This is a genomic window from Kribbella sp. NPDC056345, assembly GCF_042262745.1.
In the GTDB taxonomy this organism is placed as follows: Bacteria; Actinomycetota; Actinomycetes; order Propionibacteriales; family Kribbellaceae; genus Kribbella.
Window position 1 is genome coordinate 1 of sequence record NZ_JBHJQQ010000024.1, and the last position, 56504, is coordinate 56504.

Consider the following 56504-nt stretch of genomic DNA (forward strand, 5'->3'; position numbering starts at 1 on the left):
GCCGGACATTCACACTGTTAAGGGCCACCCCGCAAGGGGTGGCCCTTAACATATGTCTGGCCCATTTCCCGGCAAATAGAAGCAGGACTGCGCTGATCTGATCAGCCTTCGGGGGCGATCCCGACCAGAGCTGCCGCGGCACAGATGTGGACCGGAGTGAGGTCCGCCGGGGAGACCGGGGCCTGGAGCAGCGTTCCACGCTCGAACGGCGTGAGCTGGATGTCGATGCCGTGAGCGCCGGCCACCATGCCGCGGACGTACGTCAGCCAGCCCATCATCGGGATTCCCCGACGGAAGACTCCGGCAGCGGCTGCGAGCTCGGTGTCGGCGATGCTGGCCCACTCCGGCTCCCAGATCGACACGACCGCACGGAGGACCTGCGCGAAGCGGTCGGACTGCGTGAGCGCCTCATCGTCGCTCCAGTGCAGCGTGACCTGGTCCGAGACCGTCGTGAGCGTGCCGCCCATCGACAGGTCGAACAGCCACGGCAGCTCGCCAGTGCTCTGGAGATGCAGCCGGGTCGTGCTCGAGCCGTTGGCGAGCACCTTCGTGGTGGCCTCAACCATCTCCTCGAGCGGAACCGAACCGTCCGCCTCGAGGACGTGGTACCCCCACCGCTCGTCCTGGGTCCAGGCGTGCACGTCGGGGAAGGCCACGGCGACAGCTGTCAGCGTGCGATCCACCCGCAGCGCGCGTTGCTCTACGGTCTCGTCACGGTGGGCCCACTGGGCGCGTAGCAGCCACGATGCCATCACGCCCTCCGATCGTGAGCCGGCCGATCCTGCGCAGCAGACGGTACGCCGGTGGCCGGATGGTTGGCCAGAGTTCCGCCTACCCGGCGTGAAGAGCCGGTGCGGTTCTCTGGAAGTTCCACCCGACCAGTCTGCGGCACCGGTGGTTCGGAGGTAACCACCGGGGTCCGGTTTTAGTAAACAAGCATCCGAAGTACCTCAGTTTTTCGGCGTCGCGGCGAGCAAACCACCGAGCGCACTGGCCTGCGTCCGCCAATCCCGGACGCCGCCCGCGGCCCACCGCTGCCCGAGCCGGTTGAGGCTGTCACGGTCGTTCTGCCAGATCGAGTCGGCCTGCCGCTGGGCATACGTCCGGTACGACGCGTCGCCGGTGCTGTCGGCCAGATCCATCAGATACCGCATGAAGATTCCCTTGAACTGCTTCTGGTTGTCGTCACAGTTGCCTGCGGCATCACAGGACTCCGTCAGGATCCCGCCCGGGCTCAGCAACGTCGACGACATCGCCGCGTCACCCAGCTGCCGAGCCTTGGCCAGTACGGCGGCGTCCCCGGTCGCGCGCCACAGTTCGAGTGCACCGCCGATGGCCAGCCCTTGGTTGTACGTCCAGACGGTCTGCCCGTTGTTGGCGCACGAGCCGGTCAGCCCGTCATTGACCAGGCCGGCGGAGTTGATCATGCCGCTGTTCTTGAACCAGTTCCAGCTGGTCGTCGCTCGTTGCAGCCAGACGGAGTCGCCAGGCAGCCGGTTGTGCAGCGCGGCCGTCATCCGGATGTAGAGCCCGATGGTGACCGCGTTCTTATACGTGCGTTCCCGGTCCCACCAAACGCCGCCGCCACAGGACCCGGTGTCCCAGTAGCCGTGGACGTAGTTGGCAATCGTCACCGCCATGTCCAGGTACTTCCGCTCGCCGGTCAGGTCGTAGGCCTGGATCCACGCGATCGCCCACCACTCGGTGTCGTCGATCGCCCGGCTGATGAAGTTGCCCTCCAGCGCATCGCCGCTCTTCACCCCGGCCGGGAAGACACCCTTGTTCTTGTCGAACATCTCGTTGACCATCCAGCGCAGATCAGTACGCCGGGTCCGCTGCTGGTAGTCCATCACCGTGGTCAGCGCGACCGCCGAGTTCCACCAGCTCGACAGCCACCAGGCGGTGTGCGGCTGGTAGGAGTACATCAGCGCATCGGCCGCCGCGGATGTCCGGTCCGAGGCCGGCCGGGCCCACGCCGTACAGGCTCCGTTTTGGCCTTCGACTGCGCGGCCGCACGCGCGGACGGCACCGCCGTACAGCTTGGAGCGTGGGTCGGCGGTGGCGTAGAGCTTGGTCTTCGCCGTGGCGGAGCCCGAGCCAGCGCCAACGCGGCCGAGGGATGAGCCGCCGGGCCAGGAGGCACCTTCGTTCCACGAGCGGTCGAGCCAGACCTCGTCGCCGGCGCGGCCGGTGTCGATCGTGCCCCAGGCCATCCCGCGGTTGTCGATGTGCAGGGCGATCCGGCGGCCGGCCAGTGTTGCCGACGGGACCGGCTGGTTGTCACCGGATGCGCCGTCGCTGCCGTCGCAGGCTGCAGCGCAAACGGTCGGGTACACCCACGCAGTGCAGTCGACCCCAGCCGCGTCGCCGCAGGCCCGGATCATTCCGCGTCGGTGACCGCCCGGGTCGGCGAGGTTGTACATGAGCGTTCGGGTGCCGGTCCAGCCGCTGGGGATCGAGGCCTTGCCGAGCAGCCCCTCCCAGGTCGCGCCGCCGTCCCAGCTGCGGTCCAGCCAGACCGCGTCGTTGGTGACGCCGTTGTCGATGCTGCCCCAGGCCATCGAGTCCTTGTCTGACACATGCAGTACGACGCGGCGCCCGTTGATCACCTTCTCCGGTACCGGGAAGGTCTCCTCCTGCGCCCGCGACGGATCGAGCGTGTCGCACGACACCGAACAGACCTGCGCCAGCGGGACCGCCTGGGCCTGAGCAGCAGTCGGTACGGCGAGCGTCGTACCCAGCAAGGCCAATGCGACGAGCAGCGAGCGCATGTCAGCCTCCCAGCCCGGACTGGTCGGTCCAGGTGGCGTCGGCGTTGTAGCTGCCGCCACCGTCCCAGGCGTTCCCTCCACTGACCGTGGCGATGTAGACCAGCTCGCTGGCATGTCGCACGTAGTAGGAGGGGTAGTTGAGCGACTGCAGCGACACGTTGCCCGCGCCACCAGCCAGTGGCGGTTGTGCGCAGAACGTCGCGTCCCGCCGGAAGGTGTCAGTGCCGTCGCTGGTCGCCTTCTGCAGCCGGTAGTTGCTGTGCCGCAGGTACTGACCGGGGAAGTTCACCGACTCCAGCGAATAACAGGTGCCCTCCGCTAGACCAGCCCGTACGACGAAGGTGGAGTCCTGCCGGTCGGCGAGCGCAGATCCGGCGTCGACGACATCAGTCCGCGCAAGGCTCTCCCGGTGTCGCAGTACCCGGTTCGTGTAGCCCGGCGTGGTCACTCGGAAGGTGCGAGCCTGGCCGACGCTCAGATCGGCACCGCTCTTCCACCACGCCGGTATGAGGTTCCAGGTCGAGTCATCGCGGAAGGAGCCGCCGGTGTCGCCGTCGATCCACACTTCGGAGTTGCGATGCCGCAGGTACTGGCCAGGTCGAGCTGCGGACTCCAGCGACGTACCGCCGCCGCTGAGACCCGGGCGGGCGCAGAAGGTGGCGTCGGCCGCGAAGGTGCCGCCGGTGTTGGCCTCCTTGTAGACCCGCTGGTCGCGCTGGCGCAGGTACTGACCGGGGAAGTTGCGCGACTCGAACGAGAAGCAGCTCCCGTTCGACAGTCCCGAGCGGACCCAGAACGTGGCGTCCTGCTTCAGGCCTTGGCTGCTGCCGGAGTCGACCACTTCGGTGTTCGCGACTCCACCGGTATGGCGGAGGTAGCGGTTGGTGTAGTTCGGCGTCGTGACCCGGAACGACACCAGCTTCCCCGTCGGCAGCGCCGTACCGTTCGCGGCCGCGAGGACCTGTTGATGGGCGGCACGTACCCGGGCGAAGTCCATCTTCTGCACCTGGCGGTCGTAGGTGAAGAAGCCGTTGATCTCGTCCTCGACGTCGGTCGGCTCGGTGTAGACCGAACCCGACAGCCCGGAACCGTTGATCAGATCCGGCAGCTGACTGGTGATCTGGACGTAGCGGCTGGTCAGGGCCTCGCTGGTCGGCAGCATCTCATAGGCGAAGCTGTTGCCGCTGGGCCACTCGTGACCGGGCACGTGCAGGCCCAGTCCGCCGTACTCACCGAGCTGCAGCACCCGGGTACTCGATGGAGCGCGGGCGATCCCGGGACCGACGTACATGTGGTCGTCGATGACGTCGCCGTTGCCGGGGTCGGGATCGGAGTCGCAGCAGTTCGATCCGGAGTTGTGGTTGACCAGCCGGGTCGGGTCGAGGCTCTTGACCAGATCCGCGATTCGGCCGGCCTGGAACTCACCCCAGCCCTCGTTGAACGGGATCCATTGCACGATCGACGTGATCTGCTTGTGGTTGTCGATCATCCGGCGCAACTCAGTCTCGTACCGCGCTTCACCGGTCGCCGATGCGTTGCGGCCGGCGACCAGCGACGGCATGTCCTGCCACACCATCAGACCGAGTTTGTCGGCCCAGTAGAACCAGCGAGCCGACTCGACCTTGATGTGTTTGCGGACCATGTTGAAGCCGAGCGACTTCTGCTGTTCCAGATCGAAGCGCAGCGCCGCGTCGGTCGGCGCGGTGTAGAGACCATCGGGCCAGTAGCCCTGGTCGAGCGTGCCGAGCTGGTAGACGAACTTGCCGTTCAGCGTCGGCCGCAGGAAGCCGCCGATCATCGCCTTGCCGACCGACCGCATCCCGAAGTAACCGCCGACGGCATCGCTGCCGAGGGTGACCTTGAGGTCGTAGAGGAACGGATCGTCGGGCGACCACAACCGGGCATTCGGGACCGGCACCCGGAACGACGTACCGCTCACGCCGGTCGCTTCGCCGACGACCTGGCCGCCGGACAGGACTTGTGCGCGGACCGGTTGCCCGGCCGATGAAGCCTGTACGGCGAGGTCCAGCCCGCCGGCGGCCACGTTCGGAGTGGTGTCGAGCCGCTTGATCCAGGTCGCCTCGGTCGGTTCGAGCCAGACGGTCTGCCAGATACCGGACGACGGGGTGTACCAGATGCCACCGCGGTTGAGGCGTTGCTTGCCGGACGGAATGTCCTCGGCATCGACCGGCGCCCAAACGCCGACGATGATTTCGTTGCTCCCCGCTCGCAGGGCCGACGTGATGTCGTACGAGAACGCGTCGTACCCACCCTCGTGCGTGCCGAGCAGGACGCCGTTCACCCAGACCTTGGACTGCCACATGACCGCGCCGAAGTTCAGCTGCACGTGGCGACCGGACCAGCCGGCCGGGACGGTGAAGTTCCGCTTGTAGTACATGCGGTTCTCGTGCCGCATGATGCCGGACAGCGCCGACTCGATCGGGTAGGGGACCAGCACCTCCTCGGCCAGCGTCCCCCCGATCGGCGGGGTGTTGAGATTGCTGGTCGGCGCGAACTGCCAGACGCCGTTGAGGCTCTGCCACTCGGTCCGGGTCAGCTGCGGCCGCGGGTACTCCGGGAGTGGATTGGTGACCGAGACCTGGTTGGTCCACGGCGTGGTCAGCGGTGGCGGCTTCGGCGCGAAGGCATCGGCCGGGGCCGCCACCAGGACAGAGCTGAGGATCGCGAGAACGATCAGCAGAGTGAGCCGTACGGTGACATGACGAAGCAGGCCGGAGGTCATCTGTAGTCTCCCTGGGGCGGTAGGAGAGAGCGCTCTCACACGTCAGTATGCGGACCTGACGGACTTAATCAAGACTCTGGATGATTGTTTCTGTCGGAAAGCGTTTGTCTACGTGAGAGTGGGCGAGGCGATCTCGAGCGTCGGCGTTTTGCCGCGGTAGGACTCGAGCCATGACCGCAGCAGCTCGACGCGAGCGGCGTACTCCTCGTTGCCCTTCACGACCGGTGCCTGGTTGTAGGCCATCGTGTCGGAGCTGCGGCGCAGCTTGACGTACAGCCGCGACGACGCGAGGGCGTAGCGCTCCATGTCGTCCTGCAGTGCGCCGATGACCGTGATGTTGCGGTCGCGACCGATCTGCTCGAACAGCGCCACGGCCTCCCGCCGGTGCTGCGAACCCAGGTTGCGGCCGAGCTCGTCCAGGATCAGCAGCAGCGGCCGGTCGGATCCGCCGGCCAGCGCGGCGGCGCAGACCAGCTTCACCGCCTTCTCGTCCATCTGTGCGGTGTTGCCCTTGACGTTGAACGCCGAGAACGGGCCACCTTCCGAACGTCGCCACTTCGGGGTGACCGTCCATCGCCACGGCTTGTCCGGCTCGGCGGGCGGATCCGGCTCGGGGAACTCGAGCTTCGCGCCGTACCCGCCGTACTGCTGGTCGAGCCGGTCGAACTCCTGCGACACCAGGCGAAGCCGCGCCTTGATGCCATCGGCAAGGGATGCACGGTGGGCGCGGGCGGTGCTCTCGGCCTCGCCGAGCCCCTCGCGGGCGCGCTCCAGAGCGGCGTTGCGCTCGGCGCGCTGGTTGGCGATCTGCTGTTGCTGCAGACTGTCGAACGTCTCGTGCTGAGCGAGATGACTGCTCAGCGTCCGCTGCAGCGCCGGGACCAGGCCGACGCGCGCACCGAGAGTCCCGCTCGTCCAGCCATCTGGGCCGTTGAGGATCTCCCAGAGCTCGGCCGGGATCTCCTCGCGGGAGCGGGCATTCGGGAAACAGCGGCGGATCACATCGTCGAGCTGGGTGCAGGCCTGGTGATTCCAGTCGGACGTCGTCCGCCGCTGGGCCTCGTCAGGCAGCCCGAGCAGGAACTCCTCGGCCTCGGCCGGCGTCGTGCCCCAGGCGGTGATCCGGGCGGTCAGGTCGAGCGCGGTCTGCTCCTCGAGCAGCCGCAGCCGGCGCCCGGTCAGGTCGTCGAGGATCCGGTCGTGGTCGCGACGGGTGGACTCGAGGTTCTTGAGCCGCTCGTCACGAACCAGCTGCTGACCGGCCGCGGCCTCGGCGGATTCCTTGGCAGCTTGGAGTTGCGGGGCGAGCGAGTCGCGATCGGACTCGTGGCGGTCGATGGTTTCGCGCAGCGCGAGGATCTGTTCCTGCACCGATTCGGCGTCCGCGAGAGCGCGGGCGGCCGCCGTACGGCGCTCGGCCTGGTCGACGCGCGCCCGGGCCTGCTCCAACGCTGCCGATGCCGCGGCACGTGCCTCGGTTGCGGCCTCGACCCGGCGGCGGGCCGCCTCGATGCGCGCGGTCCGGCCGGTCAGCGGCTCGTCGAACTGCCCGACCGCGACTACGCCGGCCACGTCGTCGATGTTCTCCTTGGTGGCGCGCTCGGCGAGCGTGGTGAAGAAGGCATCGAGGGTGAAGCGTTTGTCGGCGGAGGCCGGAACGCCCTTGGCGCGCTTGGCACCAGGCCGATTCGCCAGCACCAGAAGGAATCCGGCGTACCCGGCATCGGCCAGCGCTGCCGACGCGACGGCCGCGTCACCGGCGTCGATGACAACAGCTTCCCGGTACGGCGCCAGTCGCGGCTCCCACTCGGATCGAGCCGACGCGGGCAGCTCGGTGATATCGGTGAGCGCGCCGCACTCGAGTCCGGCGTTCTCCAGGACCTGTTGCTGCGCCGCGGACACGGTCTGGCCGCTCTCGGCTTCACGCAGCTCGGCGGTCGCGACATCGACCGCGGACCGGGCCGCATGGTCGCGCCCGATGTGCTCTTCCAGCGCCTCGCGCGCCTCGGTCTGCTCCTCGCCGGCCGCCGCCAGATCGCGACCGTCCGCAGAGCGACCGGCGTCGAGCAACCGGCGATGCTCCTGCCCGAGCCGCTCCAGCTGCTCACGCACGGAGCGCTGGGCCAGGTCGAGATCGCGATCCCGCGCGTCCAGCTTGTCCCGCTCCTGGCGGGTCAGCTGAACGTCCCGGAGCAGCACCTCTTCGTTGCCGAAGGCATCGATCGCGGCATCGACCGCCTCCCGGCGGGCCTCCTGCTCGGCGACCCGCTCGTCGAGCTCACCGAGCTCGTGCAGGATCTCGCCGTTGCGGGCATCACCGTCGATCAGGTGCCGCGCACACCTTGCCTGCCAGGACTCCTTCGCCGCGGCCAACGCATCCCGGGCCGCGGCGCGCTGCAGGATGCCGGCCTCGACTGCGGCCATCTCCTGCTCCCACCGCTGCAGGTCGGCCGTTGCCTGCTTGGTCGCCTCGCGCTGCGTGTGCTCGGCCGAGCGGTGCGCCTGCTCCTGCTCAAGCTCGTGATCGAGGCCGGTGAGGGTCGCGATGGCGTTGAAGATCCGGGCCGGGCCGAGTTCGTTGAGCGGCTCGGCGAGCAGGTTCGCGGTCGGGCTGGAACGGACCGAGGTCGACAAGAACGAGACGCAGCGGACCTGACCGCCGTACAGGACGCTCGAGAGCTTGTTGGCGTGGAAATCCGTGCGGCCGTTGGAGTGCGGGAGCGCGGCCCACAACGCGTCGGCCCCGGCAGCTCGCTCGGCCTCGGTCGCGCCGTACGGGACGTGCAGTCCGTTCTTCCAGCGCAGATCGATGTACGACGCCTTGCGGTTGATGCGGATCCAGACGGTGATTGCGGCCGCCTCGATCTCGTCGAGCTCGGTCAGGGCGGGATCGGAGAAGACACCGACGATGTAGCCGCGGTCGACGTTCGACCAGTTGCCCTCCTGGCCGGCCGCCTCGGCGGTGAACAGGAGCTCGGCCGCGCCGGGTGCACCGCTGGTGAGCCGCCACTGGTCGTCGGCGTGCAGCAGGCTGAGCGCGGCGATCCACGACGACTTGCCGGCGCCGTTCGAGTCGGTCGGGCCTTGGCCGGCGACCGTCACGAGGCCCTGGCCGACCATCGGGATCGGGTGCGTGGAGAGCCGGGACAGGTCGACGACCTGGACACCGAGCAGCACCTTCGACCCGAGGATGTCGAACGGACCGTCCTCCACCGTGCTGCTCATGCCACTCCTTCTTCTTGTTCTGCACTGCTCGTCGCGTCGTCCAGCAGGGTTGCCGTCCCGTTCCGGGCCCGGATGGCTTCGGCGATCGGACTGGCCGGGGCGGCGGCCAGGATGAGTTGGTCCTGCAGCCGGCGCCGGGCCGCAGGGGTCAACCGTTGCAGCTGTGGGCCGGGGATGTAGCTGGGCCCGCCGGAGTGGTCGCCGGACAGCTGGATCAAACCGGCTGCGCGCAGTCGCTGCAGCGCGAGCCGTCGTTCTTCACCACTGATCTTGGTGGTCCGCAGCTCGTCGACGGTCGTCGGCCGGGCCGACTTCCAGCTGTCGCCGGTGAGAATGCCTTCGCTACGCGGGATCGCGACCGAGTGGATCAGGACGAGCACCAGTACGGCGCGGTCGACGACCGGCAACGGCTGCCAGCCCTGCGCGGTCAGCGCGGCGGCGATATCGTCGGCATACCCGGACGTCCAATGCGTGCCGTCGACCTGCACCAGCACCCGGCCGATCAGCTTCAGCATCTTCTGCACCTGCCGCCGCAGCGTCACATCCCGCAACCCGGCCAGCTGCACCTCAGCCACCGGATGCGCCGCATACTGCACCGCACTGAACGCCGCCAGCACCTCATCCCGCGCGCGATCGCTCAGATCCTGCAACAAGGGATCAAACAACGCATGCTGCACCTCACTCATCGCCCGCCTCCCGTACGTCGTCATCGGGGGAGGTGGAGTCGCCAAGTGGGTTGCTGGGATCTGCCGGCGCTGCCTCGCCACTCGTGCTGTCGACGGGGGAGACGTCGGCTGGCGCGTTCCCGCCATCCGCATCAGCTGTGGTGATCGGGGCAGCGGATGCGGCCTCGCCGATCACGTTCGCTTGAGGGGCCTCCGACTTGTGCATGTCGGGTGCGGGGAGCGGGTCTGGGGTCGGGGTGTCAGGTGTGGTGGTGAGGACTGCGGGTGGTGGGTCGGGGAGGTAGCGGCAGAGGTCTCGGAGGGTGGCTTGGTCGGCGGGGGTCCAGTTGATGACTCGGGGACCGAGGCGGACCTCGCCGTCCTTTTCGTTCCACCGGATCCAGTGGGTGGCGTGCAGGCGCCGCAGGCTGCCGATGATCAGGGTCAGGTCACTCGACTGCTCGGCCCGGCCACGCATTCCGGCGTACACGGCTCGCACCTGGGTGAGGGTGCCGACCGCGCCCGGCCAGGCCGAACCACTGCGGTCGGTCCAGCAGCAGGCGACCACGATTGCCAGCACCCGGGCTGTCTCGTTCGGCTGCTCGACGGCGACCGGGGGAGTGCCCAGCTCATCCAATACGGCGTGCCCGGAGCCCGTCGGCATCGTCGGAACCAGCCAGACCGTGGAACCGTCCGGCTCGGCCGCGCGGGTCAGACCGGCCACAGCCGTGGTATCCGGGTCCACCGCGAGTGGACCGGCCGACTGGACCTTCGCCCACCACAGGGCGTTGTAGAGCCGTCGCTCGACGGCCTCGGACGGCGTGCTCATCGACTGACCCTCCGGAACACACCTTCGGTCGCCCAAGGCGTCCCGGCCTCGGGATCGATCCGCATCCCGTCCGACCAGACCAGCTCATAATCCAGCTCGTCATGCAGATGGGCAGCCGTCAGCTCGGCCAGCACCCGCCGCGCGGTGACCCAGTCGCCCGCGTCATCGACCACCTCGACGATGTCCACAGACGCCCGCCCAGCCAGCACCCGCTCAGCCTCGGCGCGCAGCTCCTCACGGTCAGTTGCGGCTGCCGACTCAGGCGCATCCACATCCGCTGTCGGCCGCGGCGGAGCCATCCGCGCCGTACCGGATCGGCGGCCAGTCTCGACCGCCTCGACCATCGTCTGCGGTGAAAAGTCCGGAGCGGCCGCGTCGAACAGCAGACCGTCCAGCACCGCGGCCAACACATCCGGCTCGCTACCTCGGGTGAACGTCACCCACGTCTCGATCGGCAACAGCCCGAGGGCACGCGTCGTACCAGCTCGCTCCACCAGCCGACCCGCGGCCAGCTGGACAGCATCGGCGTACGCAGCGAGCGACATCCGCAGCGACGTGCACGCGCGGTGTAGCGCCGGCCAGCGCTCGAGGACGATCCGGTGCACCTTCTCGGCCTGCTCGATCAGCCGCTCGTTACCCCAAGCGAGCTGCGCGTTCTCCCGGAGCTGAGGGGTCGTGCTGGTGGCGACCAGGATGGCCAACTCGTTCCCCAACAGGCGGAACACCTTGGTCAGTCGCTCGATCGACGCCAGCCCCTGGTCCTCGGTCGCGCTCGGGTCGCTGACGCTGTGCGCCTCCAGGGTCAGCAGCTGATGCAGCTCACCCTGACCACCCTGCACCGACATCCGCTTGAGGAACATCAGCATCACGTACGGCGCGAAGGCGGCCCGGTGGCGCAACTCGTTCGGACGGTCGACCAGTTTGGTGATCGCGCCGTACTGCCGGAGCACCTCGAACCGGCGGACGATCACGTCGTGCGGGTAGCCGCGGCAGGCCAGCGTCGCCTGCTCGACGGTCAGCCCGTCGCTCCCGGCCTCCGCGAAGGCGTCCAGGATCGCCTGATCGGCGTCCAGCAGCTCCGGATCGACGATCATCGCCCCGGCCTCACGGGCGAGCACGGCGAACACCTGCCGGTAGACGCGCAGTACGGCCGCTTCGGCCTCAGCGTCCAGCAATGTCGCGTCCATGCTCACTCCTCCCGTGTGCCAGGGACTCTAGTCACGGACTCCGACAGACCAAAACCCGGCGTGCCGAGCCTGTGGAAAACCTGATGACGACCGCGGCCGGCACTGCCTACCATCGCGACTATGAGACAGCCTCACCGTGGCTGACGCGGTCCAGGTAGACCGCGTCAGAACCACAACGCCGCGCTAGCGACGTTCACACACCGGTGCGCGACCCACGACAGGGTCCCCGGTGCGCTGCTCAGTTCTCCAGTACGGAGTCCCGCACATGACTGTGCATCCCGCTGCGCCCGCTATCGGCGCCCAGCACCCAGCCGTCCGTGACCTGCTCACTGTCCGCAAGGACGCCGCTCCCGGCCGGATCCTCGTCGAAGGCGCGTGGGAACACGACCGCCTCCTCTCCACCGACACCGAGCTCGAGGCATTCTTCTGGTGCCCCGAAGCCGGTACGACGTACCCAGTCGACCGAATCGCGGAGCGCGCCGCCGCGGTCTACCGGATCTCGGCCAAATTGCTCGACCGCCTCTCCCGCAAGACGCGCTCCGACGGACTGCTCTCGATCGCGCGGCTCCCGGTGTGGGATCCGCGTGCATTCCACTTCACCCCGGAGTCGCTGGTCCTGGTCGCGGACGGCGTCGAGTACGCCGGCAACCTCGGCACCCTGATCCGGACGGTGGACGCAGCCGACGCCGACTGTCTCGTCCTCACCAGCCGGCGGGCCCGGCCGAGCCATCCGGCGGTCTACTCTGCTAGCCGGGGGACGATCCTCTCGACACCGGTCGTCGAGTTCGACGAGATCACGTCAGCAGCGGAGTGGCTGCGTGGGCACGGGTTCCGCGTCCATCTGGCCGATCCAACGGCTCAGGGCAGCTACCGATCGGCGACGTACGACGGGCCGACGGCGTTCGTGGTCGGGTCGGAGGGCTCGGGCCTGTCGGCGGAGTGGCACGCACAGGGCTTCGATGGCGTGTCGATCCCGATGCTCGGCCAGGCCGATTCGCTGAACGTCGCACTGTCCGCCGGGATCCTGCTGTTCGAGGCGCGGGCCCGCAAGAACGGGTGGTGAAAGAATGGCAGCCGCAACCGACTAGCAGGGAGTTCAGACGTGCCGTTCGAGCCGGGTGAAGTTGTCGCCCCGTCAGACCCGCGGATCGTGCTGGAGGGGCAGTGGGGCCACCAGCCCGGTGTCGCGATCACCGTCAACTCCGGTTCACGGCTCTCGTTCTCCTTCGCGGGGGAGCGGGTCCAGCTGCTGTTCGACACGACCGGTCTGACGGTTGCACCGCACCTGTGGGTCAAGCTCGACGACGGTGAACCGGTCCTGCACGTGATCGAGGACTCGGTCGTCGAACTGACTGCACCGACCGGCCGGCACAAGGTCGAGGTGGCGGTCAAGGACGTCCGCGAGCACGTCAACCGGTGGAACCCGCCGTTCGAATGCGCAGTGGTCTTCGCCGGTCTGGTGCTCGACGTGAACTCCCGGCTGCGGCTCAGCGGGCGGCCCGATGGACCGCGGCTGGAGTTCTACGGCGACTCGATCACCCAGGGCGTGCGGGCGCTCGGTCCGGAGATCGAGTCGGAGGGTGCGGACGGTACGGCGTCCTATGCGTACCTGACCGCCCGCGCGTTCGGAGCGACGTCGTACCAGGTCGGTTTCGGCAGCCAAGGCATCGTGAAGCCGGGGAACGGCGAGGTGCCGTCGGGGCTGGAGTCGTTCGGCTGGAACTTCGCCGGTTCGCCCGCCGAGCGGGTCGAGGCGCCGGACGTGGTGGTGGTCAACCTCGCGGTGAACGACGAGACGCTGACGGCCGAGCAGTACGCCGAGTACGTCGGCCGCGTGCGATCGGCGTACCCGTCGACGACGGTGGTCGCGCTCCCGCCGTTCAACGGCAAGCACGCAGACGTCATCGCCGCCGCGGTCAAGACGCTCGACGACCCGAACGTCGTCCTGATCGACTCGACCGGCTGGATCACCGAGGCCGACTGCACCGACAACATCCACCCGTCGGTCGCCGGTCACCGGAAGATCGCCGAGCAACTCATCCCGGCGCTCGCAGCCAGTACGTCGCTGCGCCTTCCTTCTATTTAGCACAGAGCTGAGCTCCAAGAAACAGACTGTTTCTTCTGCTCCCGGCGGCCGACACTCGAAGTCGGCCGCAACGGGAGGAGAACCCTTGATCACCGCGGACGATCTCGACACCGCAGTCACCTGTGTCGTCGACGCCCTACGCCCGACCGTCGACCAGGACTGGTCGGCACCCGCAGGTTCACTCGACTGGACCTGCCGAGCCACTGCCGAACACCTCGGCCAAGCCCACCTGCACTGGGCGAGCCAACTGGCAGTCGCCGCGCCGACGCAGTACGTCCGCTGGTCAGCCACCGCCCAAGAGCTCGCACCACCGGCCGGCGTCCTCGACTTCGTAGAAGCCGCCGGCCGCATCCTCGCCCTGGTAGTCCGCGCCACCCCACCCGAAACCCGCGCCTACCACCCCTGGGGCATCGGCGACCCCGAAGGCTGCACCGCAATGGCCTGCGTCGAAGCCCTCATCCACGGCCACGACCTCACCACCACCCTGGCCGACCCCCTAGCTCCACCCGCCGACCTCTGCGCCCGCATCCTGGCCCGAGCCTTCCCCCACGAACCACTCCCCACCGGCAACCCCTGGCTCAACCTCCGCTGGCTAACCGGCCGAACCAAAATCCCCCACGCCCCAAACCCAGACACCTGGCGCTGGCGTCCCACCCCACTCACCGAACCCTGGAACCGCACCCCCGAAGCAGCCCCCATGCCCTTCACCCCACTCGCGAAGCCGCAAGCGTGAGCCAGTTCCGGGTGGCGGATCCTCCGAAGAACAGGACGTATCTGCCTGCTGGGCTCCCGCACTGTCGACGGTGAGCGTGGCGGCGCGCTACGTCCTGTCGTTCGGAAGGTCGATGGCGTCCCGCTCGCTGTCGGCAAGGACACGTAGTAGTACCCACCGAGGCGATCCGGCCGCCGTCCACAGGCGTGAGCCGCCCTCCGCAGCTCGACCACTACATGTCGTTCCCGACACCTACCGCATGCATCGACGCGAGCGGCGCCGGGTACCTGGAGGATCCCGGCGGGTGGCCGAGCCGCGGATAAGTAGGAGCCTCACAGCCACGACGGCAACGCCGATTCGTGGAACGGGTTTTACAGCAGAGTGCGGCTGGACCCACTCCTCACCACCCGCCGGCTACCGCTGAATGCCGGTCGAGCCGCGGCCGGAGTCGCGGGTACTGCGGGCGGCGCGTTCGCCTGCCGAGGTTGATCGTTCCTGGGCTGGCGGGTGGCCTCCTGGGATCACCCGCAGCTGATCGCGCATCGTGTCGCGGAAGTCCTGCTGGTCGCGAACCATGGCGTCCAGGTCGACTCCTTGCGGCACAACGGGAGCGGCGCCGAACACGCGGGCATGGGCCACGGCCACGAGAACACGCATCGTCGCGTCGGTGCCGCGCCGGAATTCCGGGCCCTGGAACAGACAGTAGGTGGCGTCGGCGAACGCCTGGCGGTTCTGCGGATCATCGGGGTCCAGCTCACCGGCTTCAGCTCGCTTGGTCTCCAGGCCGGCTAGTTGCTCGAACGCCGCGCGGCGCAGTACCTCTCGATCGGCCAGCGACGCAGTGACCGTAATGGTCTCGTCGGGTGCCACAGCCGGGGCCGCGGCGGCCATCTGCTGTGTACTGCGGCCGAACACATCCGCTGCCTGCTCTCCGAGCGACTCGGTCCGCATCAGCAGGTTGCCGTTGACCGTCCGCCCGTCCGGCAGTGTGACCTGATGCTGGACCCGGTCCGCGGAGCCGGGGAACTGGTCCAGCGCGACTCTCTCCATCGTGGTCAGGGCCCGATGCGCCGGCGACCCGCTCTCTCGGCCCGCGACCGACGGAGTGAGCCGATAGGACATCGAACCGTCGCCGATCGGAGTACGGATCGTCTCCGCATTCGACGAGGGTCGAGTCACGCGACCCTCGACGGCCAACCGGTACCGCCAGTCGGCCAACTGCTGATAGAGACCCTCGAAGGCCGCGGTCCGATCCTCGACCGTCGAGGCCGTCGCGAGTTGCTCGCCCAGTGACTCGTGCGCTGTGTTCGCCGCCTCCGCCTGAACCGCCGCGAACCTGTCGAGCTGATCCCACTGCGCGGGGTTGTTGGTGGTCTTCACCAAGTCAGGCGCAGGAAAGCTCGCCGCCGTAATCCGTACGGTCACGTCCGCGAAACTATCAACCCAACAGGTCTTGGGGATAAGGGGAAGGTGGGCGACTGAGGGTCCAGTCGTTGAAGTGCTGGTCGAAGCGGTACCACAGGCCGTCGGAACCCAGACGTAGCTGGACCTTGCCTGCCGTGACCCGGTTGGCTTCCACGGACGCCTTGGGCAGCAGGGCAGCGGCTTCGGCGAGGGCCTCGGGGTCCGCGTCGATCGGGGCATCGAGCGTGACGGACAGGCCGCCGCGACCGCCTTGGCGCCAGGCCGCGGCCCAGCTGGTCAGTTGCCGGGCCGGTACGCCGGATCGATGGGCCAGCTCGGCCAATTCCGCCGTACCGACTCCTGCAGCTCGGCGGGCAAGGTCCTGGTCAAACGTCAGCTCGAATCCACCATCACCAGACGCCAACTCCCAAGCCCGCTGCGCAGCGTCGCTCGCCAACGCAACCAGATCCCGTACGTCGATCTCCGACGAGCGAGGTGGATCCAGCGCCTGCACCGCCGCCGGTAGTCGCGCCGACCGCAACGGCCGAGGCACAACCGGCAGAACGCCGATCCGACCGGCATAAGCAGCGCGGGCAGGGACTCCAGGGGGAGCAGCCTTGACCACCGGCAGGGTTTCGGACGTCCCGCGACGGGCTCGGAGGGCTGCCAGCAGATCGTCTCTGGACCGGCCACGAAGTAGCAACAACTCGAATGGGTCGCTGTCGAGCGCGTCGGTGATCACGTAACAGACCGCTGCCGAATGCTTGCACGGTACGGCGAAGTCCGGGCAGTTGCAGTTCGTCCGGATCTCGCCCGCGCCAGGCAACAAGTCCAGCCCAGCCGCGCGAACGTCATCAACCACCTCAGGCGGCAGCTCCCCGTCCAGCAGGGCCGCCACACGCCCGATCTGCGCCGACACGACGTCGAGCACGGCATCCCATTCCGCCGCCGAGAACGCCTGGATCCGCACTGTCACCTGGTACGGCGTCGTCCGGCTGCCCTGCACGACCGCCTCGACCTCGCCCGGCGTGACCGTCAGCTCCAGCACGCTTCCACGGCGCGCATACGAGCGACCGCGCGCCAACCGGTTCGGATCCAGTCGCGCCCTGTGCTCCAACGCCTCCAACCAGGCGCGCCCCCACCACGTGGCACCGAACGGCCGCCGGCTCCCCGGCCCTCTCGCCGCAGGCAGACCCGCATCGTCACCCTTGTCACGCCACCCCCGCCAGGGCACCCGCTCGTTCATGGCCGCGCCCTCCCCACTGCAGAAGGGTTGTAGGCACTCGCCGATCCCGAATGAGCCGGTCCGTTCGACAGTGAGACGAGCTCGGTCAGCTCCGCATCAGACAGCTCACTCAGCCACGCCTCACCCGAGCCGACCACCGCGTCGGCCAGATCGCGCTTCGCGGCGATGACCGTGGCGATCCGATCCTCCAGCGTGTTCTCCGTGACGAGGCGATGCACCTGAACCGGCCGATCCTGACCGATCCGGTACGCACGGTCGGTCGCCTGATCCTCGACCGCCGGATTCCACCAGCGGTCGTAGTGCACGACATGCGTCGCCTGCGTCAGGGTCAGCCCGACACCGCCCGCCTTGAGCGAGAGCAGGAACACCGGCGACTCACCAGCCTGGAACTGCGCAACCAGCTGCTCCCGCTTCCGCACCCCGATCCCACCGTGCAGGAACAGCGACTGCACACCACGCGTCGCCAGATGAGCCTCGATCAGCCGGCACATCTCGACGTACTGGCTGAAGATCAGCACGGATTCGCCTTCGGCCAGGATCACGTCGAGCAGCTCGTCGAGCGCGGCCAGCTTGCCGGAGCGTCGCTCCAGCGGACCCGGCTGATGCAGGAACTGCGCCGGATGATTGCAGATCTGTTTGAGCTGGGTCAGCAGGCTGAGCACGAGCCCGCGCCGCTCGATACCGTCCGCAGCCTCGATCTTGGCCAGCGTCTCCGTCGCGACCGCCTGGTAGAGCGTCGCCTGCTCCACCGTCAGCGGTACGACCAGGTCGTGCTCGGTCTTCGGCGGTAGCTCCGGTGCGATCCCGGGATCGATCTTGCGCCGCCGCAACAGGAACGGCCGCGTGATCCGCGCCAGCCGGGCCGTCGCCTCCTCGTCGTGATACCGCTCGACCGGTACGGCGATGTCCTGCCGGAACCGCTCCAGCGAACCGAGCAACCCGGGCGCGGCCCAGTCCAGGATCGACCACAACTCGGACAACCGGTTCTCCACCGGCGTCCCGGTCAACGCGATCCTGGTTGCCGAGGGCAACGTCCTGAGCGCGCGGGCCGTCCGCGACAGTGGATTCTTGGCATGCTGTGCCTCGTCGGCGACGGCCAGCCCCCACTGCACCTCGCCGAGCACCCGGTGGTCCTGCCGGACGACGCCGTACGTCGTCAGCACCACCTCGTCCGGCGCGAGGTCGCTCAACGACCGCCCCGCCCCGTGGAATCGTCGAGTCGGCACATCCGGAGCGAACCGGGCGAACTCACGCTCCCACGTGCCGAGCAGCGTCGACGGGCAGACCACCAGCGTCGGCCCGCGCCCACGCCGCAGCAGATGCAACGCGATGACCTGGATCGTCTTGCCCAGCCCCATGTCGTCGGCCAGGCACCCGCCGAGCCCGAGATCGGTCAGCTGTGCCATCCAGGCGACACCGCGTCGCTGATAATCCCGCAGCGTCGCTTGCAAGCCAGCAGGCTCCGCGGACACCGGTGTGTCCTCACTCGACCGGAGCCTGGTCAGCATCTCCGCCAGCGAACCGTCCGCGTCGAACGCAACCAGCTCGCCATCAACTTCGATCGTCCCGGTGAGCGCAGCCGCCAGTGCTTCGGCGCCGGTCAGCTTGTGCGTCCCGCCGCGGCGCAGCTTCCGCACCAGGTCGTGATCGACGCGCACCCAGCGTCCACGCATCCGGATCATCGGCCGCTTGGCCTCGGCGAGCGCGGCCACCTCCTGCTCGCTCAGCTCCTGCCCATCCAGCGTCGGTCGCCAGCGGAACGCGACCAGGTCGGTCAGGCTGAAGTCAGGACCCGTCACTGCCCCCGGCGTCGGCGTCCCGACCGTCCCGCGCACCGCAAGCTCGCCTGCGAAGAGCTCAGCCGGCCAGAGCACCTCGATGCCCGCACCCTCCAACGCAGTGCTGCCTTCGGCCAACTCCTCAAGTGCCTCGTCATCGACCTCGACCGCAGCCGGCGCCGCGTCCCGCAACGCAGCCGACAGCGGCGGCCACACCCGCGCACCACGTCGCAGCGCGAGCAGGAGGTCGGTCTCCGCTCGCTCGCCGAGTGCTGCGAGCACTGCGGCCGGTGCGGTCCACACATCGGCCACATCGACCAGCAGACTCGGATCGAGCTCGCTCCGAAGCTGCAGCACGGCCTGGAAGTCGAGCCCTTCCAGTGATGGTGGCTCGATCCGCAGCACCAGCCGAGCACCGGCGTCTTCGCTCTGCGCAGTCTCGGCCAGCCACGCCGTCGGTCCGGTCACTGCCACCGGCTCTATCGCTGCGAACGGCGCCGCACCGGCCTTCACTGCAACAGAAGCGGCAGGCGTGCGCACGAGCGTGTCCGCGATCGCATCCCAGAACGCCCGGACCAGTTGCTCCGGATCGACCAAGCGCACCGGCCGCGTCCCCTCGACCGGCAACGCATGCCCGTACGGCGGCATCGCGGCGGCGAGTTGCTTCAGCCAGCCGCGGTCCAGCGGATCCAGCGGTGCGACCCGCCAACCGCCGTACCCGCTCGGGGTCAGATCCGGCACGAGCCGCCCGCGCGCGATCAGCCCCAGACCGGCCAAGGCGGCCGCACGCCAAGCCTCCCAACTCGCGGCGCCCTGCACCGGTGACGACACCAGCGCGAGTGCCTCCGAGATGCTCAGCAGTCGTGCCGGAACAGTCCGCCGCCGGACCTGGGATCCCTGTGGGAGCACGAGAGTGACGCTCTCGTCGGGTGCATCGACCTCGCCGTACAACGCCAAGCGGCCCGCGCGTGGCGGGTCGGCTGGGAGGAAGACGGCGTCGAACATGCCCAGCACAGTACGCCGGACCGCGGACAACTTTCGCGTCGGCGGATCCGGCCTGTGGACAACTCCGGACCGGCTTGACCTCAACCAAGGTTCAGGGACGAGCCTGGGGGCACTCTCGACGACGAAGGAGCAGGGAATGCATGCAGCAGTGGTGACCGAGTTCGGTGAACCCTCGGTGATCCGGATCCAGGAGTGGGCCGACCCGGTCCCGGCCGACGGGCAGGTCCTGGTCGAGGTCGAGGTGGCCGACATGATCTTCGTCGAGACAGCGATCCGCCGTGGTCAGCATGGCGGGTTCTTCGACGTGAAACCGCCGTACGTGCCGGGCAGCCGGTTCGGCGGCCGAGTGCGAGCGACCGGACCCGGCGTACCGGAGACGTGGGTCGGTAAGACCGTCGTCGGACGCGGTGTGGACTTCGGTGCGCACGCCGAGCTCGTACTCGCGGCAGTAGACACACTGACCGAGGTACCTGCCGGTCTGAACCTGGAGACCGTCGTCGCTGTGACCGGAGACGGCTTCACTGCCCTCCTGCTCGAGGAGTTGATGCCGGATCTGCACGGCAAGGACGTGCTGATCACTGCGTCTGCAGGCGGCATGGGGCTGCTGCTGACCCAGCTAGCGCATCGTGCTGGGGCGCATGTCATCGCAGCTGCGCGCGGACAGGCCAAGCTGGACCTCAGCAAGGCGCAAGGCGCGGATGTGGTGATCGACTACTCGCAGCCTGGCTGGGAGAAGGCTGTGCTCGAAGCAACCGGCAACCGCGGCGCCGACGTGGTCCTCGAAGGCGCCGGTGGCGAGCTGGGCGCGACTGCCTTCGGTGTGGTCAAGGACGGCGGCTGGTTCTCGGCGCATGGTGCGCCGAGTGGCACGTTCGCGGCCTACGACCCGGCGGAGGCGGAGCGTCGCGGGATCACGGTGAAGGGGATCGCCGACCTGCGCGTCGACATGGTCTCGACACCGGTGACCGAGGCCCTCGTGCTGCAGCGGGCCGCGGCCGGCGACCTGGTGCCGGTGGTCGACCAGGTCTTCGACCTGGACCAGGTGGCCGACGCACACACGGCCCTGGAGCAGCGTGCGCTGCTCGGCAAGGCGCTGATCAGGGTGCGTCAGTCGACCGGCTGATCGGCGTGGTCTGTGACAGCAGGTGGGTTCGGCCGGGCTGCAACGATGCGGTTCCGGCCGTCCCGCTTGGCGCTGAGCAGTGCGTTGTCGGCGGCCAGCACCAGCTGATCCATAGTGTTCGCGACGTCCGGGTACACGGCCGTACCGATCGACGCCGGCACACCGCTGATCAGCGCGGTCTCCTCGGCCGCGGTGTCGACAGACACCGTCAACGTGCTCAGGCGGTCGCGAATCCGCTCAGCGACCTCCAGCACCTCGGTCTCCGACGCACCGGGCAGTAGCACCGCCAGCTCGTCGCCACCGACACGTGCAACCAGATCGCCTTGCCTGACCTCAGCCCGGACGCTCTGACCAACTGCCTTCAAGGCTTGGTCCCCGGCCGGGTGGCCGTAGGTGTCGTTGATCTCCTTGAACCTGTCCAGGTCCAGCATCAACAGACCCACCGTGCTGCGCAGCGTCTCCGCACGCGCCAGCTCGACCGGCACTGCGTTCGCCCAGTACGCCGGAGTGGCCAGACCGGTCTTCACATCGGTCCCGGCAGCACGCTGGAACTGCGGTAGCAGCAGATCGCGGTGCAGAGTCAGCACCGTCACCATCAGGATCGGCACAACCCAGGGGTACGACGCCTGGAGCGCTCCGACCGCCACACCGAGACCTAGACCCGCGACCACCACCAGCTGATCGGAGAGGTCACCCAGAGCGCCACGCGCAGTCGCGTCCGGGGAGGACAGCAGAATCGCGCCGATGACCAGCGCGAAGTTCACCAGCCACCACGTGGTCGCCGCACCCAGCACCACCAGCAAGGAGAACGGTCCCGTCGGCACCCGCGGCTCGGCGATCAGCCCGCCGCCGCGCAGTACGGCGGCAGCCGCAGCGCTGGCCAGGATGAACGTGCTCGCGGAGAACACCTTGCGGTGCGCGATGGTCCGACCGTAGACGCGGATCCAGGAGTACCCGTACGAGACGACGATCAGGGCGATCACCAGGCTCAGCGGGAGCAGCAGCAGGCCGGCGAACACCCACAGGCTCTTCAGGTTCGTGTATGGCGAACTGTTAGCTGCCATCTCGCGTCGCCGCTCGATTCCGCGGGCAGACTCCAGATGAAGGACCGAGGCGGTCGCGAGAACGGCGAACGCGGCCCACTCGGAGGGCCTGACACCGGTACGGGCACCGGAGATCGTCGAGGCCAGAGCCAAGGCGGTGATCGTGACTGCGACAGCGTCGACACCGAGCACATAGCTCAGCGCCGGACGTGGCAACGACCAGAGCTTCCATCGGCGGGGTGGCACCCACTTGCTCCGACCGATCAGAATCATGGTGGCCTCACACGGATAGACCTGAGCGGTTATTCCTGAATAGTAACTGCCTGTTCACGCGAGGTCATCCCGGACCGCGCGTTATTCCATCTGGCGGATGGCGAAGGAAGGATCCCCACCATGTCCGAGATCAGCACCGGCAACGAGTGGTTCCACGGCTCCAGCAAGCGTTTGACCGGCGGCGGCAACGAGTGGCTGTACGGCGGGAACCAGCGGTTCCACGGCGGGAACGAGTGGTTCACGCAGAGTGGCAACGAGTGGCTCGACCGGCCGGCCGGGGGCGGCAACGAATGGTTCACCAACGGTAACGAGTGGTGATCCACGGGACCTCCCCGGAATTTCTTTACCGATAATTTACCGAGGCTGTCCGGAGGTAATTCCCTGAATCGCCGGCCGGCTTGTCCGAACAGACTTGCTGGAAATCATGCGGGACTGGTTCCCGCGACTTCGGGCCCGGGACGGCGGGCACGTGACCAGGCGGCGCCCGCCGCCACGGCAGCACAGAGTCCCACGGTGCCCATCACCCCCAGGGCGAACGATGGGGACGAGCCGTCGGCGACCAGGCCGGCCAGCAGGATCCCCAGGCCCTGACTGCCCTTGAGAGCCGTGCTGGCGACTCCGAACGCCTGCCCGCGCTGTGCGTCCGGCACAGCTTGGACGAACGCCGCACTGGTCGGCAGGTGGTACGCAGACGCCATCCCGGAGAGCCCCCACAGCAGCAGAGCCGGCACCAGGCCTGGTGTGAAGAAGCACAGCGCGAGTGGGGCGCACGCAAGCGCAGCCAACGGGCCTAGCAGTCGCATGCGACGCTCTGGCGGCCAGAGCGTGATCAGCCACATCCCTGCGACCGCACCGGCCGGACTGGCCGCCAGCAGGAGCCCTGCCGCAGTCGGCCCGTGACCGATCTCATGTGCGTAGGGGATCGCCAGCCCCTCCACCGTGACGTAGAAACCGGCGATGGTGGCCAGGATGACCAGACTCCGGAGCTTCGGCGTACGGGCGACGAGTGAGAGGCCTGCGGACAGGTCTTTGAAGTAGCTGCGGCGTGGCGCATCAGTGCCACCCGTAGGTGCCGGTCTGCGACGGACTCCGACGGCGAGTAGCGCCGCGGAGAGCAGGAAGGTTGCCGAGTCGAGCAGGAGACCGCCGGAGGTGCCGACAGCCACCACGATCGCGCCGCCGGCGCCGAAGCCGAGCACCTGGCTGAACTGCACCACCATGTCGTTGGCGGCCTTGCCGAGTACGTAGTGATCCCCAGGGAGTACGGCAGGCAGCGTGGCAGCCCGAGCCGCGTTGAACGGCGACCCGAAAGCCTGCAGTCCGAGCAGGAGGAGGATCACCACCAGCAGCGGCAGACCCTGGATCGCCATAGCAGCAACGAGAATCGCCCTGGCCAGATCGGTGAGGATCATCACCGACCGCCGCGGGAAGCGATCCGCGAAGCCCGCCAGCAGTGGACCGAAGAGCAGATCGGGGACGTAGGTCAGTGCGTACGTCAGTGCGGTCAGCCCGGCCGACTCGGTCCGGTCGAAGACCAGCACCGCCAGCGCCACCCGCGCGAGCTGATCGCCGGCGACGGACAGCACCCCGGCCACGAACAACGCCCGGAACTCGGCATGTCCGAAGACATCCCGCCAGCGTGCCCGCTCGATCACCCCACCCTCCATGGGAGGAGTTTTCACCACTATCCGTAGCCCCACACCTTCCCCGCGTGATCGGAAGGGTTTCCCTGCACGAACGGGAGCTGAAACAAGGGTTTGCTGGCGGCGCATCAGTGCCATCTTCCGGCCAAAACGGCTACCCGGTGGCGTCGGGTTTGATCAAAGGTTCTATATTTGTCAGTGTTCCGGTACCGGGGTCTGGGCGGGGCGGCCCCGACCCTGGTACCGGACTTCTCATGTCCGCGGCGGAACCGGCCAGAAACTGTCGGTGGAGCCCGGTAGCGTTCTTTCTGCCAGGGGCGGCTCCTGGACGTGCTTCCTTCTCCTTCACCAGGCCAAGTAGCGCGTCCGCTCTCCGCCCCTGGCGTCATCTTCATGACGCCATGCGGGGAGGACGCGATGCAGGAGGCTGCGGCCGTGCTGTTGCGGCGCCGACGGCTGGTCGACGCGGTGGCGCTCACCCCACCGGTGCGCCGGTCGGCGTGGCAGTGGGTGCGGCGTCCGCTGACCATCCAGGCCGGCCTGTCCGCGCTGCAGGCCGACCTCATCCAGCGCGGCTTCCTGCTCTCGGTCAGCCTGTACCGCCACTGCGCCGGGCTGTCAGCTCCTGCGCTGACCGGTCTGGGGAGCGCGCTGCTCGAGCTGCTGGACGCCGAGTCCGGTCACGACACTGAGCACGTCCCGCTGTTCCGCGGCTTCCCGGATACCGTCCCGGCCGACACTGACACGTTCTACATCAACCGCGTCTTCGCCCGGCTGCTCCAAGAGCCGCAGCAGCCCTGCGTGCTGTGCGGTGACACCAAGTCGGTGCATCCGGTCTCGCCCTGCGCGCATCTGGTCTGCCGCACCTGCTGGGACGGCGCAGACCTCAGCGCCTGTCCGCTGTGCCTGCGGCGGATCGATCCGAGCGACCCGTTCCTGCAGCCGTCGTTCGACGAGGTGCCGCAAGGCCAGGTCCGTTCCGACCGGCTGCGCCTGCTGTCGCTGGCCGGTCCGGACGCAGTCCGCACCACAGTCGAGTCCCTACTGGTACGGCGTACTCCGCCGGCGGCCGTGGATCGTGCCGACCTGCAGCTGCTGCTCCCACTGACCGACCTGTCCTGGCTGCCGAGTGACATCCCGGTCCGCGAGACCAAAGCAGTGGTTCTCGCACACTTCCTCGCGGATGAGCCCGAGGTGATCGACCGAGCCGGTACGGCGACCGACGTACTGCGACTGCTTTACGCGCTGATGGACGCCGACCCCGGTCTGCGGACACCACCTGTTCGCCGTACGTCGCTGTCTCGCGCCACCCGGCGTCTATTGCTGGCTCGGCTGGACCGGATGCCGGCCGACACGCTGATCGAGGACATGCTGCGGCACGAACGTGCGTGGAAGCGGATGGGCGAGATGCTGCACCCGTTCGAGTTCGCGACCCGGCATCCGCGGGCGGCGCTCGCGTTCGCCGTACTGCGGCGTACCGATCTCGAAACGCAGTCTGCGGCCGGGCGGGCGATCTTGAGCGAGGCGGCGGGGCATCCGTTCGTGCGGCTCGAGGACGGACGCCTCGTCATGCGCACCTTCGCGTCGCGCGTCGAGGGCGCGTTCGTGGACGGCCGACCTGGGATGGCCCTCGACCTGCTGAGGCAGCGGCCGGGGGAGTTGCTCCGACGGCTGGTACAGCTCGCCCGCGAACTACCGGCAGACCAGCACGCCGATCTGGTCGGTGCGGTGGCCACAGCTGTCTCTGATGTGTCCCCGGCTGTAGTCACGGCAGCGCTCGGGCAGGTGCGGACGCCACCAGGCGACCTGCGGCTGTTCTTCCCACGCGGCGGCAACACCCGCGTGTGGACCACGGTCGACGCCCGGGAGCCGCTGCCATCCCAGCTCGCGGCCGCACTGTCCGGCGTACTGGTCGGAGAGATGTTGCGCCGGGCCAGTGACCTACCGCGGTGGCGGCGGGCGTTCCTGGACGAGGACCTGGCCAGACTGGCTGCACCTGGTTCGGAGCGCGGCTCGTCGGCGTCATTGCGTCGGATGACGCGGGGGAGCGCCGTGCCGATCCCGCCGCAGGACCTGCTGCGACTGTTCCTGCACTGGGTCGAGCCACGCGGACAGCGAGTCGACCTGGACCTGTCAGTCGCAGTGTTCGGCGAGGAGTGGGACTTCGTCGGGCTGTGCGACTACACCGAGCTGCGCTTCGACCAGGAGGCGCTGGTGCACTCGGGCGATCTCACGTCAGCTCCCGGACCCGGAGGCTCGACCGAGTTCGTGGATCTCGACCTGCGCCAGCTCCGCCGAGCCGGCGGGCGCTATGTGCTGCCTGTCGTGTTCAGCTACAACAACGTCCCGTTCGACCAGCTGGAGCGTGGTTTCGTCGGAGTGATGCGGCAGCCCACCGGACTGTTCGATCCGGCCGCGGTCGAGGAGCGGTTCGACCTGTCCGGCCCGGCCAAGATTCTGCTCCCGTTCGGCGTCGACCTGCACACGAAGGAGCTCCGCTGGTACGACATCAACCTCAGCGCCGCCGGATACGGTCACAACATCGCGCGGTACGGCGGCCACCTCGCGCTGATGTCCGCTGCGCTGGAGGACGTGTACGGCTCGGGCGACCGAGTCAGCCTGTGGGAGGTGTGCTGCTGGCATGCCGCGGCCCGCTCCGACGAGATCGCCGTCCGGTGTGATGACGGATCGGTCGTCGGCTACCTGCGTGACCCGGCCGAGGACGTGACAACGTTCGCGCGGCGCCTGATCGCCAGACTGGAGCCGGACCGCGTGTGGGACGAGGACGCGGCGGCCCGGGCCGATTTCGTCGGCGTGCTCCGCGGCGACCTCACCCCCCGTGCCGGCACCCAGGTTTACGCGCTGCACCCCCACCTGCTCGACGCAACCACGCTCGCCCTGGTCGACGCGCCGTACCTGCTCAGCGCCCTCGCACCGGACACCCGTGCGCACGCTCCGGTCAAGCTGTGAGGCTCCTGAGAGGACTTTGACAATTCCGTGTCGGTGCCGCGCCAGGTGCTTTGGCCTGGTCCCGGACAGGAGTACAACGGAAAGTGACTGCGAAGGGAGCCACGCATGACCTACGACGTGGTGGTGCTCATCGAGCGCGAGATGAGCGAGGGCGACGCGCGCCGCGTTGCCGCCCTGCACGCAAGGTACGAAGAAGCCATCAACTACCACCTGCTCGTCTCCAGCCATCCGGAGCGGGGTTTCGGCGGACCGATGGCACTACTGGGTACGACGTTCGACGATGTGGCTGGTTTGAGCAGCCCACCGGGGAGCGCCCCTGCCGGAGCTGCGACGGTGACACTGGCCGATCCAGACCTCGACATGGCCTCGGTCATCGAGCACAGCTCGCGTCAGCTACGCGCGGCGAGTGGTTATCCGGTCCACGTCTCCATCACCCATGGCGAGGTTCTGCTCGCACTGAAGTCGCTGGTCATGCGCACCGGCGGCCAGGAGGTCGTGGTGGTCGCCTGGCCAGAGACCGCGGCCAGCTTCCTGTGCTCCGACTGGGTCGCCAAGGCCCGCAAAGTGCTCAAGGTGCCCAGAGTCCGCATCCTCGAGCACGACAGTTAGTCGGTGAGTGCCCGGAGCGCGTCACGTTCGGCTTCGGGCACATAGCCCGCGTAGTAGTCGTACATGTTCTGCCGGGCGATCCGCGCCGCGGCATGTCCGTCGCCGGAGCGGATCGCGTCGACCACTTCCGCGTGGTGCTGTAGCGACTCCAGCATCAGCGCGCGGCTGTTCGTCGCGTGCGCGATCTTGTCCGAGATCAGCGTCAGGACGACATCACGGACGACCTCGTTGCAGGTCTCGATCAGCGAGTTGCGCGCGATCCGCGCGATCACGTCATGGAAGGTCAGATCGGCCTCACTGAACGCGGCGAAGTCGATGTCGATCGCTGCCCGCATCGCGACCAGCGTCTCCTCGAGCTCGGCGAGCTGCTCCGGCGTCCGGAGCTGGGACGCGACCTGGATCGCGGCGCCGTCCATGATCATCCGGAACCCGATCAGCTCGGCCAGGGTCAGCTCGTCGACTCGCGCCAGCCGGACAATCTGCTTGCGCAACGCGGTCGACGAGAACGGCAGGATCTCCGGACCGTTCGGATCCCCGGGCCGCGACCGTACGACGCCGTTGCTCTCCAGCACGCGGAGCGCCTCGCGAACCGTGGACCGGCTGACCGCGAACTGGGTGACGAGCTCCCGCTCACTCGGCAGCCGCTGACCGGGCGCGAGGTCGCCCCGGACCAGCGCTTCCTCGACCTGTTCGACGATCCGCTGGTACGCGCGGACGGGCTGGACCGGCTGGAACCGCGGTCCGTTCGCCATTCCAGTCACCCCTTTTGCCTTGACAGACCTCTGTGTAGCGACAAACCTAGTGGCCCAGTGACACCTAGTCCACTGGTCGGACCAGTCACAGCTGGACGGCGAACCCCGCCGTACTGCGTGCCCGCTGCCGGCCGGAGTGGGCCGGGTCGGCAGAATGCGGCGAGAGTCCGGTGATCTGGAGGAGTTCGCGTGAAGTCGTACACCACTCGAGCGGTCGCGTTCGTCGCCTCCGCCGCACTGCTCGCCCTGACCGCCTGTTCGGCCGGTTCGAGTACGTCGGGCGGTTCGTCCACCGGCGCTGATCAGTCACTGTCGCTCGGCCTGGTCGCGGAGCCGGCCAGCCTCGACTTCACCACGACAGACGGTGCGGCGATCCCGCAGGTGCTGCTCGGCAACGTCTACGAGAGCCTGGTCAAGCAGGACGAGTCGGGCAAGATCGTGCCCTCGCTGGCCAAGTCGTGGACGGTGTCGCCGGACCGCAAGACCTACACGTTCGACCTGGTCGACAACGCGAAGTTCACCAACGACAAGCCGTTCACGGCGGCCGATGCGGTCTTCAGCATCAACCGCGTGAAGACGGCCTGGACGACCTCGCTGAAGTCCGCGATGGACGTCGTCGCCGGCGCGAAGGCGTTGTCGCCGACGCAGCTGCAGGTCACGCTGACCAAACCGAGCAACGGCTGGCTGTTCCGGATGACGACCCGAATCGGCGCGATGTTCTCCGAGACCGGAGTCAGCGCCCTGGCCACCGCCCCGATCGGCACCGGGCCGTACAAGTTCTCGAAGTGGAACCGCGGCGACTCGATCGTGCTGCAGCGCAACGACGGCTACTGGGGGACCAAGCCCCACTTCCAGCAGATCACGCTGAAGTACTTCAAGGACCCGACCGCGCTGAACAACGCGCTGCTGACCGGCACCATCAACGTGATCACGACAGTGCAGGCGCCGGAAGCGCTCAGCCAGTTCACCGGCAACGAGAAGTACCAGGTGATCGAGGGGACCACGAACGGCGAGGTGCTGCTGTCGTTCAACAACTCCAAGCCGGTCTTCCGGGACCTCCGCACGCGGCAGGCGATCCGGCAGGCAATCGACCACAAGGCCTTGCTGGACACGTGTTTCGCCGGTCGCGGCAAGCTGATCGGTTCCATGGTTCCGCCGACCGACCCGTGGTACGAAGACCTCACCAGCGTCGCGCCGTACGACGTTGCCAAGGCCAAGTCGTTGCTGCAGGCCTCTGGCGCGGCTGGTGCCACACTGCGGCTGCGGCTGCCCACTCTGCCGTACGCGATCTCATGCGGTCAGGTGGTGAAGAGCCAGCTGGAGCAGGTCGGGCTGAAGGTGCAGATCGACCAGCAGGAGTTCCCGGCGGCATGGCTGACCACGGTCTTCAAGAGCGCCGACTACGACATGTCGATCATCGCGCATGTCGAGCCGCGGGACCTCGGTGCTGTGTTCAGTCCGACGTACTACACGCGCTACAACGACCCCGAGCTGCAGCAGTACCTGGCCGCGGCCGATGCGGGCGACGAGGCGGCGCAGCTCGACAACATGAAGAAGGCCGGCCGGCGGCTGTCCGAGCAGGCTGCGGGGGACTGGCTGTTCCTGCTGCCGAACCTGATCGTCGCGGACAAGAACCTGACCGGTCTGCCGCAGAACGCGATCACCGAGAACTTCGACCTGTCCCGCCTCGCCCGGTCGTGACACCGTGATTCTTCGCCTGATCGAGCGCACCGCTGTGCTCTTGGTCAGTCTTGGAGTCAGCTCGGTGCTGGTGTTCGGATTCATGGCCGTGCTGCCCGGCGACCCCGCCCGGGTCGCACTGGGCGTCAACGCGTCCGACGAGGCGGTGGCCGAGATGCGACGCCAGTTCGGCCTCGACCGGCCACTGCCGACGCAGTACGTCGATTGGCTCGGCGGACTGCTCCGGGGCGACCTCGGTACGTCGTACGTGTCGAAGGCCGCGATCGGACCGCAGGTGTTCGACCGGCTCCAGGTAACACTGCTACTGGTCGTCGCCGGGATGCTCATCGCACTGGTCCTCGCCGTACCGGCCGGCACGGTGATGGCGGCGCGGCACCGGCGACTGTCCGGGGTGGCGCTGTCTGCGCTCTCTCAGGTCGGAGTCGCGGTACCGGCGTTCTTGGCGGGCATTCTGCTGATCATGGTGTTCGCAGTGAAGCTCGGCTGGCTCCCGGCGAACGGGTGGACCCCACCGGCTGTGGACCCGGTTCAGTTCCTGCGGCAGCTGGTGCTGCCGGCATTGTCGCTCGGGCTGGTACAGGGCGCCGTACTGACTCGGTATGTGCGCAGTGCGGTGCTGGAGGTGTTACGGGAGGACTATCTGCGTACGGCGCGCGCTAAGGGACTGCGGCCGTTTCCGGCGCTCTGGCGGCACGGCCTGCGCAACGCCGCCGTACCGGTGGTGACGGTGCTCGGTCTGCAGCTCGCAACGCTGCTAATCGGTGCTGTGGTCGTGGAACGCGTTTTCGTCATCCCTGGGCTCGGCAGCCTGCTACTGGACGGCGTGTCGCAGCGGGACCTGATTTTGGTGCAAGACGTCGTCATGGTGCTGGTCGTCGCCGTACTGCTGGTCAACTTCCTAGTGGACCTCCTGTACGTCGCTCTGGACCCGCGACTCCGGACGGGGTCGCGATGAGGCGGCTGAACCCGAGTCTGATCGCAGGCGGCGTGATCGTCGGTGTCATCGTGCTGATGGCGCTGCTGTCCTTCGTCTGGACGCCGTACGACGCGACGCTCGTCAACCCGTCCGGGCGGTTGGCCATGCCGTCGTGGGAGCACTGGTTCGGTACGGACAAGTTCGGGCGGGACGTGTTCAGCCAGGTCATGGTCGGATCGCGGACCACGCTGTTCGTCGGAGTCGTCGCAGTGGGAGTGGCCGCGGTGATCGGCGTACCGCTCGGGGTACTGGCCGCGATGACTCCGCGCTGGCCCAGTGAACTGATCATGAGAACCAATGATCTGATGCTCGCGTTCCCGGCGCTGTTGCTGGCGATCATGTTCGGCGCGGTCTTCGGCGCGAGCACGCTCACCGCGATGGTTGCCATCGGCATCGCTTCGGTACCGAGCTTCGCGCGGGTGATCCGGAGCGGCGCCTTGCAGGTGATGCGGACCGAGTACGTACTCGCCGCTCGCGCCGCCGGCCGGAAACCGTTCCCGATCGCTGCTCGGCATGTCTTGCCCAATGTCACCAGTCTGATCACCGTTCAGGCGTCGGTCTCCTTCGCGATCGCCGTTCTCGCCGAGGCCGCGCTGTCTTTCCTCGGCTACGGCACGCCGCCGCCGACGCCGTCCTGGGGGCGCATGCTGCAGGAGAGTCAGGAGTTTCTCTTCAGCGCTCCGCGGCTGGCGGTCTTTCCTGGGATCGCCATCGCTGTTGCCGTTCTCGGGTTCAACCTGCTCGGCGATGGGCTTCGTGACCGCTTCGATCCCAAGTTAGAAGACCGCCGATGACGTCTGACGTTCTCAGTGTCCAAGGGCTCAACGTTTCCGTTCGCGATACGCAGCTCGTGTCCGATGTCGATCTGACGGTCGGCCCGGGGGAGCGGGTCGGTCTGATCGGCGAGTCCGGTTCGGGCAAGTCGCTGACCGCTTTGAGCATCCTCGGCCTGCTCCCGGACGACGTCGTACCGTCCGGCTCGGTCCGTTTGACCGGCATCGACCACGACCTGATCGGCGCCGACGAGAGAGCGCTTTCTCGGATCCGTGGCCGCGATCTCGCGATGGTCTTCCAGGAACCGATGACCGCACTCAACCCGACCATGCGCATCAGCGACCAGATCGCCGAGTCGATGCTGATCCACCACACCCAGCCGACCCGAAACGCCGCCCGCGCCGCTGCCGCCGACCTCCTCGACCGCGTGCAGCTCCCGGCCGACCTGCTGCGCGCGTACCCGCACCAACTCTCGGGCGGTCAGCGTCAACGCATCGTTCTCGCCATCGCCCTGGCCAACGACCCGGCACTGCTGATCTGCGACGAACCGACCACGGCCCTCGATGTCACAGTCCAAGCCCTGGTCCTGGACCTCATCGTCCAGGGCGTCCTGGCGCGATCCTCGGCGCTACTCTTCATCACCCACGACCTGGCCGTCGTCGCCACCGTCTGCGAACGAGTCCTGGTCATGTACGGCGGCCGCGTCGTCGAATCCGGCCCCGTCCACGAGATCTTCACCAACCCCCGCCACCGCTACACCCAAGGCCTCCTAGCCGCCTCCAACTTAGAAGCCGCCAGAGCTTCTGAGAGCGCACTCCCACGCGCCGGTGCTTCTTCGCGCCCACGCCTCACCACGATCCCCGGCACGGTTCCCGCAGCCGGCCACTTCCCGTCCGGCTGCGTCTTCCGCAACCGCTGCCCGCACGCCACCGACCAATGCGCCACCACCCCCACCTGGTCCGGCACCCCCACAACCGGCTACGCCTGCCACCACCCCGCCGGAGCCACCCATGCCTGAACCCACCACACCAGCCGCCGCGGTCCAAGTGATCGACGTGGTCCGCGACTACCCACGTCCCCGTACGTCGCTCCTGCGCCCCGCCCCCGTCGTCCACGCTCTCCGCGGCGTCAGCCTGGAAGTCAAGCAGGGCGAACGATTCGGCATCGTCGGCGAATCCGGCTGCGGCAAATCCACCCTGCTCCGCCTGATCGCCGCCCTCGACCGCCCGACCTCAGGCCAGATCCTTGTCGAAGGCAACGAGATCACCGCGCTCCCGGAACGGCGGCTCCGGTTCCTCCGCGAGAACCTTCAGCTCGTCTTCCAGGACCCGATGAGCTCACTCGATCCCCGGATGCGCGTCCGCGACATCATCGCCGAACCCCTGGTCGTCCAAGGCCACCCCGCCTCCCGAGAACGCGTTCGCGAGCTACTGGAAGCCGTGGGTCTCTCGAGCGACGCCGGAGATCGCTACCCGCACCAGTTCTCCGGCGGCCAGCGTCAGCGGATCTCGATCGCCCGCGCCCTGGCCCCGCGCCCCCGCATCCTGATCGCCGACGAACCGGTCAGCGCTCTCGACGTCTCCGTCCGCGCCCAGGTCCTGAACCTGATCTCCGATCTCGTCGACGAGCTCAACCTCACCCTGATCTTCGTTTCTCACGACCTCTCCGTGGTCAAGCACGTCTGCGACCGCGTCGCCGTCATGAACGCCGGCCAGATCGTCGAGACCGGCCCGACCGGCGACGTGTACGCGGCTCCCCAGCACCCCTACACACAACGTCTGGTCTCCGCGATCCCGACGCTGGAGAGAGCGCTCTCCGGCGCCACCACCGCTGACCTGCTAGCGAAGGGAGAAACCGCGTGAAGTTCCCGTCCGGCCTGCCGATCGGCGAATCCTGGATCGAGGCACCCGCAACCGCCCCGGTGGTCTTCCCGTACGACGGTTCCACGATCACCGACGCCCCAGTCGGCACCACGGATCTCGCCCGCCAAGCCCTCGACCACGCGGTCGCCGTCCGCGAAACGGTCGGCCGCCTCCCGTCGTACGTGCGCCGAAACGTCTTACAGGCAACGTATTCCGCGGTCCGCGCCGAGCGCGACGCGTTCGTCGACCTCCTCGTCCTTGAGACCGGCAAACCGCTCGTCGACTGCCGGGTAGAGATCGACCGAACCCTGCTCACCCTGGAAACAGCGGCAGAGGAGGTCGCCCGCCTGCACGGCGAGACGGTGCCGCTGGACCTGCTGCCGAGCGGCGAAGGGCTCCGTGGGTTCTGGGTCCGTAAGCCGATCGGTGTCGTCGTCGGCATCACCGGCTTCAACTATCCGCTCCTTCTCGCCGCGCACAAGATCGCCCCGGCCTTCGCTGCCGGCTGCCCGATCATCGTGAAGCCGGCGCCACAGACGCCGCTCGCAACTCTCTGGCTCGTGCATCTCATGCGCTCGGCGTTGCTCGAGAACGGGGCACCAGAGAGCGCTCTCCAGCTCCTCACCGGCGGAGCCGACGTCGGCGCGACCCTCACCACAGACAGCCGGATCGGCGCTGTCTCCTTCACCGGCTCAGCCGCCGTCGGACACCAGATCGCCCGTGACGCCGCCCCCACCAAGGTTCTCCTCGAACTCGGTTCGAACTCAGCTCTGGTCGTTGCCGAAGACGCCGACCTGGACGCAGCCGCCGACGCCATCATCCGAGGCGGCTACTACGCGTCAGGTCAAGCCTGCATCTCGGTCCAGCGCGTACTCGCGGTGGAGTCGATCCGCCAGCCCCTGCTGGAGAAACTCGGCGCCCGCCTGCCCACCGTCGTCGTCGGCGACCCAAGAGACCCCGCGACCCGAGTCTCCGCACTCATCGATCCGCGCTCGACCGCTCGCGTCCGCGACTGGGTCGAGGGCGCGGTCCACGCCGGCGCCACCATCGCGTACGCCGCGGAGGGTGACATCCTGGGCCCGATCGTGCTGACCGACGTACCGTCCGGCCAACAGGCATGGGACGAAGAGATCTTCGGCCCAGTGATCGCAGTGCGCTCTGTGCCCGACTTAGAGAGCGCTTTCTCGAGCGTCAACGCCTCACGGTACGGCCTGCATGCCAGCGTCTTCACCGCCTCACTCGACACTGCGTTCACGGCGATCGACCAACTCGATGTCGGGGGAGTGGTGATCAACGAGGTGCCAGGCTTCCGTTCCGACGTGATGCCGTACGGCGGCGTCAAGGATTCCGGCATCGGTCGCGAGGGTCCACGCTTCGCGATCGAGGAACTGACCACCACCCGAATGGCGATCATCCGCCCCCGTCCCTGAGAGGTGAACCGGCACATGACGGACTACGCGAACCTCTTCCGCCTCGACGGCAAGCACGCCCTGGTGATCGGTGCCGGCAGCGGCATCGGCCGAGAAAGCGCTCTCGCCCTCGCCGCCCACGGTGCTCAGGTCACCTGCGCCGACCGCGACCTCGCCGCCGCTGAAGCCACCGCCGCCGGAGCGGCGTACGCACTGGACATCCTCGACGACGACGCGATCACCCGAGCAGTCACCGAACTCGATCCCGTCGACGTCCTGGTCTTCACCGCCGCCACGAACGTTCGCAAGCGGATCCTCGACTACACCAACGACGAGTTCGACCGCGTGGTCTCACTCAACCTGCGGGCCTCGTTCCACCTGATCCGTGCCTTCGGCAAGGACATGGCCGCGCGGGGGAGTGGCAGCATCATCGGCTTCAGCTCGATTCGCGGTACGACGGTCGAGCCCGGGCAATCGGTCTATGCAGCCACCAAGGCCGGTCTCGTCCAGCTCCTCCGGACCGCGGCCGCGGAACTCGGCCCATCCGGCGTCCGCGCCAATGCCATCGCCCCCGGCGTCGTCGAGACACCGCTCACCGCACAGATCAAGGCAGACCCGGCCTGGTACGACGCCTATGCACAGAAGGGAGCGCTCTCTCGCTGGGCCCAACCGAGCGAACTCGCCGGCGCAGTCGTCTACCTCGCCTCAGACGCAGCCAGCTTCGTCACCGGCAGCGTCCTGGCCGTCGACGGTGGCTGGACCGCAGTAGACGGCCGCTTCAACCCACCGAACTGAGCCCGACGCCACCGGCCGGATGCCCGGCCGACCTGATTCCTGAGGAGCGTGGATGAGTCTCGCCGACCTGACCGCGACCGAGCTGCTTCGCCGCTACAGAGAGCGCTCTCTGTCGCCCGTCGAGGTACTCGAGGACGTACTCGCCCGGGTCGACCAACTCGAGCCACACCTCTGCGCCACCTACGCCCTCGATCCGGACGGCGCCCGCGCCGCGGCCCGCGAATCCGAGGCCCGCTGGCGCGACAACACCGCCGGCCTGTTGGACGGCGTACCGGTGACTGTCAAAGAGAACATCGCCACCCGCGGAACCCCAGTCCCACAAGGAACAGCGGCCACCGAGCTCATCCCGGCCGCCGAAGACGCGCCAGCGGCCGCCCGCCTCCGCGCCGCCGGTGCGGTGATCTTCAGCAAGACCACGATGCCGGAGTACGGGATGCTCTCGTCAGGTGTCTCGACCTTCCATCCCCTGACCCGCAACCCCTGGGACGTCTCGAGAACGGCTGGTGGCTCAAGCGCCGGCGCTGCAGCTGCAGCCGCGGCTGGGTACGGCCCGATCCACATCGGCACCGACATCGGCGGTTCGATCCGCCTCCCCGCCGGTTGGTGCGGTCTCGTCGGTCTCAAGCCCACCCACGGCCGGATCGCGGTCGGGAATCCCTACCCAGGCAGAGCAATCGGTCCGCTCACCCGAACCGCGGCCGACGCAGCGCTCGCCCTCTCCGTCATGTCCGGCTACGACCCCCGAGACCACACGTCGTACCCGCCACCGCCCGAGAACGCGGCGCTCCAGAACATGGCGCTCCAGAACACGGCGCTCCTGAACATGGTGCTCCTGAACACGGGGCTCGTGAACACGGATCTCGAGAACGCGGCGAGTGCACCAGAGAGCGCTCTCTGCCAAGGTCTCCGCGTCGCACTCCTCCTGGACGCCGGTCTCGGCCTCCCCGTCGACCCCGAGATCACCGCAGCCGTTTCAGCAGCCGCAGCCGTTCTCGAGAAAGCCGGGGCCATCGTCGAACCGATCGCCCCGATCATCACCCGCGAGATGCTCGATGGCCTCGACCGTTTCTGGCGGATCCGCTCCGCCACCGACATCGCCGCACTCCCCGAAGAACGCCGCGCCAAAGTTCTCCCGCAGATTCGCGACTGGGTCTCCACCGCCGGCGAACTGACCGGCTCCGACGTCTTCCACGGCTACAGCCAAATGGGCGCGATGGCCGCTGCAGTCACCGCAGTCTTCAGGTCGTACGACGTGATCCTGTCACCGGTCGCCCCGATCACCGCTTTCCCGGCCGAGCTCGCGTACCCCACCGACGACCCGTCCAAGCCCTTCGAACACATCGCCTTCACCGTTCCGTACAACATGTCCGCCCACCCGGCGACCACGCTGAACGCAGGCTGGTCCACGACCGGACTTCCCATCGGCGCCCAGATCGCCGTACCGCATCACCAGGACATGACTGCTCTTGCGCTGGCGGCATACATAGACAGCGCTCTCTCGGACCACCGCCCCTGGCCGACCCAGCTCTGAGGCTGGGCGGCCGGGAGGTACGCGGTGAGTCGCTGAAACAGGACGTCGGCAACCGAGTTGGCGCCCGGAGTACCCGGAGTCAGCGCGGATTACGCGCCCGAGGGTGACCGGAGTCAGCGCGGCTTACGGATGCCGTCGATGATCCGGGTCCAGTTGTCGCCGCCGTTGCCGTCCTCTATCGCACGGAGGTAGTGCGCCTGCACCGCCCGCGGGAGTGCGAGGTCGATACCGGCTGCTTCGCTCGCGCCGACGATGTGTTCCGCGGTCGCGGCCATCATGGTGATCGTGCTCAGGTCTCCAGGGTGCTTGCCGGCATCGATGTCCGCGCCGAAGTTCTCGGCGCCCGCCTCCAGCATCTCGGGAATACCACGGACCGTCTGCAGCAACTCCGGCAAGGCCTCGGCCGCGGTCACACCCGCCGTACCGAGTAGTGCCGTTGCATGCATCAGAGACGAAAGCGACGTCAGGAAGACGTCCAGCTGAGCCTGGTACATCAGCTGCGCCAGTCCCGGGTCCTCGCCCAGATACCGCGGGGCACCGATCAAGGACAGCGTCGCCCGGTGTTGCTCGAGAACGGCGCTCGGGCCGCTGTAGTAGACGTACGCCTGATCAGTGCCGACCATCGGCGCGGGGATCATCACGCCGCCGGTCAGGAACTTCGCGCTGTGCTCGCCTGCCCAGTCCGCCGCCGAGCGGGTGCGATCGGGAGTGTCGGAGCTGAGGTTGACGACGGTCCGGCCGGCCAACGAACCAACGGCGGGCTCGAGAACGTCGTACATCGCCTGGTAGTCAGTGAGGCTCAAGATCACGAGATCACTGGCCTCGACGGCTTCGGCCGGGCTCGCAGCGAGAACGGCGCCGTCGGCCACGACTCCGGCGGCGCGGGAAGGGGTCCGGTTCCAGACGGTCACCGGATGTCCGGCCGCGAGCAGGGTGCGGACCATCGCCTGTCCCATCGGGCCGAGGCCGATGAGCGTGACGGAAGTGCGGGGCATGAGACTCCTTGGTTGGTTTGGTGGTCGCCTCCATGCTTAGCTGTCACTTAAGAACGCGGAAGTACGCACTATTTACTGCGGTACTTACTTTTTGGTTAGTGGGGTTCACATGACGAGGTCGGCCCGGCAAGGCCCGTACATCTGCGGTATCGACGCGGCCATGGATGTCGTGAGCGGCAAGTGGAAGGGCCTGATCCTCTGGGAGCTCGACGAGCACGGCATCCGCCGGTTCGCCGAACTGCGGCGCGGACTCCCCGGCGTCAGCGAGAAGATGCTCACCCAGCACCTGCGAGAGATGGAGCAGGACGGTCTCGTCGTCCGCACCGTGTACGCCGAGGTCCCGCCGCGCGTGGAATATTCCCTGACCGACGAGGGGCGCGCTCTGAACGCCGCTCTCGCACCACTGGGTCAGTGGGGATCGTCGCGGATCCGTCGTCAGCAGATCCAGATGGTCGATCACCAGGACGCCGCGGCCATGCCCCGCCCCTGATATGGACCTCTATCGGTTCGAGCCGGCCGGCCGAATCATCACGCCGCTCGGCCCAGCCGTCACCGGTACTCCGCTCACCGGCGCGACGAACGATGAACCTGGCGATCGAACGTACGTGGTCACCCGCGGTCTCGAACCATGCACCGTCGTGGAAATCGAGCTGCAGGGAGATCCCCGAGTACGACGACGAATGAGCTTGCCGAACGGCCACGGAGGCTGGGGAGTTGCCACCTCGAACTCGGCGGTGTTCGTGGGTACCTATCCGACCGCGAACGTGCACCGCTGGGATCTGCGCTCCGGCGACGTCACCACGTTCGGCCGACTCGGCGAGGAAGAGTTCGTCTTCGCGCTCGCCCTCGGTCCCGGCCACCATCTCTACGCGGGAACCTACCCGGGTGGGAAGGTGTACGAGCTCGACGACGCCACCGGGACGATCCGCGACCTGGGCTCTCCGTTGCCTTCAGCAACCTACGTCCGCGCGCTCGCGGCCGACCCGGATCACCGGGTGATCCACGTCGGTACAGGCTGCCCGGCACGTCTTCTGACATTGAACCCAGCAACGAATGAGACGCACGAGCTGCCGATCCCCGAACTGGCCCGCGAAGACTTCGTCTACGCCCTCGCGGTCACCGACGATCTCATTGCCATCGGCACCGAACCCGGCGGTCTCCTGGTAGTTCTCGATCGCCGAACACCCGACCAGTACCACGTGATCGAAACCCATGAACGAACGATCGACGCGATCGCCGTCGACGGACACGTCGTTTGGTGCACCGGCCGGCCGAGCGGTTCCCTGTTCCGCTATGACACCGGCCAACTCGAGCGAGTCTGGAGCCCGCTGCCAGGTCAAGAGACCCGGAGCCTGACGGTGGACACCGACGGCATATCCGGAATCTCCGGCGGTGGACAATCCTGGCGCTGGTCAGCCAAGAGCGCGACCGTCATCGACCTCGGGCAACAAGGACTTCCCGCCCACGTCGAACCACCGCAATCTGTGTGCACACTGCAAGACGAGGTCCTGGTGGGCGGCAACTTCGGGCTCTGCGTCCATCAACCACCCGAGCGCAGCATGCGCCGGTACGTCGTCGATGGCGAACCCAAGGCGATGGTGTCGACCGGTGACGCCGCCTACCTCGCGCTGTATCCCGGCGCCGCGATCTGCCGCTACGACCGCGAGACCCGCACGGTCAGTCGCGTCGGAAAGATCGGCGGCCTATCGAACCGGCCCCGCGACATCGCCTGGTCGCTCGACCACGACCTCGTCCTGGTCGTTACCCGGAACCAGTACGGCCACCGTGGCGGAGCACTGGCCGTCGTCACCCCGGCGACAGACACGATCGAACGGTACGACGACCTCCTCGGAGATCACGCTCTTGCCTGTCTCGCACTCCCTCCCAGCGGAAGAACAGTGATCATCGGGAGCGAAACGATCGCAGACGGGTTGCAATCACTCAGTAGGAACGCAATGATCGCCGGCTTCGATCTGGTCGAACGACAGCTCCTGTGGACCTGGCAACCCTTGGACGACGTCACGCAGTACACAAGTCTGGCCTGGCACCGAAACCTCTTGTACGGCGTCACCCAGGACGGCCGCCTGTTCGCCGTCACACCCGAAACCCAGCAACTCGTCGCACAAGGACACGTCGACGCGTCCGAGCCCGGTCGATTGCTATCGGTCGACGATCGGCTCTACCTCGCGACGGAAGACGCAGTACTACAGATCAATGCGGACCTGTCGACCTCGACGATCCTGACCGGCCTGGCCGGCGAGTGGCACAACGCCCCACAACTCGCCGCCGACCCCACCACCGGCCACCTCTACACCTGCGGCCGCGCAGCTCATGTCGATCTCCAATCTGCCTCAGCGTCCTGAACTCTCACTGAGCACGGCCTTCGAGGAGCCATCGAGTCACCGGGACCTCGATCAACACGCGCGCGCCGGCTGCACCGCCCTCCGGCGCGGTGACGTCCCATCCCTGATATTTGCCCGCGAACGCAGCCACGATCTCGGCAGGAAAGCCGCCGCGGTGAAGCCGAGCCAGGCCCTCGGCCACCGCGGGTGCTCGGCCGTCTTCAAGAGCTAACGAAACTCTCGAGTCCCGCGCCAGATTGCGGATCTTGCGATTCCGCTCCGCGCTACCGATCCACCACGTCGCCTCCGAGTACACGAACCACACTGGCGTCACGTGCGACGAGCCGTCCGGCCGTAGCGTGCACAGCCAAACGCTTCGTTCCCGCTCAAGCCGAGCCAGCAGTTCCCGGTCCACCGTCACCATGCGGACATTCTGGGACTTCAACTGCGCTGGAGGTCAACGGCTACAACTGCGGCCGTGCAGCTCAGCTCCAGACGAACTTGCCGTAGACCGACACCGTCGTACCGATCGGGGTCTCGTCGAAGATCTCGTGGATCGCCGGACGCAGGACGCGGACGCAACGGTGGCTGGCCGGGTACGGCTTGATCAGCGAGTTGACGCGCGAGCCGTGCAGAGCGATCCCCGGGCGATCCTTGAGGAAGTAGATCGAGTCGTACATGTACGCGTCGTCGTACAGGCTGCTCTCGTGCGCGCCGGCCCACTTGCGCCAGACCTTGCCGGTGCGGTTCGGGGTGTCGTATCCGGATGCGCCGGTCGAGATCCAGACGATCCGCTTGTACTGCTTCCCGACGATCTGGTACAGGATCTGGCAGGTCTTGTTGACGTAGATACCGTCCGGGCGCGTGGGCGTGGGCTTCGCGGTCGCATTGATCACCGAATACGCGTCGTCCAGCGTCAGACCCTTGCGGCTGATCGGCAGGCCTTGCGTTTCACGCCAGGCGCACAACGCCTGCCGGGCCCGCACGGTGATCTTGCCGTCGGCGTCGCCGACCGGGTAGCCGAGTTTCTCCAGCTTCTGCTCCACCTTCAACGCGTAGTACTGCGCGTTGTGCGGATTCTTCGGCTTCGGCGTGGGCTTCACTGGCGGTTTGACCGTGGGCTTCGCGGACGGGGTCGGGGTGCTGGCCGGGGGAGTGGTTGTCGTACCGCCGGCGCTGGGAGTTGGAGTGGTCGCCGGCGTGCCCGTCTCGCTGGCAGCCACATCGGCGCAGCCGGTCAGGATGATCGACAGAACGACGGCACCGGCCACTAGACCATGTCGACGAGACATGATTCCCCTCTCCCTCGAGCACCTTCAAGAGTTGCAGAACCACGCCGAGTGAGCGCGCAGCGACCCGCCGAGATTAGTCGGCCGGGGAGGCATCGTCGTGTGGTTGCGGCCTCCCGTCACCGAACCGTTGTCAAGGGCCCCAGCGCGAGCCCCCGTCCTGCCAGACTGGGCCGATGGAGTTCCGCATCCTCGGCCCGCTCGAGATCGTCGTCGACGGACGTGCGATCCCGGCGCTGGCGCCGCGTCTGCAGACGCTCCTCGCGACCCTTCTCCTGCGCCCGCACCGCGTCGTCTCGGTGGACGAACTGATCGACCGCCTCTGGCCGGACGACACCCAGCCGGCGAATCCCAAGGCCTCACTGCACACCTATGTACGGCGCCTCCGCGAGATCGTCGGAGCAGATGTTCTCCAGACTCGCGGCAAGGGGTATCTGCTGGCCGCCGAGCCCACTGATCTCGCGATCTTCCGCGCTGCCGTTTCCGAGGCCGCGTCAGATCCTGCTCAGGAGATCATGCATCTCCAGAGAGCTCTTGATCAGTGGCGCGGGAGAGCGCTCTCTGTGGATCCGCATGTAGCTGTGGGGCTGAACGAGGAGCGGCTGGCCGCGACCGAGCAGTACTACGACGCCCGGCTGGCCCGCGGTGATCACGCTGATGTTCTGCCCGATCTCCAGACCCTCGCCGCTCAAGAACCGCTCCGCGAACGCCTCGGCGGCCTCCTGATGACCGCGCTCTATCGCTGCGGACGCCAGGTCGAGGCACTCTCGGCGTACGACGCGATCGCGGCTCGGCTCGCGGAGGAGTTCGGCCTCGACCCCGGCGACGAACTCCGCCAGTTGCGACAGGCGATCCTCACCTCTTCCTTGGGGTCGGCCGCGCCACCCGATGACTGGCACCCGCAGAACCAGCTCCCGCTCGACGTCCGTCAGCTGATTGGCCGGGACGGCCTGGTGGCCGAGGTCTCGAAGCTGATCTGCACGACCGACGGCGTACCGGTCGTGGTGCTGTCCGGTGCTCCAGGAGTCGGAAAGAGCGCTCTCTGCATTCGCGCCGCACATCAGCTGGTCGATCGGTTCCCCGACGGCCAATGGTTCGTACGGCTGCGGGGAGCATCCGGCCAGCCGCGGCGCCCGGGCGACGTACTGGCTGAGCTACTGCGTTCCTCGGGCGTCGACCCATCCGTGATTCCCGACGATCTCGACGACCGGGCCGCCATGTTCCGCGCTCGGCTCGCCGATCGCAGCGTTCTCCTGGTACTCGATGACGCTCGAGATGCGGCTCAGGTCCGGCCGCTGCTGCCCGGTCGGGCCGGGAGTGCCGTTCTCGTGACAAGCCGGAGCGCTCTGGGCGGCCTGATCGCGCTCGACGGTGCGATCGGCCTGCGCGTCTCGACCTTGACCGACGACGACAGCGCAGTACTGATCCGACTGTTGCTCGATGCAACTGATGATGACGCCGTTCTTTCGCTGGTTGCGGCGTGCTCCGGGCTACCGCTGGCGCTCCGGATCGCGGGCGCCAACGCGGCCCGCGGCTCGATCGCCGAGTACGTCGCCCGGATGCGAACCGCCGGCGCCCTGCCCGCGCTGACCATTGACGACGAGGTCGCAGTCAGCGCTGCGTTCCAAACGTCGTACGAACTCCTCGAACCCGCGGTCCAGCGAGGCTTCCGCCTGCTGGCCCAGTTCCCCGGCGCCGAATTCGGCCGCGACGCAGCCGCAGCATTGGTCGGCGCCGACCACGAACTCGTCGTCACAAGCCTCGAGGCCGCCAGCTTCCTGGAGCCGGTCGGCAACGACCGCTACCTGATGCACGACCTCGTCCGGGAGTACGCCGGCCTGCTCGGCCCACCCGACCTCGACGCCTGGAACGCCTTGTGCAGCTGGTATGCCGGGACGGCGAACGCCGCGATCAGCCAGTTGTTCCCGGCCGCGGTCCGGCTGCCGATTACGACGTACGACGGTGTTGTCACCGGCGACCCAGAAGCCTGGCTCGAGGGGGAACTCGCCAACATCGAGGCGATCGCGACCGAAGCCCTGCGGATGGGCCCGGCCGAGATCGTCTGGCTGCTTGCGGACATCGTCCGGCCCTATCTCTACCAGCACAGTCTGATCAGCATCTGGCGCAACCTGGTCGAGCTCGCCTCTGCGGCGTCTCCGGACGCTCTAGGGCGCGGCGCGATCGAGCACGCGCAAGGTGTGCTCGCGCGGATCACGGGCGACGCGGTGCGCGCGACCGAGCACAGCGCTCGCGCCATCGAGCTGTATCGAGAGAGCGGTTTCTCGGTGGGAGAAGCGGCGCTGCTGTGCAATCTCGGGCTCAGCTACAACGACCGAGGGCAGCTCCGGAAATCGTCCGAGCTGCTGGCGGCTGGGATCGCGCTCTTCCGGTCGCTGGGAGAAGTCGACCGGCTGCCGGTCGCGCTGCTGAACCAGTCGCTCAACTACCTGCATCTCGGCCAGTTCCGCGAGAGCATCGAGTGCGCGACGGAGAGCCTGCAGCTGGGGCTGCCAGGTCAGGGCTGGGTGGCGCTGGTGAACCGGGCGGCGGCGTACACCGACCTGGGGGAGTACGACAAAGCCGAGGCTGACATGGCGGTATCGCCCGGCAGTAATCGCCTGGATGTCATCAGTTGGCACAATTCGCTCGCCGAGGTCGACCGCTCCCGAGGTGACTACCCAGCCGCGCTGGTTCACGCCTCCGAGGCGCTCGACCTCAGCCTTGAGATCACGTCGCCGTACCACGAGTGCTTCAGCCGGCTTGTCCTCGGTGAGATCCACCTGTCGGCCGGCGATCTTCCGGCCGCACAGGCGCAGCTGGACCAGGTCGAAGTGATGGCGCGCGAGGCCGGCTACGGAACGATCCTCGCGGACACCCACGGCTGGCAGGCATATTGCCTCTTCCGCGCAGGAGACCCGGAGGGCGCTGTCGAACTAGGCCTCACCGCATTGGCCGAACTCCAGGCCATCGAATACGCGGTCGGCCAGTTCCACGTCAACACCCTGCTCGCAGACTGCTACCGCACGCTCGGCCGGCCCGGGCAGGCCGCCGTGCACCAATCCGCTGCCGACGAAATCCGGCAGCGGACAGGCTACGTCCCGGCCTAGACCGCGGGCCTCAGAGGCCCAGGTCGCGCAGGAACTCCGGCTTGTACGCCTGCAGCACGACGTACCGCGGATCCGGCACCTCCATACCCGCGTTCTTCGCCTCGTCACTGGCCTCGTCATGAGCCCCGACCGGCACGCTCGGATCCGTCCACTCCTGCTCGGCCGCATTCCACCGAGTCACCGTGTACTCCGCCGTCAGGTTGTCATCGGCAACAAGCTCCTTGACGGTCCGCTCCGCCTCCTGAGCGTCCTCCAGAGTCTGCGTGTACAGCAGCATCCGGTTCCCGTCCCGCGTCACCGTCACCTGGCTCCCGAGCCGCTTCCGCGCATCGTCGTCCAGATCCAGCGCCCGCAACCGATCCCAGAACGTCAACCCGTGCTCGTCATTCCCCAGCACGACCTCAACCCGAAACTCATCCGCCATAAATCACACCCTACAGACAGCCAACTCGGCCCCCGCGCGCAACCGGGCAGGCCCCCACGCCAGCTCACCCTCGGCCGCCAGCACCTCCCCACCACAACACCTTTTGTACCTCGCTCCGGAGCCACACCAGCAAGCCTGATTCCGCGCAGGCGGCCACGAGACCCTCTGGTCAGAACCCTGTCCCGTCTGGCCGGCAAAGAAGTCCGCCGTCCGATGCACGACAGTGAGGTCACCGCCATATCTGCGCAGCGTTCTCTCGACCTCCCGGTAATAGTCGGTGACGCTTTCGGCGGTGATCCGCACCGGCCATCTCTCCCGTGCGAACGCCAGCTCCGATCTGCTCCACACCTCGACCTGCCGACCTCTGAGCTCAGGTTCACGCAGCGCATCGAGACCGTCGAGGTACCGATCGGCCTGCTCAACCGTGCCCGCAGTCCCGAACCGATCAATGCTGTCCAGCTCAACCCCCAGAGCCCATCGCACCCGGCGACGGCCACTGATAGCGAGGTGATCCCTGAGGGAGGACGGGAGTTCACCGGCGCGCATGCCTTCAAGCGCACGGGTATACCAAATCAAAGCCTCCATATTCTCGCCGCGCTCTTCGTGCGCGACAGCCTCCCGCCAGCGTTCAAGAGCAGGCTCAAAGGCCAGCATCGCCCGGAACGTGTCCAGCTCATCGTCGGAATCAGCGCAATCGAAGTCGTCCGTCAGTAAGTCATCCATACCTGGAACATATTGAGATCGACCGCCCGCGGAGCCGTCACTTTCGCGCCTGTGGATAACTGGCACGTCGATGCGGTCAGCGCAGGTCCGCGACGACGCTGGTGTGATCGGCGCGTGTCGGGAGTTGCCGTCGACTGGAAGCACAGTGCCAATGGACATCGATTTCTGGCGGCAATCTCCTTCCACTCGACGTCCAACCGCTGTCCCTGCACGGCGACTGAACCCACCGTGCGCGCGGGCGCGGAGGATGAACAGTGGGATGGGGTCGAGTGCCTGCACTGTCCATTGGACACGTCCCGGAGGCACACACCCCGTGCGGTGGCCGTGAACAGGTTATGCATTGTGCACGGCCACCGTTTCCTGTCCACGCCCCCGGCGATTGCCCCAGCAACTAGCCTCAACTCGGGCGCACTCAGCGAGGCGGATCGACAAGCACCGGCACGGCTTCACGAACCTGCAGTGGTGTCGAAGGCCCGGTGATCGGAACTGGCCCGACGAACTGCGGTTCGAGCCCGGCAACCGAGAAGCTGGCCGCATACTCCACAGTGACGGACAGACGCACGTCACCCCGCTTCAGGTACCTGTGGGTGATCTCTTTGGAGGGATACGGGCTGCCCGCCGAGTAAGTGCTCTTAGAACTCCCGTCACCGAAGCTCCAGATGTACTTCGACGGAGTCGCCTTCACGATGACACGGAAACCAGCAACCACGACCGGGTAAGTGAGAACACCGGTCTTGTCCGTGTAGACGATCGTCTCCAGATTGACGAGCGTCTTGCCCTTTGGCTGGACATACACCGTCAACTTCTTGAACAACACATCCTTTGACTCAGTAAACACCTGGTCCCACGTAACATCCTCCGGTCGAGGCCGCACCACCGGCGGCGGCGTTGCCCTCTCCGGTACAACTGGCCGCCCCGGCACCACCGGCTGACACCAATCAGGCCCAGGCACAGACCCATCCGGCTGCACCCGCCCACAGAGCCCAGTGTTCAGCCGGACCCCCTGCTTGAGGATCTTCACCGGCTTGCGGGGCCGATTTGCATGGCTTTTGGGAGTCTTCCCCTTGCGCGAGGTAGACCCGTTCGGCGCTGGCCGTTGGCCAGTTTGTAGACGGCTCTGCTTGTTCTTTGTTCCGTGAACCTTCAATCCGGCGTGGGTCTTCTTGCCAGTGACGGGTGGTGGGGAAACGCGCGTGACAGGCTCAGTCAGAACCTGGTCGCTGACCGCTTGCTCGTTGATGGCCGCGGCCAGGCTCGGCAAGCAGAGGGCAGCCGCACCCGTCACGGCGGCGAATCCCCAGGCGGATGCCTTCATTGCTCTGCCGAGTCCATTTCGTACATGACCCAGTTCTGACCGCTCGCGGACAACGCGATGGTGTCGATGTAGTTCGTCGGCTCACTGATGATCGGCTTCGACGTAGGGTGCTCCTTCGTCGTGAACTTGCCGACCGACAGTTGCGCCTTGCCGCCGACCCTGCCAGTAGAGCCAATGGCGAGCTGGTAGACGTTCTTGATCTTGAAGCGAAAGTCTCCGCTGATCCCGCCGTTAGCGGCATTCACTTTGGCCACGAAATCCGCGTACTCCTTGCAGCCCTCGCAGCCGGACTCGCTCTCGTTCAGGAGAGCCGTGGTGTCGCCGGTGGCGGCCGCGTAGTTCTCGAGGTCTATGTAGTACCGATAGAACGCATCCGCGGCGCCCAGCGTCAGGCCCTTCGCGGCCGCGGGCCGCTCAGGTGCACCGCTCGGCGTCGAGGTTGGGGTTGAACTGTTGCTGCCTGACGTGGTCGGAGTAGACGTCGACGGTGGAGCGGTGTTGGGGCGGCCGGCCTCCGGGCTGCCGGGGCCGCAGGCGCTGAGGGCGAGCGCGCCGAGGCAGGTGGCAGCGAGGAAGGCCGGTTTGTTGCGGATTGTCACCGATGTCACCTCTCCGTAGTCATCTCTGATCGTAGACGGAGTGAGTGCTAGGAGGGATCCCCGTTGGCGCACCTGTGGATAACTCGGCAACATTTCACACAGCAGAATGGGGTTGTGGTGATCGACTAGAGTTCTTAGTCATGGAGCTCAGGCATTTGGAACACTTCGTGGCCGTCGCTGAGCAGAAGCACTTCACGCGGGCGGCTGAGGCGATGTCCATCTCGCAGTCCGGCCTGTCCGCCTCGATTCGCGCGCTCGAACGGGAGCTCCGTGCATCGCTCTTCGTTCGCAACACCCGCAGCGTCGAGCTCACCGAGGCGGGACGCGCGCTCCTCTGCGAAGGCCGCCGTACCCTCGCCGCCGCCGAGGCTGCCCGCGACGCAGTCGCCGCAGTCCAAGGCCTCCTCCGCGGTCACCTAACCGTCGGCCTGGAGCAGTGCCTCGGTGTAGTCGACGTACCGGCACTCCTAGCCAAGTTCCGCTCCGCCTACCCCGGCGTCGAGATCGAGGTCCGCCAGGGCGGCTCCACCCCAATGCTCGACGAACTAGCCTCCGGCCGCCTCGACCTCGCTTTCGTGGCGACCGCCGGCGACCCGGTCGACGGCCTCGACCTCCGCTCGCTGTCCCGTGAGCCAATGGTCCTCGTCTGCGCCCCCGACCACCGCCTGGCTGTCGGCCGCCCCGTATCCCTGGACGATCTAGCAGGCGAGTCCTTCGTCGACTTCGACCCGACCTGGGGCGCCCGCACCATCTCCGACCGAGCCTTCACCACCGCCGGTGTCGCACACCCGGTCACCATCGAGGTGAACGACGTACACACCCTCCTGGCCCTGGTCGCTCACAACCTAGGCGTAGCCCTGGTCCCCGAGCGCATCGCAGCCAAGCGCGGCGACCACGTCACGGTCCCCCTCACCCCCGGCAGCGCCGCCGACTGGCAGGTCTCAGTAGCAGTCCCCACCGGCACCGCCGCCTCCCTGGCCGCCGACGCCCTCCTCGGCATGCTCCCCACGACCGCAGTCCACTAGTACGGACGGCCGCCGTACGACGGCCGTCCGTCAGCACTACCAGGCGTAGTCCTCCGGAGCGGTCTTGTAGCCCGGGAAGATCTCGTCGAGCTTGGCCAGTGCCTTGTCGTCGAGCTTCACGTCGACTGCGCGTACGGCGGACTCCAGCTGCTCCATCGTCCGCGGACCCACGATCGGCCCCGTCACCGCCGGCTGGTGCAGCAACCAGGCGAGCGCGACGTCGCCCGGCTCATGCCCGAGCTCATCCGCAAACGCCTCGTACTGCTCGATCTGCGGCCGCAACCTCTCGAGCGCCTCTTTCGCGCGCCCCTCAGTACGCCGTACACCCTCGTTCTCCTTGCGGATCACGCCACCGAGAAGCCCACCCTGCAGCGGCGACCACGGGATGACGCCGAGCCCGTACTCCTGCGCGGCCGGCAACACCTCCCGCTCGACATCGCGAACGATCAGGTTGTAGATCGACTGCTCACTGACAAGCCCGTTGAAGTTCCGGTTCGCCGCAGCCGCTTGTGCCTGCGCGATGTGCCAACCGGCGAAGTTGCTGCTCCCGGCGTACAGGATCTTTCCTTGCTGTACGGCGACCTCGATCGCCTGCCAGATCTCATCCCAAGGCGTCGCCCGGTCGATGTGGTGGAACTGGTACAGGTCGACGTAGTCCGTCTGCAACCGCTTCAGACTCGCGTCGAGCGCCCGCCGGATGTTGAGCGCCGACAGCCGGCTGGTGTTGGGCCAGTCCGACTCCATGTCGCCGTAGACCTTCGTCGCGAGCACCGTCTTCTCGCGGTTCTTGGGATCCTTCGCAAACCACTCGCCGACGATCTCCTCGGTACGCCCCGGATAGATCGCACGCCCGTACCCGTTGGCGGTATCGAAGAAGTTGATGCCCTTCTCGTGGGCCGCATCCATGATCGCGTGCGAGTCCTCGACGCTCGTGTGCGGCCCAAAGTTCATCGTGCCCAAACAGATACGGCTGACAGTGAGGCCGGTCCGGCCAAGATGAGTGAATTCCATACCTCCCAACCTCCTCCTCGTTGGGACGACCTGTCCAACAGGAGAATCCACTCAGTTCAATCACCACACGTTCTAAGTCCGCTACTTCCCGGGGGCGAAGACCGGGTGCTTGTCTGTGCTCGCCGTCAACTCATCATCAGGTACGCCGATGTTCTGGGCGGCCGTCAGCAGCCACTTGCCGTCTTCCTTGGCAAGGATCCATAGCGGCGAGCCCACATCCGGTCCTTCGGGTGTCTGGTAGATCTGACGCAACTTGACGGCGGCAACGTCGGGCCGGATGAACATCAGGTGCTCCAGTTCGAAGCTGACTGTCGTGTCCTTCATCGCGCCGGGAAGCACCTGATGGGTGAATTCCGAGATCGCATCCCGACCGAACAGACGCTTGCCCCCGCCCGTTGTCCAGATCGCGTCAGCCCGGAACAGACTGAGAAACTCGTCGGGAAGCTCGTTGTTCTGGGCGTGTTCGACCGTGCTGATCACCTGCATGATCGCTTCGATCTCATGCTCGCGGGTCGCTGTTGTTGTGCTCACGAGACCAACCCTCATACCTCAACCAGGCTTGAGATCAAGAGGTCGCAGCTACTACTAGGCTCGTCGCCATGGCGACCACCACCTTCAACGTCGACGGCTACGACCTCGCAGCCGACATCTCGGGAACAGGCTCCCCAGCAGTCGTCTTCATCTCGGGCGCGGGCTGCGGCCGAGACTCCTGGGACGCAGCCATCGCCGTACTGCGCTCGAAGACAACCCGCCTGACGTACGACCGCGCCGGCATCGGCGACAGCGAGACACCGGATCTGGCATCCCGCACGCTCGGCGCCGCCGCGGAGGAACTACGCGGGTTGCTCACTGCGGCCGACCTTCCAGGACCGTTCATCCTGGTCGGCCACTCACTCGGCGGTCTGATCGCCCTCATCTATGCCGCGCAAGGGCCAGAAAACCTCGCCGGCCTGGTCCTGGTCGACACCTCCGACATCCACCTGAACCTGGACATCGACACCCCCATCCTCACCGCCCCCGACGGCGACCTCGCCTTCGACATACCAGCCAGCGTCGCTGACGTCACCCGCAGCAGGCGTCCCCTCGACATCCCCAGCATCGTCATCGCCAGCCGCCCCGGCCACTGGCTGGAAGACGAGACCATCGACTTCACCCGCTGGCACCCCTTCACCCCTCTCGAGCTAGACACCCGCTGGCAAACCCACCAACAATCCCTAGCCAAAGACCTAGGCGCCACCCACAAGGTCGCCCGCTATGGCGGTCACACCATCCAAACCGACGACCCAACCATCGTCGCCGATTCGATAGACAGCCTTATCGACCTCGCCCGGCGGTCAGCCCGATGACCGAGAACGCCGCCGTCACCTAGACCCTCCGCCGACGGACAGGTTCCACACCTGAAGCATCCGGCGGTCAGCCAGCTGTCTCATTCGTCGGAAGTTGCGTCCAATGGAGAAATCTCCGTGCTCGCGCGATCTGGCATCTGCTCAGGTCGGCGCCAGCCGGGTCCAAGGAAAGTCGAGCCGCGACCGCCTGCCCCGATCCATCTCGGGTCGATGTCATCATCCGACGCGCGGATCTCTCCACTCAGGGGGCGGAGGGCCAGGATCTCGATGCCACCGAGGTGGCCGCCGGCCACTGCGGTCTTGTACAAGCACTCGAAGGGAGACTTCGACCGGACAATCCGATTCTCCAGGAACTGCTTCTCTCTCATCAGTCGAGCACCGGCCCAAGTGCCGTAGCCGAAGGAGCCCCCGATAACCACCGCTTCCGCGTGATGCAGCACCTCGGAGCGCGACAACCGAAGGATGAGGCCGTAGTCCACTCCCGTCCCCGAACGGATCCGCGGCTCGTAGTAACACCTGGCCAGAAGATCACTGATCGCCACCTCGTGAGATTCAGGATCGCCGAACCTCAGCGTCGTCTCGGCACGCTCCGTCAGGGCCTTCGTGACATGACTGCTGTCGGGTCCTCCCAGCGACACCAGCGCGCAATCCGCGAGCTCACTTCGGGCGATGTGCGACGCAAGCCGGACATCGACCTCCGCCCCGATCCTCGCAAAATCCGACTGCAGATCTCGAAGCGCCAAGGTGTCCCCGACGCCCATCAGCCCGCTCTCTTCCCAGGCGTTCCCCTCAAGAGACGGTCCACCAATGACCACTCTCACCTGCTTGCCCGCGACGAACGGCCGCCAGAACCGCCGCGGCCCCCGAGTACGAAAATGCGCCCTGACAGGCTGCACCAACGCACCAGCACCGGCTCCGATCGCCCCTGCAGCCAGATTCACCGCAAGATCCCCAGCAACAGACATGTTCGCTCCCTCAAGCCATGCTGACCCCCCGATTCTGTGGCGCCAGACCCCATTTGGCCACCCAGCCGGCTTCATCCTGTAGCCAAGGCAAGCGTGGGTGTCCTTCCGTCCCGCGTCGGCCGACACTGTCTGTGAATACCAGCTCTGGCTTATATAAGCAGAGATCGGTACGATTCCGATTCATGCACGCGTTCGACATCCTCGGCGACCCTCGGCGCCGGCGCATTTTGGAGCTGCTCGCCGACGGTGAGCAGTCCTCTGGCGCGATCACGGACGTGATCCGGGCCGAGTTCGGAGTCTCCCAGCCGGCTGTCTCACAGCACCTGCGCGTGCTGCGTGACAGCGGGTTCGCCTCCGTGCGGGCTGAGGGCGCTCGCCGGCTCTACTCCGTCGAGCCCGCGCCGCTGAGCGAGGTTGACGTGTGGCTGGGCCGGTTTCGCCAGTTCTGGGAACAACGCCTCGACGCCCTGGAAACGGAGCTGGCCCGAGGCCGGCGTACTGAAGGAAACATGACATGAAAGATGTCCTGGACGAACTGGCCGCCGCGCACCGGGCAATGGGCAAGGGCAGCGTGCCTGCCGGTGACGCCTACACCATCGAGGTACGGCGGCGCTACGCAGCGCACGTCGACGACGTCTGGGACGCCCTGACCAGCCCCGAGCGGCTGCATCGCTGGCTGAATCCGATCACCGGGGATCTGCGACTCGGTGGGACGTTCGAGTTGGACGGTGGTGAGCACGGCGAGATCCTCCAGTGCGAGCCGCCACATCTGCTCAAGGTGTCCTGGCTCTACGGCGCCGACGCCGACGCATGGCCCGGCACGAGCGAGGTGGAAGTGCGCCTGGCCACGGGCCCGTCCGGCGACACCGAATTCGAGCTGATCCACGCAGCGATCCTCGAGGAGCCCCTCTTCCCGACCTACGGCCCCGGTGCCGGCGGCGTTGGCTGGGACCTGGCCCTCCTTGCCCTGGCCCGGCTGTTGGCCAACGGCGAGACCGCCAATCACGAGGAGGTCCACAAGTCGCCCGAAGGACGCGAGTTCATCCGGCGCAGCGCCGCAGCCTGGGGCGAGGCCCACCTGGCCGCCGGCGGCGAACCGCAACATGTCGCCGCCGCAGTCGAGGCCACCACCAAGTTCTACGCACCTGACCCGACCTGACAGGAATGCGCGCCATGAAGTACACCAACTCGATCGAGATCGCCCTGCCGCTGGAGAGAGTCGCTCAACTGCTCGCCGTCCCAGCACACATCCCGAAATGGCTGCGTGGCGTCGTCCTGCACGAGCCGCTGAGTGGGATCCACGGCCACCTCGGTACCAAGTCGCGAGTCGTCATGCAGTCCGGAAAACGGCAGATCGAATGCACCGAAACGATCACCCGCCGCGAGCCGACAGACCTGCACAGCATCCCCCAAGGGACCGTCGTCCACTTCGACCGCGAGATCGTCGGCGCAGGCATGTGGAGCGACATCCACGATCGACTGACCGAAGCCAGTCCGACGACGACGCTCTGGGAGCAAGACAGCGAATACCGCTTCAGCAACCTGCTGATGCGACTGCTCGGGCTCCTCATGCCCAGCGCCTTCCACAAACAGTCGCAACAACACATGCAGGACTTCAAGGCCTTCGCCGAACAGGGAAAGGACGTCCGCGAAGAAAAGAGCTGACCTGCCGCAATCAGCAACGAGATCGCGGGCGCCGATCGGCGCCCGCGCCCTAGGGCAGGCAGCTACGGCCCGGGAGGTGCTCTTGCGGGATGAACGCGTTGGCAGGTTCCCGTCCGACCTCGACGCGAATCTCACGGCGTCGGGTGGCGACGTACTCGCGGACCATCCAGTACGACACCACCCCGGCCCCGTCATGTTCGTCAAGCAGTCGATCGAAGATCCGCTTCGCCGTGTGTCGCTGCTTCCGCGGCGCGTCGAGGTCCGAGCGCAGCCAGTCGTCGATCGCCACGCGGTACGCGTCAAGCCGTGAGCCGCGTTTGGGCGGTTGCTTTCTCTCCTTCGGCCATGCAGATTCCAGCGCCGCTGTCACGGTTCGGAAGCCGACGCCGTGCTTGCGCTGCAGCGCGCGGTTGGACATCTCAGATCGGGCATCCCGTCGGATCGCCGCGTACAGGTCGACCCGGGAACGCGGCTGCGTCATCGGTGGCACTCCTGACGTGAGCACGCCATGAGCACGCCGTGGGCACGACTTTCGGCACCGGGCCACCGCCCGGGAACGGTGACCGCATACGACCACAGCCCGGAATCACTGGCCCTACCGAGGTGCCTGGTCATGTGCTGCGCAGGGCTTCGGTGGGCGGTACTGAGTCGGCCCGGAGTGGAGGGTACGACCGACGACGGAGCCGATGAGCAGCGAGTAGGCCAGGTCGAGTCCCACTGAAGCCCAGGTCAGTACGACGGCCCGGCCTTGCGTGGTGACGAAGACGTTGGTGACGAGCACGCCCAGGATCAGGCCTGTGATGCCGCCGACGACATCAACCTCTGACACCACCTGTCCGCCCCGTGTCCCTGGCGCGACGAAGATCTGCTTGCGCGGTGCCTAGTCGGTCTTCCCGCAACACCTCGCAGACCCCTCAGCGTTCGCTGCTGAAGAACCGTAGCAACAGCGGGCCGACGGTCTGTGGGTCGACGACATGATCCGGCCCCTCGAGGGTCTCCCGTTGAGCGTGGGGTAATTGGTCTGCAAGCTCGTCGGCTGCGCGGTCGAAGAAGTCCGAGGGCAGGCCTGCCATATAGGGGACCGTGATCGGTCCTCCGGTGGTGACCAGGACCGGTTGGGTGACCGTTGCCAGTCGATCGGCCGGCAATTGGTAGCGGTTGAGGAAGACGCTGTCGTGGACCAGCGTGGGCGCGAGGGCGACCGAATGCGCCCAATGCGCCGTCTGCTTGCCTGCCGCTTTCCTGGCCGCGATGTTGTCGTCGGAGGCGCCGCTCAAGCGCATGAACAGTTCGAGAACCTCCTCGTCTCGCCCGGCGTCGAAGGCGCGTCGGGTGTCCGCGACGTACTCCTCGAATCGCTGGCGGATGTCGTCCCCGACCGCGTAGGGCACCTCCCACACGGCGATCGTGTCGATGGCTGACCCGGCCGCGGCCGCTTCCAGCGCCAGCGCGCCACCAGAGGACGCCCCGAACAGGTGTGCCGAGCCGCCCGCCTCCGCGATCAACGCATCCAGGTCCTCGATCTCCCTCTTCACGGCGTACGGCTCGGTGAAGCCGCTCGCGCCGCGTCCCCGACGGGCATAGTTGTAGACCGTGAAGTGCTCGGCGAGAGCCGGCGCCAAGGGAGCGTTCTCCACCCCCTCGTCGAGTGCTCCGCCCACCAGAATGACGGCCGGACCGCTTCCCTTCCGGTCGTAGGCGATGGTGGTGCCATCGTTTGATGTCACGCGAAAGGCCATCTCGTTCATCTCACATCTCCGTTCGAGAGGTTTGTCTCAGCGCCTGAGCAGCGTGCCGACGACGGCCTCGGTGCGCGACCACCGCGTCCTTGCGATCACGGCCGCCACGATGAGTAAGGCGAGCGGCAGCCAAGGGCTCTGCTCGAGCACGAACTGATCGGTGATGACAGCACCGGTCAGCAATGCCGCCAACCCGAGACTGGCCAGGCCCGCCAGAGCCGGGATCAGAAGTCCAACCCCTCCCGCGACCTCCAGCGCTCCGACCAGGTACCGGAGCCACTGGCCAGCCCCGATGTCGGCGAACATGTCCAGCATGACCGGGTCGCCGGCGAGCTTCGAGATTCCGCCGCCGGCGATTATCGCCGCCAGCACGACGTGCAGAATCCAGACCCCGATGCTGCTCGCCCGCCCGGGCGTGTGCGCAACGGTTTCCGAGTTGTTCTTGGGGATGGTGCTCATTCGGCTCTCCTTGTCGTGTCCGGGCCTGGTAGCGGTGATGGCGTTGGCCGAGTGGGCCGGGTTGTCGGAGTTGATTTCGACCAAGTGCTCGCGGTAGCGGCATCTACTTCTTGTTGCGGTAGAGGACATGGTGATGGGACCGAACACCGCGACGAGAAGTACGGACGAGACGAGCACCCAGCCGATTTCCCCGGCGGGCACCGAGCCGTCCATCAGGCCGCGTACCACGGTCGCCAGGTGGGTGATCGGGTTGACCTCGACGACCGCCTGCATCCACCCGGGCATCGTCTTCGGGTCCACGAAGATGTTGCTCACGAACGTCAGCGGGAACATCACCATCATGCTGACCCCCGCCACCGAGTTCGGCGTGCGCAGGATCAGGCTGAGC

At 67.3% G+C, this 56504-nt stretch carries 50 protein-coding genes and 1 pseudogene (1 of these 51 running past the window's edge); 23 read left to right on the top strand and 28 right to left on the bottom strand.

From position 1 onward, the window contains the following. Nucleotides 1-101 precede the first annotated feature (101 nt). The 7 genes from ACFCV3_RS40820 to ACFCV3_RS40850 form a co-directional block, all read right to left on the bottom strand. A complete protein-coding gene (locus ACFCV3_RS40820) occupies nt 102-752 on the bottom strand; it encodes a hypothetical protein (RefSeq protein ID WP_376040395.1) in 651 nt (216 codons plus the stop codon). Between the two features lie 198 nt (nt 753-950). Then, on the bottom strand, nt 951-2771 hold the full coding sequence (locus tag ACFCV3_RS40825) for a glycoside hydrolase family 76 protein (RefSeq protein WP_376040398.1): 1821 nt from the start codon (nt 2769-2771) through the stop codon (nt 951-953). A 1-nt stretch (nt 2772) separates the two neighbouring features. Further along, nucleotides 2773-5514: an AbfB domain-containing protein gene (locus ACFCV3_RS40830; protein ID WP_376040400.1), complete on the bottom strand. Its 2742-nt coding sequence runs from the start codon at nt 5512-5514 to the stop codon at nt 2773-2775. A gap of 108 nt (nt 5515-5622) precedes the next feature. Further along, the gene (locus ACFCV3_RS40835; protein ID WP_376040401.1) at nt 5623-8739 is read right to left on the bottom strand and encodes a chromosome segregation ATPase; all 3117 of its coding nucleotides are present in this window, start codon (nt 8737-8739) and stop codon (nt 5623-5625) included. Further along, on the bottom strand, nt 8736-9425 hold the full coding sequence (locus ACFCV3_RS40840) for a hypothetical protein (protein WP_376040402.1): 690 nt from the start codon (nt 9423-9425) through the stop codon (nt 8736-8738). Before ACFCV3_RS40840 ends, ACFCV3_RS40835 begins: the two co-directional genes overlap by 4 nt. Further along, nucleotides 9418-10233: a hypothetical protein gene (locus ACFCV3_RS40845; RefSeq protein ID WP_376040404.1), complete on the bottom strand. Its 816-nt coding sequence runs from the start codon at nt 10231-10233 to the stop codon at nt 9418-9420. Before ACFCV3_RS40845 ends, ACFCV3_RS40840 begins: the two co-directional genes overlap by 8 nt. Further along, nucleotides 10230-11420, bottom strand: coding sequence for a hypothetical protein (locus ACFCV3_RS40850; protein WP_376040406.1), 1191 nt, complete (start codon nt 11418-11420; stop codon nt 10230-10232). Before ACFCV3_RS40850 ends, ACFCV3_RS40845 begins: the two co-directional genes overlap by 4 nt. Before the next feature lie 265 nt (nt 11421-11685). On the opposite strand from ACFCV3_RS40850, the gene ACFCV3_RS40855 reads away from it, so the two are divergent. The 3 genes from ACFCV3_RS40855 (at nt 11686) to ACFCV3_RS40865 (ending at nt 14239) form a co-directional block, all read left to right on the top strand. Beyond that, nucleotides 11686-12483, top strand: coding sequence for a TrmH family RNA methyltransferase (locus ACFCV3_RS40855; protein WP_376040409.1), 798 nt, complete (start codon nt 11686-11688; stop codon nt 12481-12483). Nucleotides 12484-12522: 39 nt separating this feature from the next. Continuing rightward, nucleotides 12523-13506 carry a GDSL-type esterase/lipase family protein gene (locus tag ACFCV3_RS40860; RefSeq protein ID WP_376040412.1) on the top strand — a complete coding sequence of 328 codons (984 nt, stop codon included), beginning with the start codon at nt 12523-12525 and terminating at the stop codon, nt 13504-13506. An 85-nt stretch (nt 13507-13591) separates the two neighbouring features. Further along, on the top strand, nt 13592-14239 hold the full coding sequence (locus ACFCV3_RS40865; protein ID WP_376040413.1) for a maleylpyruvate isomerase N-terminal domain-containing protein: 648 nt from the start codon (nt 13592-13594) through the stop codon (nt 14237-14239). A 393-nt stretch (nt 14240-14632) separates the two neighbouring features. On the opposite strand, the gene ACFCV3_RS40870 is transcribed toward ACFCV3_RS40865, so the two are convergent. From ACFCV3_RS40870 to ACFCV3_RS40880, 3 genes are read right to left on the bottom strand one after another with little or no spacing between them, the layout of a single operon-like run. Beyond that, nucleotides 14633-15643, bottom strand: a complete 1011-nt coding sequence (locus ACFCV3_RS40870; protein WP_376040416.1) for a hypothetical protein — start codon at nt 15641-15643, stop codon at nt 14633-14635. Between the two features lie 13 nt (nt 15644-15656). Beyond that, nucleotides 15657-16868, bottom strand: coding sequence for an SWIM zinc finger family protein (locus ACFCV3_RS40875; protein WP_376040417.1), 1212 nt, complete (start codon nt 16866-16868; stop codon nt 15657-15659). Continuing rightward, nucleotides 16865-19651, bottom strand: a complete 2787-nt coding sequence (locus tag ACFCV3_RS40880) for a DEAD/DEAH box helicase (RefSeq protein WP_376040419.1) — start codon at nt 19649-19651, stop codon at nt 16865-16867. The genes ACFCV3_RS40875 and ACFCV3_RS40880 overlap by 4 nt, the downstream gene beginning before the upstream one ends. Nucleotides 19652-19787: 136 nt before the next feature. Between ACFCV3_RS40880 and ACFCV3_RS40885 the strand changes: the two genes are divergently transcribed. After that, nucleotides 19788-20774: a zinc-binding dehydrogenase gene (locus tag ACFCV3_RS40885; RefSeq protein ID WP_376040422.1), complete on the top strand. Its 987-nt coding sequence runs from the start codon at nt 19788-19790 to the stop codon at nt 20772-20774. Here ACFCV3_RS40885 and ACFCV3_RS40890 read toward each other — a convergent pair. Next, nucleotides 20759-22090 carry a diguanylate cyclase gene (locus ACFCV3_RS40890; protein WP_376040424.1) on the bottom strand — a complete coding sequence of 444 codons (1332 nt, stop codon included), beginning with the start codon at nt 22088-22090 and terminating at the stop codon, nt 20759-20761. The two genes, ACFCV3_RS40885 and ACFCV3_RS40890, sit on opposite strands and share 16 nt — an antisense overlap. A 120-nt stretch (nt 22091-22210) precedes the next feature. On the opposite strand from ACFCV3_RS40890, the gene ACFCV3_RS40895 reads away from it, so the two are divergent. Beyond that, nucleotides 22211-22408 (top strand): DEAD/DEAH box helicase, encoded by a 198-nt coding sequence (locus ACFCV3_RS40895; RefSeq protein ID WP_376040427.1) that lies wholly within the window; start codon nt 22211-22213, stop codon nt 22406-22408. 104 nt (nt 22409-22512) lie between these two features. On the opposite strand, the gene ACFCV3_RS40900 is transcribed toward ACFCV3_RS40895, so the two are convergent. After that, nucleotides 22513-23757, bottom strand: a complete 1245-nt coding sequence (locus tag ACFCV3_RS40900) for an MFS transporter (RefSeq protein WP_376040428.1) — start codon at nt 23755-23757, stop codon at nt 22513-22515. Nucleotides 23758-24150: 393 nt separating this feature from the next. On the opposite strand from ACFCV3_RS40900, the gene ACFCV3_RS40905 reads away from it, so the two are divergent. Then, nucleotides 24151-26703: an MXAN_6230/SCO0854 family RING domain-containing protein gene (locus ACFCV3_RS40905; protein WP_376040430.1), complete on the top strand. Its 2553-nt coding sequence runs from the start codon at nt 24151-24153 to the stop codon at nt 26701-26703. A gap of 105 nt (nt 26704-26808) precedes the next feature. Further along, entirely contained in the window at nt 26809-27312 is a 504-nt protein-coding gene (locus ACFCV3_RS40910) for a hypothetical protein (RefSeq protein ID WP_376040433.1), read from the top strand. Here the strand turns inward: ACFCV3_RS40910 and ACFCV3_RS40915 are convergent. Next, complete coding sequence (locus ACFCV3_RS40915; RefSeq protein ID WP_376040435.1) at nt 27309-28064, bottom strand: FadR/GntR family transcriptional regulator; 756 nt, start codon at nt 28062-28064, stop codon at nt 27309-27311. The genes ACFCV3_RS40910 and ACFCV3_RS40915 overlap by 4 nt on opposite strands. A gap of 189 nt (nt 28065-28253) precedes the next feature. Here ACFCV3_RS40915 and ACFCV3_RS40920 point away from each other — a divergent pair, with 189 nt between their 5' ends. The 8 genes from ACFCV3_RS40920 to ACFCV3_RS40955 are packed head-to-tail and all read left to right on the top strand — an operon-like array spanning nt 28254 to nt 37112. Continuing rightward, entirely contained in the window at nt 28254-29765 is a 1512-nt protein-coding gene (locus tag ACFCV3_RS40920; protein WP_376040437.1) for an ABC transporter substrate-binding protein, read from the top strand. Nucleotides 29766-29769: 4 nt separating this feature from the next. Next, on the top strand, nt 29770-30720 hold the full coding sequence (locus tag ACFCV3_RS40925; RefSeq protein WP_376040439.1) for an ABC transporter permease: 951 nt from the start codon (nt 29770-29772) through the stop codon (nt 30718-30720). Further along, on the top strand, nt 30717-31535 hold the full coding sequence (locus ACFCV3_RS40930) for an ABC transporter permease (RefSeq protein WP_376040442.1): 819 nt from the start codon (nt 30717-30719) through the stop codon (nt 31533-31535). The genes ACFCV3_RS40925 and ACFCV3_RS40930 overlap by 4 nt, the downstream gene beginning before the upstream one ends. Then, a complete protein-coding gene (locus tag ACFCV3_RS40935) occupies nt 31532-32533 on the top strand; it encodes an ABC transporter ATP-binding protein (protein ID WP_376040444.1) in 1002 nt (333 codons plus the stop codon). Before ACFCV3_RS40930 ends, ACFCV3_RS40935 begins: the two co-directional genes overlap by 4 nt. Next, nucleotides 32526-33377 carry an ATP-binding cassette domain-containing protein gene (locus ACFCV3_RS40940; RefSeq protein ID WP_376040447.1) on the top strand — a complete coding sequence of 284 codons (852 nt, stop codon included), beginning with the start codon at nt 32526-32528 and terminating at the stop codon, nt 33375-33377. The genes ACFCV3_RS40935 and ACFCV3_RS40940 overlap by 8 nt, the downstream gene beginning before the upstream one ends. Beyond that, nucleotides 33374-34807: an aldehyde dehydrogenase family protein gene (locus ACFCV3_RS40945; protein ID WP_376040449.1), complete on the top strand. Its 1434-nt coding sequence runs from the start codon at nt 33374-33376 to the stop codon at nt 34805-34807. Before ACFCV3_RS40940 ends, ACFCV3_RS40945 begins: the two co-directional genes overlap by 4 nt. Before the next feature lie 15 nt (nt 34808-34822). After that, nucleotides 34823-35581, top strand: coding sequence for an SDR family NAD(P)-dependent oxidoreductase (locus ACFCV3_RS40950; RefSeq protein WP_376040452.1), 759 nt, complete (start codon nt 34823-34825; stop codon nt 35579-35581). A gap of 52 nt (nt 35582-35633) precedes the next feature. After that, complete coding sequence (locus tag ACFCV3_RS40955) at nt 35634-37112, top strand: amidase family protein (protein ID WP_376040454.1); 1479 nt, start codon at nt 35634-35636, stop codon at nt 37110-37112. 113 nt (nt 37113-37225) lie between these two features. Here ACFCV3_RS40955 and ACFCV3_RS40960 read toward each other — a convergent pair whose 3' ends face one another. Further along, the gene (locus ACFCV3_RS40960; protein WP_376040534.1) at nt 37226-37657 is read right to left on the bottom strand and encodes a hypothetical protein; all 432 of its coding nucleotides are present in this window, start codon (nt 37655-37657) and stop codon (nt 37226-37228) included. Then, nucleotides 37658-38119 (bottom strand): annotated as a pseudogene (locus ACFCV3_RS40965) (NAD(P)-dependent oxidoreductase); the annotation flags it as partial. A 97-nt stretch (nt 38120-38216) separates the two neighbouring features. Between ACFCV3_RS40965 and ACFCV3_RS40970 the strand changes: the two are divergent. Beyond that, nucleotides 38217-38597: a winged helix-turn-helix transcriptional regulator gene (locus ACFCV3_RS40970; RefSeq protein WP_376040456.1), complete on the top strand. Its 381-nt coding sequence runs from the start codon at nt 38217-38219 to the stop codon at nt 38595-38597. 190 nt (nt 38598-38787) lie between these two features. After that, nucleotides 38788-40470 carry a PQQ-binding-like beta-propeller repeat protein gene (locus ACFCV3_RS40975; protein WP_376040459.1) on the top strand — a complete coding sequence of 561 codons (1683 nt, stop codon included), beginning with the start codon at nt 38788-38790 and terminating at the stop codon, nt 40468-40470. Between the two features lie 4 nt (nt 40471-40474). Here ACFCV3_RS40975 and ACFCV3_RS40980 read toward each other — a convergent pair whose 3' ends face one another. Then, complete coding sequence (locus tag ACFCV3_RS40980) at nt 40475-40873, bottom strand: pyridoxamine 5'-phosphate oxidase family protein (protein WP_376040461.1); 399 nt, start codon at nt 40871-40873, stop codon at nt 40475-40477. 61 nt (nt 40874-40934) lie between these two features. Next, the gene (locus ACFCV3_RS40985; protein ID WP_376040464.1) at nt 40935-41741 is read right to left on the bottom strand and encodes a L,D-transpeptidase; all 807 of its coding nucleotides are present in this window, start codon (nt 41739-41741) and stop codon (nt 40935-40937) included. Between the two features lie 173 nt (nt 41742-41914). Between ACFCV3_RS40985 and ACFCV3_RS40990 the strand changes: the two genes are divergently transcribed. Further along, the gene (locus tag ACFCV3_RS40990; protein WP_376040467.1) at nt 41915-44845 is read left to right on the top strand and encodes a BTAD domain-containing putative transcriptional regulator; all 2931 of its coding nucleotides are present in this window, start codon (nt 41915-41917) and stop codon (nt 44843-44845) included. Nucleotides 44846-44855: 10 nt separating this feature from the next. On the opposite strand, the gene ACFCV3_RS40995 is transcribed toward ACFCV3_RS40990, so the two are convergent. The 4 genes from ACFCV3_RS40995 to ACFCV3_RS41010 form a co-directional block, all read right to left on the bottom strand. After that, complete coding sequence (locus ACFCV3_RS40995; protein WP_376040469.1) at nt 44856-45269, bottom strand: hypothetical protein; 414 nt, start codon at nt 45267-45269, stop codon at nt 44856-44858. Nucleotides 45270-45272: 3 nt separating this feature from the next. Then, nucleotides 45273-45992 carry an SEC-C domain-containing protein gene (locus ACFCV3_RS41000; RefSeq protein WP_376040472.1) on the bottom strand — a complete coding sequence of 240 codons (720 nt, stop codon included), beginning with the start codon at nt 45990-45992 and terminating at the stop codon, nt 45273-45275. 412 nt (nt 45993-46404) lie between these two features. Beyond that, on the bottom strand, nt 46405-47307 hold the full coding sequence (locus tag ACFCV3_RS41005) for a PKD domain-containing protein (RefSeq protein ID WP_376040473.1): 903 nt from the start codon (nt 47305-47307) through the stop codon (nt 46405-46407). Continuing rightward, nucleotides 47304-47906: a DUF6318 family protein gene (locus ACFCV3_RS41010; RefSeq protein ID WP_376040476.1), complete on the bottom strand. Its 603-nt coding sequence runs from the start codon at nt 47904-47906 to the stop codon at nt 47304-47306. The genes ACFCV3_RS41005 and ACFCV3_RS41010 overlap by 4 nt, the downstream gene beginning before the upstream one ends. Nucleotides 47907-48046: 140 nt before the next feature. On the opposite strand from ACFCV3_RS41010, the gene ACFCV3_RS41015 reads away from it, so the two are divergent. Beyond that, the gene (locus tag ACFCV3_RS41015; protein ID WP_376040479.1) at nt 48047-48931 is read left to right on the top strand and encodes a LysR family transcriptional regulator; all 885 of its coding nucleotides are present in this window, start codon (nt 48047-48049) and stop codon (nt 48929-48931) included. Nucleotides 48932-48967: 36 nt separating this feature from the next. On the opposite strand, the gene ACFCV3_RS41020 is transcribed toward ACFCV3_RS41015, so the two are convergent. Beyond that, the gene (locus tag ACFCV3_RS41020) at nt 48968-49942 is read right to left on the bottom strand and encodes an aldo/keto reductase (RefSeq protein ID WP_376040482.1); all 975 of its coding nucleotides are present in this window, start codon (nt 49940-49942) and stop codon (nt 48968-48970) included. Nucleotides 49943-50023: 81 nt separating this feature from the next. Beyond that, nucleotides 50024-50488, bottom strand: coding sequence for an SgcJ/EcaC family oxidoreductase (locus ACFCV3_RS41025; RefSeq protein ID WP_376040484.1), 465 nt, complete (start codon nt 50486-50488; stop codon nt 50024-50026). A 53-nt stretch (nt 50489-50541) separates the two neighbouring features. Here ACFCV3_RS41025 and ACFCV3_RS41030 point away from each other — a divergent pair, with 53 nt between their 5' ends. Further along, nucleotides 50542-51288 (top strand): alpha/beta fold hydrolase, encoded by a 747-nt coding sequence (locus tag ACFCV3_RS41030; protein ID WP_376040486.1) that lies wholly within the window; start codon nt 50542-50544, stop codon nt 51286-51288. A gap of 80 nt (nt 51289-51368) precedes the next feature. Here the strand turns inward: ACFCV3_RS41030 and ACFCV3_RS41035 are convergent, their stop codons facing one another. After that, nucleotides 51369-52253, bottom strand: a complete 885-nt coding sequence (locus tag ACFCV3_RS41035; protein WP_376040489.1) for a hypothetical protein — start codon at nt 52251-52253, stop codon at nt 51369-51371. 182 nt (nt 52254-52435) lie between these two features. Here ACFCV3_RS41035 and ACFCV3_RS41040 point away from each other — a divergent pair, with 182 nt between their 5' ends. From ACFCV3_RS41040 to ACFCV3_RS41050, 3 genes are read left to right on the top strand one after another with little or no spacing between them, the layout of a single operon-like run. After that, nucleotides 52436-52771 (top strand): ArsR/SmtB family transcription factor, encoded by a 336-nt coding sequence (locus tag ACFCV3_RS41040; RefSeq protein ID WP_376040492.1) that lies wholly within the window; start codon nt 52436-52438, stop codon nt 52769-52771. Then, nucleotides 52768-53412 carry an SRPBCC domain-containing protein gene (locus tag ACFCV3_RS41045; RefSeq protein ID WP_376040495.1) on the top strand — a complete coding sequence of 215 codons (645 nt, stop codon included), beginning with the start codon at nt 52768-52770 and terminating at the stop codon, nt 53410-53412. The genes ACFCV3_RS41040 and ACFCV3_RS41045 overlap by 4 nt, the downstream gene beginning before the upstream one ends. Nucleotides 53413-53426: 14 nt before the next feature. Continuing rightward, nucleotides 53427-53918 carry an SRPBCC family protein gene (locus ACFCV3_RS41050; RefSeq protein WP_376040497.1) on the top strand — a complete coding sequence of 164 codons (492 nt, stop codon included), beginning with the start codon at nt 53427-53429 and terminating at the stop codon, nt 53916-53918. A 49-nt stretch (nt 53919-53967) separates the two neighbouring features. Here ACFCV3_RS41050 and ACFCV3_RS41055 read toward each other — a convergent pair whose 3' ends face one another. The 4 genes from ACFCV3_RS41055 to ACFCV3_RS41070 form a co-directional block, all read right to left on the bottom strand. Continuing rightward, nucleotides 53968-54399, bottom strand: a complete 432-nt coding sequence (locus ACFCV3_RS41055) for a hypothetical protein (RefSeq protein WP_376040499.1) — start codon at nt 54397-54399, stop codon at nt 53968-53970. Nucleotides 54400-54513: 114 nt separating this feature from the next. Continuing rightward, a complete protein-coding gene (locus tag ACFCV3_RS41060; protein ID WP_376040502.1) occupies nt 54514-54747 on the bottom strand; it encodes a hypothetical protein in 234 nt (77 codons plus the stop codon). Nucleotides 54748-54832: 85 nt separating this feature from the next. Next, nucleotides 54833-55666 carry an alpha/beta fold hydrolase gene (locus ACFCV3_RS41065; RefSeq protein WP_376040504.1) on the bottom strand — a complete coding sequence of 278 codons (834 nt, stop codon included), beginning with the start codon at nt 55664-55666 and terminating at the stop codon, nt 54833-54835. A gap of 27 nt (nt 55667-55693) precedes the next feature. Further along, nucleotides 55694-56504, bottom strand: partial view of an ABC transporter permease gene (locus ACFCV3_RS41070; protein WP_376040507.1) — the 3' portion only. Its footprint extends 554 nt past the window's final position; 811 of the gene's 1365 nt are visible here — the last part of the coding sequence; its start codon lies beyond the right edge, outside the window; it ends in the stop codon at nt 55694-55696.

What these genes read in the sequence shown, in the direction of transcription:
- ACFCV3_RS40820 (WP_376040395.1), bottom strand. Translation starts at nt 752, where the DNA reads ATGGCATCGTGGCTGCTACGCGCCCAGTGGGCCCACCGTGACGAGACC.
- ACFCV3_RS40825 (WP_376040398.1), bottom strand. Translation starts at nt 2,771, where the DNA reads ATGCGCTCGCTGCTCGTCGCATTGGCCTTGCTGGGTACGACGCTCGCC.
- ACFCV3_RS40830 (WP_376040400.1), bottom strand. Translation starts at nt 5,514, where the DNA reads ATGACCTCCGGCCTGCTTCGTCATGTCACCGTACGGCTCACTCTGCTG.
- ACFCV3_RS40835 (WP_376040401.1), bottom strand. Translation starts at nt 8,739, where the DNA reads ATGAGCAGCACGGTGGAGGACGGTCCGTTCGACATCCTCGGGTCGAAG.
- ACFCV3_RS40840 (WP_376040402.1), bottom strand. Translation starts at nt 9,425, where the DNA reads ATGAGTGAGGTGCAGCATGCGTTGTTTGATCCCTTGTTGCAGGATCTG.
- ACFCV3_RS40845 (WP_376040404.1), bottom strand. Translation starts at nt 10,233, where the DNA reads ATGAGCACGCCGTCCGAGGCCGTCGAGCGACGGCTCTACAACGCCCTG.
- ACFCV3_RS40850 (WP_376040406.1), bottom strand. Translation starts at nt 11,420, where the DNA reads ATGGACGCGACATTGCTGGACGCTGAGGCCGAAGCGGCCGTACTGCGC.
- ACFCV3_RS40855 (WP_376040409.1), top strand. Translation starts at nt 11,686, where the DNA reads ATGACTGTGCATCCCGCTGCGCCCGCTATCGGCGCCCAGCACCCAGCC.
- ACFCV3_RS40875 (WP_376040417.1), bottom strand. Translation starts at nt 16,868, where the DNA reads ATGAACGAGCGGGTGCCCTGGCGGGGGTGGCGTGACAAGGGTGACGAT.
- ACFCV3_RS40880 (WP_376040419.1), bottom strand. Translation starts at nt 19,651, where the DNA reads ATGTTCGACGCCGTCTTCCTCCCAGCCGACCCGCCACGCGCGGGCCGC.
- ACFCV3_RS40885 (WP_376040422.1), top strand. Translation starts at nt 19,788, where the DNA reads ATGCATGCAGCAGTGGTGACCGAGTTCGGTGAACCCTCGGTGATCCGG.
- ACFCV3_RS40890 (WP_376040424.1), bottom strand. Translation starts at nt 22,090, where the DNA reads ATGATTCTGATCGGTCGGAGCAAGTGGGTGCCACCCCGCCGATGGAAG.
- ACFCV3_RS40895 (WP_376040427.1), top strand. Translation starts at nt 22,211, where the DNA reads ATGTCCGAGATCAGCACCGGCAACGAGTGGTTCCACGGCTCCAGCAAG.
- ACFCV3_RS40900 (WP_376040428.1), bottom strand. Translation starts at nt 23,757, where the DNA reads ATGGAGGGTGGGGTGATCGAGCGGGCACGCTGGCGGGATGTCTTCGGA.
- ACFCV3_RS40905 (WP_376040430.1), top strand. Translation starts at nt 24,151, where the DNA reads ATGCAGGAGGCTGCGGCCGTGCTGTTGCGGCGCCGACGGCTGGTCGAC.
- ACFCV3_RS40910 (WP_376040433.1), top strand. Translation starts at nt 26,809, where the DNA reads ATGACCTACGACGTGGTGGTGCTCATCGAGCGCGAGATGAGCGAGGGC.
- ACFCV3_RS40915 (WP_376040435.1), bottom strand. Translation starts at nt 28,064, where the DNA reads ATGGCGAACGGACCGCGGTTCCAGCCGGTCCAGCCCGTCCGCGCGTAC.
- ACFCV3_RS40930 (WP_376040442.1), top strand. Translation starts at nt 30,717, where the DNA reads ATGAGGCGGCTGAACCCGAGTCTGATCGCAGGCGGCGTGATCGTCGGT.
- ACFCV3_RS40935 (WP_376040444.1), top strand. Translation starts at nt 31,532, where the DNA reads ATGACGTCTGACGTTCTCAGTGTCCAAGGGCTCAACGTTTCCGTTCGC.
- ACFCV3_RS40940 (WP_376040447.1), top strand. Translation starts at nt 32,526, where the DNA reads ATGCCTGAACCCACCACACCAGCCGCCGCGGTCCAAGTGATCGACGTG.
- ACFCV3_RS40950 (WP_376040452.1), top strand. Translation starts at nt 34,823, where the DNA reads ATGACGGACTACGCGAACCTCTTCCGCCTCGACGGCAAGCACGCCCTG.
- ACFCV3_RS40955 (WP_376040454.1), top strand. Translation starts at nt 35,634, where the DNA reads ATGAGTCTCGCCGACCTGACCGCGACCGAGCTGCTTCGCCGCTACAGA.
- ACFCV3_RS40970 (WP_376040456.1), top strand. Translation starts at nt 38,217, where the DNA reads ATGACGAGGTCGGCCCGGCAAGGCCCGTACATCTGCGGTATCGACGCG.
- ACFCV3_RS40975 (WP_376040459.1), top strand. Translation starts at nt 38,788, where the DNA reads ATGAGCTTGCCGAACGGCCACGGAGGCTGGGGAGTTGCCACCTCGAAC.
- ACFCV3_RS40980 (WP_376040461.1), bottom strand. Translation starts at nt 40,873, where the DNA reads ATGGTGACGGTGGACCGGGAACTGCTGGCTCGGCTTGAGCGGGAACGA.
- ACFCV3_RS40985 (WP_376040464.1), bottom strand. Translation starts at nt 41,741, where the DNA reads ATGTCTCGTCGACATGGTCTAGTGGCCGGTGCCGTCGTTCTGTCGATC.
- ACFCV3_RS40990 (WP_376040467.1), top strand. Translation starts at nt 41,915, where the DNA reads ATGGAGTTCCGCATCCTCGGCCCGCTCGAGATCGTCGTCGACGGACGT.
- ACFCV3_RS40995 (WP_376040469.1), bottom strand. Translation starts at nt 45,269, where the DNA reads ATGGCGGATGAGTTTCGGGTTGAGGTCGTGCTGGGGAATGACGAGCAC.
- ACFCV3_RS41000 (WP_376040472.1), bottom strand. Translation starts at nt 45,992, where the DNA reads ATGGATGACTTACTGACGGACGACTTCGATTGCGCTGATTCCGACGAT.
- ACFCV3_RS41005 (WP_376040473.1), bottom strand. Translation starts at nt 47,307, where the DNA reads ATGAAGGCATCCGCCTGGGGATTCGCCGCCGTGACGGGTGCGGCTGCC.
- ACFCV3_RS41015 (WP_376040479.1), top strand. Translation starts at nt 48,047, where the DNA reads ATGGAGCTCAGGCATTTGGAACACTTCGTGGCCGTCGCTGAGCAGAAG.
- ACFCV3_RS41020 (WP_376040482.1), bottom strand. Translation starts at nt 49,942, where the DNA reads ATGGAATTCACTCATCTTGGCCGGACCGGCCTCACTGTCAGCCGTATC.
- ACFCV3_RS41025 (WP_376040484.1), bottom strand. Translation starts at nt 50,488, where the DNA reads ATGAGGGTTGGTCTCGTGAGCACAACAACAGCGACCCGCGAGCATGAG.
- ACFCV3_RS41030 (WP_376040486.1), top strand. Translation starts at nt 50,542, where the DNA reads ATGGCGACCACCACCTTCAACGTCGACGGCTACGACCTCGCAGCCGAC.
- ACFCV3_RS41035 (WP_376040489.1), bottom strand. Translation starts at nt 52,253, where the DNA reads ATGTCTGTTGCTGGGGATCTTGCGGTGAATCTGGCTGCAGGGGCGATC.
- ACFCV3_RS41040 (WP_376040492.1), top strand. Translation starts at nt 52,436, where the DNA reads ATGCACGCGTTCGACATCCTCGGCGACCCTCGGCGCCGGCGCATTTTG.
- ACFCV3_RS41045 (WP_376040495.1), top strand. Translation starts at nt 52,768, where the DNA reads ATGAAAGATGTCCTGGACGAACTGGCCGCCGCGCACCGGGCAATGGGC.
- ACFCV3_RS41050 (WP_376040497.1), top strand. Translation starts at nt 53,427, where the DNA reads ATGAAGTACACCAACTCGATCGAGATCGCCCTGCCGCTGGAGAGAGTC.
- ACFCV3_RS41055 (WP_376040499.1), bottom strand. Translation starts at nt 54,399, where the DNA reads ATGACGCAGCCGCGTTCCCGGGTCGACCTGTACGCGGCGATCCGACGG.
- ACFCV3_RS41065 (WP_376040504.1), bottom strand. Translation starts at nt 55,666, where the DNA reads ATGAACGAGATGGCCTTTCGCGTGACATCAAACGATGGCACCACCATC.